The following is a 45,587-nucleotide window of genomic DNA, read 5'->3' as shown; positions in this document are numbered from 1 at the left end:
TGATCCTCGCGGCACTGGCGGCCGTCTATATCGTGCTCGGCATGCTCTACGAGAACACCGTCCACCCGATCACCATCCTGTCGACCCTGCCATCGGCGGGCATCGGCGCCACTCTGGCGCTACTGATCTTCGGCACACCGTTCTCGGTGATCGCGATGATCGGCATCATCCTGCTGATCGGCATCGTCAAGAAGAACGCGATCATGATGATCGACGTCGCCATCCACCTGCAGCGCGACGAAGGTTACGAACCGCAGAAAGCGATTCACGATGCGGCGGTGGTTCGTCTTCGCCCGATCATGATGACGACAGCTGCTGCGGTGCTCGGCGCGGTGCCGCTGGCGGTAGGTATCGGCCAGGGCGCCTCGTTGCGCCAGCCCCTTGGTATCACCGTAATGGGCGGTTTGATTCTCAGCCAGATATTCACCCTGTACACCACGCCGGTGATTTACCTCTACCTCGACCGTCTGCGTGCACGACTCGCCGGCTGGTCGGCCACATTGCCGTGGAACAGATCGGACGCAAGCGCATGAACATGAAGATGACCCGCACAGCTCTAGCTGCTTCGCTCGCTGTATTGCTTGGCGGCTGCATGGTCGGCCCGAATTATCATCGCCCTGACGTGCCTGTGGCGCCGCAGTACAAGCCGCTGCCTGGGTGGACGCAAGCCACGCCGGAAGCCGAAGCGCCAAAAGGCGACTGGTGGACCGACTTCAACGACCCGCTGCTCAATCAGCTGGAACCGATGGTGTCTGTGTCCAACCAGAATGTACGTGAGGCCTACTACAACTATCAGGAAGCCGTCGCCGAAGTGCAGGTGGCGCGCGCCAGTTTGTTTCCCACTATTGGCATTACCGGCTCGGCAACCAAACAGCGGACCGCAAAGAGTGACTTGAGCACGGGCAGCAGCACCGCTTTCAAACCGATAAGCACGTCTGGCTCGCTGGAAGGCAACATCAGCTGGGCGCCTGACATTTGGGGCAAAGTGCGCCGCCAGGTCGAGGAGAACAAGGCGACCGCGCAGGCAAGTGAAGCCACTCTTGCCAATGCCACGCTCTCTGAACAAACGGCCCTGGCCACGGCCGTGATCGAACTGCGCGTGGTCGATACCAACATCGATCTGCTGCAAAAGACCGTCGATGAGTACAAAGAATTTCTGCGCGTCGTCGAAAACCAAGGTAATGCCGGCACCACGCCGCCGTCCGATGTGATTTCGGCACGTACACAGCTGGAAAGCGCCCAGTCGAGCCTGATCGCACTTGGCGTGTCGCGCGCGCAAGACGTCCACGCAATTGCCGTGCTGGTCGGCAAGAATCCGGAAGATCTCGATATTCCGCACAGTACGGCGCTGCCTGTGCTGCCGAGCATTCCCGTCGGCATGCCGTCGACGTTGTTGCAGCGTCGCCCGGATATTGCTGTCGCCGAACGCCAGATGGCCGCACAGAACGCGGCAGTCGGCGTTGCAGTAGCCGCGTACTATCCCAACTTCACCTTGAATGCGGCGGATGGTTTCTCGCAGTCACCGTTGGCCGGTCTGCTGCACGCTGCCAATCACGTATGGTCGTTGGGCGCCGATGTGGATGAAACCGTCTTCGACTTTGGTCAACGCCACGGTGAAGTCGCTGCAGCGAAAGCCACTTACGAGGCATCTGTCGCCAGTTACCGACAGACCGTGCTCGGTGCGTTCCAGAATGTCGAAGACGATCTTTCCGGTATAACCATTCTTGCGCAGCAAGCGCAGGTCCAGGATCAGGTCGTGCAAAACGCCACGGAAGGCGCACGCATCGCCGTCAACGAATATCAGGCGGGCACGGTCGACTACACCACTGCTGCCACGGCCGAAACCACCAAACTGAGTGCGCAGGAAACGGCGCTCAGCGTGCAACAACAACGCTTGCTCGACACCGTGTCGTTGATCGGCGATCTGGGTGGTGGCTGGTCGGCCGATCAACTGAGCGATTCGAAGAAGCCGTCCGACTCACGCTAAAGCCACCACGCGATATCTTATGCCTCCAGAAAAGTCTGCCCACCGCTTCGAGCTCTCCCCCATCGTCGCAGGCCTGTGGCGCATCGCGGACTGGAATCTAAGCGTTGCCGATCGTGTGCGCTGGATCGAACAGGCACTGGAACTCGGCATTACATCGTTCGATCACGCGGATATCTATGGCAGCTATCGTGCGGAATCGCTATTCGGCGACGCACTGAAAGCATCGCCAAACTTGCGCCAGCGCATGCAACTTGTCACAAAGTGCGGTATTCGTTTGCGTACCACCGAGCGCGACTATCGCGTGAACCACTACGACACAAGCGCAGTGTACGTTCGCGCTCAAGTCGAGCAATCGCTTCGCAACTTGCACACCGATCGCCTGGATCTGGTGCTGATTCATCGCCCCGACTATCTGATGGATGCCGCTGAGCTGGCCGACACGTTCAAAACCCTGACACGCGAAGGAAAGGTCGCGCATTGGGGTGTGTCCAATCACAACACGCATCAGTTCGCTTTATTGCATCAGCATCATCCGCTGATGACCAATCAAATCGAGCTTTCGCCATTGCAAATGAGCGCATTGGACGACGGGACGCTGGATCAGCAACAGCAATTTGGTTTGCGCCCGATGATCTGGTCGCCGCTGGCAGGCGGCCGTCTCTTCAACGAAGCGGATGAACAGGCCGATCGCGTGCGCAGTGAGATGTCCGCCATCGCCGCGCGACATAATGTGAGCCTCACCACGCTCGCCTTCGCCTGGATACTCCGCCACCCTTCCCGGCCGCATCCCATCACGGGAACCGGCCGAATAGACGGTTTACGCGACGCCGTCGCCGCGCTGGACGTCGAGCTCGATGCCCAGGACTGGTATGCGATTTGGGTCGCCAATGAAGGGCATGGGGTTCCCTGATTCACGAGAGTCAAAGGCTATAGGGTGAGCTTCAGCCGTTGCTGACGCCGTGCGGCACATGTCCTGTCGCAACATGCCTACGCGCGGACTCGACGTTGGCAGGAGAGTCATCGAAAAATATATCTGCGCCGAAGGCGTCGAGAAACGGGCCTTTGTCGCGTCCGCCGAGAAAAAGCGCCTCGTCGATACGCACACCCCAACGACGCAGCGTGAGAATCACGCGTTTGTGCGCGGGTGCGGAACGCGCGGTGACAAGCGCGGTGCGAATCGGTGAATTTTCCGCGGGAAAAGCCGCCTGCAAACGATGCACGGCCGTCAGAAAACCGCGGAACGGTCCCACGGAAAGTGGCTCATCGGCCAACTCCGTCTCGCTTCGATGGAATGCCTCAAGACCTTCTTCACGCGATACGCGTTCGCCCTCATCGCCAAAGATGACGGCATCGCCGTCGAATGCGATACGCAGCTGTTCGCTCGCACGCGGCGGAGCCGTCGAAGGCAGGATGGTGGCCGCTGCGACACCCGCCTTCAACGCACGCCCCACATCTTCCGCGTTGGCAGACAGAAACAGATCCGCCTTGAACGGTGCAATGTAGTCGGACGTCGGCGCACCGCTAGTGAACGCCGCACGGCTGATTTCCAACCCGTAATGCTGGATGGCATTGAAGATGCGCAATCCCGTATCACCCGAATTACGCGACAGCAAAATCACCTCGACGGGTGGCACATCGCCGGCGAGCCTGTTCAAACCGAGCAGCTTCTGCACCAGCGGAAACGCCACGCCAGGCTTCAGAATCTCGTTCTCATGCTCGATCTGAAATGCGCGATAGGCATCCAGTCCGTTGCGCTCGAACAAGTCATGACTATCGCCGAGGTCGAACAGCGCACGCGACGAAATCGCAACCACGAGCCGATTGTCGGTCGCAGCTTTGGGATCGTGGACTGTTTTGCCTTCGCGAGTCATGGGGAAAGATGCAGGTTGCCGTGTTCAATCTAGCAAAAAGTTGAGGACGCCGCGCCGCACTCAGTCGGCGGCGAACTGCTCGTCCAGGATACGCTGTTCGAGATTGTGCTCCGGATCGAACAGCAATCGCACGCCATCTTCCCGTGCCTGGCGGATTTCGACATTGCGTACATTGCGTACTTCGAGGAAGTCGGCGGTTGCGCTGACCGGTCGTTTGCCAGGATCGAGCACGCGTAGACTGACCAACGTGCGATGCGGCAGAATCGCACCGCGCCAGCGACGCGGGCGGAAGGGGCTGATCGGTGTCAGCGCAAGCACATTGGCGTCCAGCGGCAGAATCGGGCCATGTGCGGAAAGGTTATACGCCGTGGAGCCCGCTGGCGTGGAAACGAGGATGCCATCGCAAATCAGCGTCGTGAGTTTCACGATGTCGTTGAGCTTCACCTCAACGTGCGCCGCCTGATTGGTTTGTCGCAGCAACGACACTTCGTTGAAGGCCAGTGCGCGGTTTGTCTGACCATCCGCATCCGTGGTAATCATTTCGAGCGGGAACAACTGCGCTGTGTGCGAGCGCTCGATGCGCTCGGCCAGTTCGTCGAGCCGGTATTTGTTCATCAAGAAGCCGACGCGGCCGAGCTTCATGCCATAGACAGGCACAGGAATGGCTCGATGAGCGTGCAATGTGCGCAGCATGAAGCCGTCGCCACCCAGCGCGACGATCACTTCGGCGTCTGTCGCAGGTACGTCGCCATAGAGTTCGACAAGCTTGCGACGTGCCTGTTGGGCAACGTTGGTCTCGCTGGCGACGAAAGCAAGGCGCATAAGATCCGTCTTCGGTGAGTGTCGTGTCTTTGAGCTTACGACACGACGAGGGGCAAGACCATGATGGACTTGCCCCTCTGAGGTTACTGCTTAAACCACCGCTCGCGTCAGGCCACGGGCACCTGCGCCAGCTGTGCCAGACGACGTACCGCTACCGAGGCAATCGGATAGTCGGCGTTCTGGGTCAGGATTTCAGCCAGCATCGTGCGGGTGTACTTGAGCGTGGGATCATCACGATCGAGCCATGCCTGCACCGGCGATTTACCCGCACTCTTGCCGGTCAACGCAAGCACCTGCGTGGCGAGCGCACGATGCTGATGGTTGAGTTCGTCCAGCAGCGAACCGCGCGCCTGCGCATGCCAGTGACCATCGACCGGCAGTGCTTCGATCTGACCGCGCAACCATTCCAAGTCCAGCGCGTGACCGAGTTCGTAGAACACGTTGGCGACCTTGGCGATGGGCTCGCCGGTTTGCTGAGCCACTTCGACCATATCGAGCATGGCGCGCAGCTCCGGCAGTTTGGCCAGCGGCAACGCGAGGTCCGCAGGCAGGCCAAGGCCTTCCCACTTTTCCTGACTGGTGCCGAAGTCGGCTTTGCCGGCCGGCGTTAGTGTTTCGGGCAACGTGGCAGCGAGTTCGGCCACGGCAGACTGATAACGCTCCACGTTGGCAGCGATTTCCAGGGTGCCGCCTGGGCGGCTCAGCAGCCAGCGCGTGATATGACGCAGCAGCGACCAGATCTGCAGGATCGCGTCCACCTGCGTGCCTTCCGCGACCTTGCTGTCTTGCGCTTCAATTTGCGCCCAGAGATCGCGTGCACCAAGGATTTCGCGCGCAGCGGTGTACGCCTTGGCGATAGCGGCCGGACCGTGCCCCGTATCTTCCTGCATGCGCATCATGAAGGTGGCGCCCATGCGATTGATGGTGGAGTTGGTAACAGCCGTGGCGATAATTTCGCGCTTCAGGCGGTGACGCTGCATATGCGCGGCGTACTTGTCGTGCAACGGTGCAGGGAAGTAGCGTACCAGTTCCTTAGACAGGTACGGATCTTCCGGCACATCCGAATCGAGCAATTGCTGATACAGACGGATCTTGTCGTACGACAGCAACACCGACAGTTCCGGACGCGTCAGGCCCAGGCCGCTCTTCTTGCGATCGGCAAGTTCGGTTTCGCTGGGCAGATTTTCCACCACGCGATCGAGCAGGCCTTCGCCTTCCAGTGTGCGGATGAAGTGCGCCATCGAGCCGATGCGGTGCGCCGACTGATGTTCCATCAGCGTGATCGCCTGATTCTGGCGATAGTTGTCCCACAGCACCAGCTGACCGACTTCATCAGTCATCGACGCAAGTTGCTGATTGCGTCCGTCGACCGAAATCTCACCGCGCTGTACGGCGTCGTCGAGCAGTATCTTGATGTTCACTTCGTGGTCGGAGGTGTCCACGCCCGCGGAGTTATCGATGAAGTCGGTATTGAGTAGCACGCCATGCTGCGCCGCTTCGATACGACCCTTCTGCGTGAAGCCGAGATTGCCACCCTCGCCCACGACCTTGCAGCGCAGTTCCGCACCGTTGATGCGCAACGCGTTGTTGGCGCGATCGCCCACATCCGCGTGTGTTTCGCTAGCGGCCTTCACGTAGGTGCCGATACCGCCGTTCCACAACAGATCGATGGGTGCCTTGAGGATCGCGTTGAGCAGATCCGTCGGCGAGAGATGCTGCACGTCCGACTTCAAGCCAAGCACCGTGCGCACTTCCGGGGAAATCGGAATCGACTTCACGCTGCGCGGCCACACGCCGCCACCCGTGGAAATGAGCGACTTGTCGTAGTCATCCCAGCTGGAACGCGGCAGCTTGAACATGCGTTCGCGCTCGATGAAAGAACGCTCCGTATCCGGATTCGGATCGAGGAAGATGTGGCGATGGTCGAACGCGGCAAGCAAGCGAATGTGGCGCGACAACAGCATGCCGTTGCCGAACACGTCGCCGGACATATCGCCAATACCCACGCAGGTGAAATCTTCGGTCTGCGTGTCGCGTCCCAGCGCACGGAAGTGACGCTTTACCGATTCCCACGCACCCTTGGCGGTGATGGCCATGCCCTTGTGGTCGTAACCATTCGAACCACCGGAGGCAAACGCGTCGCCCAGCCAGAAACCATGTTCGACCGAAATGGCGTTGGCGATATCGGAGAACGTCGCGGTGCCCTTGTCGGCAGCAACGACCAGGTACGGATCGTCGTCGTCATGACGCACGACATCGTGCGGCGGCACCACCTTGCCTTCGACGAGATTGTCGGTGATATCGAGCAGGCCGCTGATGAACAGACGGTAGCAAGCGATGCCTTCCGCCAGTTGCGCATCGCGATCGCCGCCGACCGGCGGATGCTTGACGAAGAAGCCGCCTTTCGAACCCACCGGCACGATCACGGTGTTCTTCACCATCTGCGCTTTGACGAGGCCCAGCACTTCGGTGCGGAAATCTTCACGACGATCCGACCAGCGCAAACCACCACGCGCAACCGGACCGAAGCGCAGGTGAATACCTTCTACTCGCGGTGCGTACACGAAGATTTCGCGATAGGGCACCGGCTTAGGCGCATCTGGCACCTGCTTCGAATCGAACTTGAAGCTGATGTAATGCCGCGGCTTGCCATCCCACAGCTGGTAGAAGCTTGTGCGCAACGTAGCGCGGATGGTGTTCATGAAGCTCAGCAGGATACGTTCGTCGTCGAGACTGGCCACGTCGTCGAGCAGCGTCTTGAGCGCCTCCCAAATCACGTGAATCTGCTGTTCGCGCGGCTGAGCAAGCACCGCCACCATGCCGTCGACCAGCTCGGGCTTCGCCTTCTGCGTATCCGGCGAAATCAACGCCTGCATTTCGCGACGAAGATCAGACTGCGCCCTTTCCAGTTCCGCCGGGGCGAGCTGTTCGCGACGCGGATCGAACTTGGCGTTGAACAGCTCGATCAACAATCCAGCGATGGCAGGATAACGGTTGAGCGTTTCCTCCATGTAGCTCTGCGAGAACGCAATGCCCACCTGCTGCAAGTACTTGCAATAGCCGCGCAACACAGCCACCTGACGCCAGTCGGCGCACGCGGTCAACACAAGATTGTTGAAGCCGTCGCTTTCCGCGTCGCCGCGCCACAGCGCTTCGAAGCTGCGTTCGAAACGTTCGCGCAGGTGCGGCAGCTCAAATACCAGCGGCGATTTCGTCTTAAGCTCAAAGTCGTGAATGGTGAGCAGGCGGCCATCGCTTTCGAGCGTGTAGACGTGCTCGGCGAGCATGCGCACGCCCATGTTCTCCAGCATCGGTAGCGCTTCGGAGAGCGAGATCGGCGCGCCCACGTGGATGACTTTGAAACGCAGGCTGTTGTCGCGCGGATCGCTATAGAGACTCAAGTGAATCGAATCGTCGCTCTTGAGCCCCGACAGCGCCATCACGTCATGCGCAGCCACTTCCGGCGAGACGTCTTCGATGTAGCCCGCCGGCAGCATCTTGCCGAAGCGATTGAACAAGGCGACACCGTTGCCGACGCCCGCATGACCCACCAGGCTTTCGCGCAGACCATCCTGCCAATTGCGCACGATATGCAGCAGCTTGGCTTCCAGATCCTGCACGTTGTATACCGGATGATCGCCCGGACGCGGACGAACCGTGACATGCAGACGTGCCAGTGCGGCTTCGCCCATCAGCACGTTGGAATCGACGCTTTCGCCGTGGAAAGCGTCGCGCAGCATGTCCTCGATGCGCTCACGTACCGTGGTGTTGAAGCGATCGCGCGGCACAAACACCAGGCAGGTGAAGAAACGGCCATAACGATCACGGCGAACGAACAGGCGCGCACGCGCACGCTGCTGCAGCTCGAGAATGCCGGTGGCGGTGGTGAACAGCTCTTCTTCACCGCTCTGGAACAACTCTTCCTGGGGCAGCGTTTCGAGAATGTGGCGAAGCGATTTGCCGGAGTGCGAATCGCGCTTCAAACCCGAACGCGCCAGCACCGCCTCCACGCGCTGGCGAACCAGCGGAACGTCCTGCGGACGCGTCATGTAGGCATTGGACGTGAACAGGCCGAGGAAACGCTGCTCTGAAATGGGCCGGCTTTTCTCGTCGAACTTCAGGACGCCGACGTAATCCATGTTGCCTGCGCGGTGCACATGCGAACGCGCGTTGGTCTTGGTGAGAATGATGGCGTCGGTAGAGCCGGACTGCGGCAGCTCGCTCGCCGCCAGCGTGCGCAGAGAGCGCGGCGCCACTGAGCGTTCGCTCTTGTGCAGAATGCCCAAGCCCGAACCTTCCATCGAGCGCAGGACTTCATCGCCATCGGTCTTCGCGACTTCGTATTCGCGATAGCCGAGGAACGTGAAGTTGTCGTCGGCGAGCCAACGCAGGAATTCGCTGGCTTCCTGCACCGATGCGGCATCGAGCTGGAGCTTGCGGTTGGGCAGATCGTTGGCGATGGACAGCGCCTTGTCGCGCATCGCACTCCAGTCGCGCACCGCGGCGCGCACGTCTTCCAGCGCGGCTTCGATTTGGGATTTGAGCTTTTCCTGGACAGCCGGGTCGGATTCGACGCTGTCCAGCTCCAGGTGCATCACCGATTCGGGCTGGCCGTGCTCATCGCCAATGCGCTGCAGTTGGCCGTTGGCATCGCGGGTCACCTTCACAACGGGGTGGATCACCGCATGAATCGGCGAATGCGACGAGATCACCATGCTGACCGTGTCCACCAGGAACGGCATATCATCGGTGACTATTTCGACGGCGCTGCGTGCCGCGTGACCGGCGCCGGTGACACGCACCGATGCGCGACCGGGCTGACGCTGCTGCATGAAATCGATGAGACCCGCAACGACCGTCGCCCATTCGGCAGGTGTGTGCAGCTCGATATCGCTGGAGGCTATGCGCGCAAAAAATGCGCTGATAAAAATTTGCGCCTCATCAAGGCGCTTCGTCGGAAAACCGCTTTTTTTCAACTCTTCGAGCACGACAGACGCGAGGGGGATGTCGTTGGCCGCACGGATCGCATTCATGGCTTCTACTTAGAAGTGGAGACAGGTGGGAATGGAGCGGAAAGCCGTAAAAGGATACGCTTGGCACCGCATTGAATCCATCGGCAGCGCAGCAACCAAGCACATTCGCAAGCGTTCGGATCAGCCTACAGTCAGCACGTTTCAGTACGTGTTCTTTCGGCAGCGAAGAGGGCGGGTATGCGATGCATGTATCGCGTTGCGGCTTCGACGCGCGCAGATCACATAGGCGGCCGATAACGGCCGTTCTGCCGGCCCTGTCTTCAGTCACTCCAAAAAAGGCTGGATTCGCCGTCACGATAAATTGTAAACTGCTCGGTATAGTCTACCGACCCCGGTCGTTGGGGACGAACGACACGGGACAAAACGGCTTTTATCCGATAAACGTAAAATCTTCCGGCACCGAAATCGCTGGGAAGCAAGACCGCCGTAGCCCCACCCCCTACCCGATCATGCAAGTCATGGAGTTCTCATGAAGTCGACGTTAATGCGCACACCGGTGTTGTGCCTCAGCCTGACGGTGCTCGCCGCCTGCGGTGGCGGCAAACAACCACCTCCGCCCCCGACACCCACGGTAGGTGTGGTAACGGTGCAGCCGCAGAGCGTTCCGCTCACCAAAGATCTCGTCGGGCGCCTGTCGGCCTATCGCAGCGCGGACGTACGTGCCCGCGTGTCGGGCCTGCTGCTCAAGCGCGTTTATACGGAAGGAGCCGAGGTCAAGGCGGGCCAGCTGATGTTCCAGATCGATCCGGCGCCCTATAAGGCAGCGCTGGATGCCACCCTGGCGACGCTAGCCTCGGCCCAGGCCACTTACACGAATGCCCATATCGTCGCCGAGCGCGACCGCGCGCTGGTACCGAAGGGTTATATTTCGAAGGCACAGCTAGACTCGGACGAAGCGAACGAGCGCAGCTCGGCTGCCGCCGTGAAGCAAGCCGAGGCCAATGTGCAGACCGCACGGGTCAACCTGAGCTACACCAACATCACCTCGCCTATTGCCGGCCATTCCGGCGAACAGCAGGTCACTGAAGGTGCGATCGTGGGTACCGGCACCACCGACAGCGGTTCCAGCTCCACGCTGCTGACGACGGTCAACCAGCTCGACCCGATGTATGTGAACTTCACCGTCAGCGCGGCGGATATGGATGCGCTCACGCATGCGCAGAGCACCGGCTCGGTAAACCTGTCCGAGCAGGACAAAACCGTCGTGCAGGTCAAAATGCCTGGCGGCTCCAATTACGACCACCTTGGCACGCTCGATTTCTCCGATACCTCGGTGAACCCCACCACGAACGCGATCAACCTGCGCGCGCTGGTGCCGAATCCGCAGCGTCGCTTGCTGCCGGGTCAGTACGTCACGCTGACAATCGACATGGGGCGCCTCAACAACGTGTTCCTGGTACCGCAGGCTGCGGTGCAGCGCGATGTCGGCGGCGCATTCGTGCTGACCGTCGGACAGGACGGCAAGGTGGCACAAAAGCGCATCACGGCAGACACGATGAGCGGCCTGAGCTGGGTTGTCCCCACCGGCCTTTCCGCGGGCGACCAAGTGATCGTATCGGGCATTCCGGCCGTCAAGCCGGGTGGCCCGGCCAAGGCCCAACCGTGGCAGCCTGATCAATCGCAGGCTCAGCAGCCCGGTCAGGCTCCTGCCGCCGGCAAGCAGTAAGGAGACCGCTGATGCCGAGTTTCTTTATCGACCGCCCCATTTTCGCGTGGGTGGTAGCTATCTTGATCACCTTGGTCGGCACCATCTCGGTGTTGAACATGGGTGTGGAGTCGTACCCCAACATCGCGCCGCCGCAGGTAACCGTGCAGGCGAGCTTCCCCGGCGCCAGCGCCGCCACGATGGAAAGCACGGTCACGCAGGTGATCGAGCAGCAGCTCACCGGTATCGACAACCTGCTCTACTTCAGCTCTTCGTCGAACCAGAACGGTACGGCGACGATCACGCTGAGCTTTGCGACCGGCACCAACCCTGACATCGCGCAGGTGCAGGTGCAGAACAAGGTATCGCTGGCGCAGCCGCAGTTGCCGGCCGAAGTGGTGCAGCAAGGCGTCGTGGTGGCCAAGAGCAACCCGGACTTCCTGATGTTCGTGGCGCTCACCTCCAGCAACCCGGACATCAAGAGCGACCGCCTCAACGACATCGTCGCTTCGCAGGTGCTCAACCAGATCGCGCGTATCCCCGGCGTCGGCAACACCTTCCAGGTGGGTTCCGAATACGCGGTGCGTGTGTGGTTGAATCCGGACAAGATGCAGGCTTACGGCATCTCTGCCAGCACCGTGGAAAGCGCGATTTCCCAGCAAAACGTGCAGTTCGCTGCGGGTTCACTGGGCGCGGATCCGGCCGGTCCGGGCCAGAGTTTTACCGCCACGGTATCGGCGGAAGGTTTGTTCTCCTCGCCGGAGCAGTTCGGCAACATCATTCTGCGTGCCGATGCGGACGGCACCGTTGTGCGCATGAAAGACATCGCACGCATCGAGTTCGGTCCACAGACGTACGGCTTCACCTCGCAATGGAGCGGCAGTCCAACGGGCGGCTTCGGTATCCAGCTGCTGCCGGGTGCGAACGCGCTGAATGTGGCCGAAGCCGTGCGCGCGAAGATGGATGAACTTGCGAAAGACTTCCCGCAGGGTGTCAGCTGGTTCGCGCCGTACGACAGCACGCCGTTCGTGACGGTGTCGATCAAGGAAGTGGTCCGCACACTGATCGAGGCGATCATCCTCGTCTTCTTGGTGATGCTGATCTTCCTGCAGAACTTCCGCGCCACAATCATTCCGACGCTGGTGATTCCGGTCGCGCTGCTGGGTACCTTCATCGGTCTTTCGCCGATGGGTTTCACCATCAACCAGCTGACTCTGTTCGGCATGGTGCTGGCGATCGGCATCGTGGTGGACGACGCGATCGTGGTGATCGAGAACGTCGAACGCATCATGACGGAAGAAAACCTGTCGCCCAAAGAAGCGACTCGCAAAGCGATGGAGCAGATCACCGGCGCCATCATTGCGATTACCGTGGTGCTCGCGGCGGTGTTCGTGCCATCGGCACTGCAACCGGGTGCAACCGGCGTCATCTACAAGCAGTTCGCGCTGACCATCGCGGTGTCGATGGGTTTCTCCGCGTTCCTCGCGCTGTCCTTCACGCCAGCACTTTGCGCCACCATCCTCAAGCCCACGCACGAAGAAAAGAAGAATTTCTTCTACAATTGGTTCAACAAGATGTTCGACTGGGTGACCAACACCTACCACGGACATATCGGCAGTGCCGTGCGGCATGCGCCGCGTTGGATGATTGTGTTCGCGCTCGTCGCGATGCTCGCCGGCTTCATGTACACCAAACTGCCGACAAGCTTCGTGCCAAACGAAGACCAGGGTTTCGCGCTTGCAATCGTCAGCCTGCCGCCCGGCGCCACGCTGGAACGCTCCCTGACGGTCATGAAAGAAATCCGCGACAAAATGGACGCCAGTCCACTTAAGAACGACTACGTCGGCATGTTCCAGATCAGCGGCTTCAGCTTCGTTGGCCAGAGCGAAAGCACGGGCATGGTCTTCATGAAGCTCGCGGATTGGGATAAACGATCCATCACCGCGGACGATTTCATCCTGAAGGCGAACGGCGTCCTGCACGGCGTGCGCGATGCACAGATCTTCGTGGTGAACCTGCCGACGATCCGCGGCCTCAGCCAGTTCGGCGGTCTGGATATGTATCTGCAGGCACGCGCCGGCCAGTCACGCGCCGACCTCACCGCCGCGCGCAACATACTGCTGGGCAAAGCGGCGAAGGATCCGACGCTGTTCGGCATTCGCCCGAACATCCTGCCGGATGCACCGCAATACAACCTCACCGTCGATCGCGTGCAGGCCGAAGCGTTGGGTCTGTCGGTCAGCGATGTGTACACCGCCATCCAGTTGCTGCTGGCGCCGGTGTACATCGACAACTTCCTGTACGGCGGACGCGTGAAGCGCGTGATGGTGCAGGCCGATGCACCGTTTCGTATGAGTCCGGAAGCGTTCGAGCACATTTACACGCCCAGTTCGTTGAGCACGTCCACGACGGGTACGTCGAGCAACACCACGGTGTCCTCCGCGAACGGCCCGTTCAACATGATCCCGCTATCGAGCGTTGTGAATGCGACGTGGGGCATGGGCTCACCTTCGCTCACCCGCTACAACGGCTACTCAGCGGTGGAAATCGTGGGTGATGCGGCGAAGGGCTACTCCACTGGTCAGGCCATGTCGACGATGCAGGGTTTCGTCGACAAGGATCTACCGTTCGGTTACGGCGCGGACTGGACCGGTCAGTCGTATCAGGAATTGCTCGCCGGTAACTCAGCCACGCTGCTGATGATGCTGTCGATCTTCATCGTGTTCCTGTGCTTGTCCGCGCTGTACGAAAGCTGGTCGATTCCGGTTGCCGTGCTGCTGGTGGTGCCGCTGGGTCTGCTGGGCATGTGTGCGTTCATGATGCTGCGCGGCTTCCCGAACGACATGTACTTCAAGATCGGCATGGTGACGGTGGTCGGTCTGGCCGCGAAGAACGCGATTCTGATCGTGGAATTCGCCGTCGAGCAGCAAGCCCTGGGCAAGACGCTATTCGATGCGGTGCTTACCGCCGCTCGCCTGCGACTGCGTCCGATCCTGATGACCTCGCTGGCCTTCATCCTCGGTGTGCTGCCACTGATTACCTCAAGCGGTGCCGGCGCCAACTCGCGTCACGAAATCGGTACCGCGGTGATCGGCGGCATGTTGTTCGCCACCTTCCTCGGCTTGTTACTGATTCCGGTGTTCTACGTCAGCGTGCGTCGCGCGCTGGGCGACAAGCTTGATGAAACAACACACAAGCTGGCTCGCCAGGAACACGAACACTGACCGAATAGTCCGCACCAACGAAAAAGCCCCGGTGAATAACCGGGGCTTTTTTTAATGGCGATTCGCCGACCGTTAGTCCAGGCTCTTGGTACCGACATTGCGTGTGAAGAGCTGTCCGTCCTGCCATGGCGGCGCTCTGCGGATCAACCGCAGAGCCCGGCATCACCGATCAGCGCAGACCTGTTTCGGCGCGTGCAATCACCATGCGCTGAATTTCGCTGGTGCCTTCGTAGATCTCGGTGATCTTGGCATCGCGGAAGTAACGCTCCAGCGGCATTTCCTTCGAATAACCCATGCCACCGTGAATCTGCACGGCCTGATGCGCAATCCACATGGCCGCTTCTGACGCTACCAGCTTTGCAACCGAGGCTTCCGTACCGAAGCGACCGCCATTCTTTTCGGCTTGGCCCTTCGTCCACGCTGCGCGCAGCGTCAGCAGCGTGGCGGCGTCGAGTTTGCACTTCATGTCGGCAATCTTGGCCTGCGTCATCTGAAACGTGCCGATCGGATGACCGAACGCCTTGCGGTCGCGCGACCATTGCAGCGTCGCCTCATAAGCGGCGCGGGCGATGCCAACGGCCTGCGAAGCAATGCCGATACGGCCGGCGTCGAGCACACCCATCGCAATGGAGAAGCCCTTGCCTTCCTTGCCCAGCAGATCGTCCTTCGAACAAACGTAATCGTTGAATTCGATTTCGCACGTCGCCGATGCGCGAATACCCAGTTTTGGCTCGGTCTTGCCCGCGTGGAAACCCGGCTTGTGCGTATCGATGATGAAAGCCGACACACCTTTCGCACCGATACCCGGCGTAGAGATGGCAAACAACACGATATAGCGCGCCACGGGGCCGGAGGTGATCCAGCTCTTTTTGCCGTTGATCACCCAGTCGCCGTCGGCATTCTTCGTGGCACGCGTGTGCATGGCCGATGCATCGGAGCCCGACTGCGGCTCGGTCAACGCATACGCGCCGATCGCATCGCCTTCTGCAATCGCGCGCACGTACTTCTGCTTCTGCTCTTCCGTACCGTGCTTGAGGATGCCATTGCAGAACAGCGAGTTGTTCACCGACATGATCGTGGCGGTCGCAGCGTCGGCCGCGGCAATCTCGATCATCGCCAGAACATAGCCAATCGGGTCCAGACCGGCACCGCCGTATTCGTGCGGCACTTCGATACCCATCAGGCCGAGCTGACCCATCTCGCGAATGTTTTCCAACGGAAACTCGCCCTTCGCATCGAGTTCGGCCGCCACAGGCACGATGCGCTTGAGCGCGAAATCACGCGCGATGGCCTGAATCGCCAACTGATCTTCGGTAAAGCTGAAATCCATGGGAGCACCGGGAGCTATAGATATGGGGAGCCGGACATTTTAACCGGGCTGGGCAATTGGCTTTGTGCGGGTGCAGCAGAAGACCCACACCTCAGCCTGGAGCTCGTCATTCCCGCGAAAGCTGGAATGACGGCTAAAAGCCCCCCTTGGCAACTCTTGACGCCCCTACTCGCGAAGCCTACCCTTAACATCTCTCTATCGCGATATAAGGATGCACGATGGATCTGGCTACCGCCTCCAGCGTGTTGCGCCTCCTGGCCGATCCCACTCGCGTGCGGCTTCTGGCGTTGCTGGAACGCGAGGAATTGACGGTCGCCGAACTGGCCTCCGTGCTCCACCTGGCGCAACCGCGCGTCTCCACGCATCTGGCCAAGCTCAAGGAAGCCGAGCTGGTCCGGGACCGTCGCGCCGGCGTGTCGGCTTATTATCGCGCCAACAGTGAAGGTGACGAACATCGGCAGGCGCTGATCCGCTCATTGCGCGAAAGCATCGATGACGCGCTTATCCGCGAAGATGCCGACCGCCTTCCCTCGGTGCTGGCCGAGCGCGCTCGCGACGAAGGTTGGGCCGACACCGTCGCGGGGGATATGGAGCGTCATTACTCGCCTGGACGAACCTGGGAAACGTTGTCGCGCTCCCTGCTGCAGTTGCTGGAAACCGGTGACGTGCTGGATATCGCCTCCGGCGATGGCGTAACGGCGGAGCTACTCGCACCGCACGCACGCTCTATTGTCTGCATCGATGCCAGTGAGCGTGTGGTGGAAGCGGCCACTAAACGCCTCGCTCAATACAAAAACGTCCAAGTGCGGCATGGCGACATGCATGCGCTTTCGCTCGACGCCAAACGCGTCGACCTTGTGTTGATGTTGCACGCCCTCACCTACTCCGAGCATCCGGACAAGGCGATGGCCGAAGCGTCGCGCGTGTTGCGTCCAGGCGGCCGATTACTGGCCGTCACGCTGGGCAAGCACGATCACCGTCCGGTGGTCGAACCCTTCGATCATCGCAACCTCGGTTTCACCCAGGCCGAACTCACCGATCTGGCCCAAAAAGCCGGCCTCGATGTGATCAGCTGCAATCGTTTGAGCCGTGAGCGCAAAGCGCCGCATTTCGAAGTCATCAGCCTGCTCGCGCGCAAGCCGTAAGGAGTCCCCCAATGAGCGCACTTCCCTGGTTACATCCTGACCGTGTCGCGTTGCTGGAAAACGCGCTGCGCGAACGCATCCTGATCCTCGATGGCGGCATGGGCACCATGCTGCAGGGTCATCAACTGGATGAAGAAGGTTTTCGCGGCGAACGTTTTGTGGACGGCCACGACAGTCATCACACGCACGATCATGCCGGCAGTTGCGATCTGAAAGGCAACAACGACCTGCTGACGCTGACCAAGCCGGACATCATCCGTGGCGTGCACGAGGCTTATCTCCAAGCCGGTGCCGATCTGGTCGAAACCAATACGTTCAACTCCACGCGTATCAGCCAGGCCGACTATCACCTCGAACATCTCGCATACGAGCTCAATCGCGAAGGCGCCAAGCTGGCGCGCGCGGCGTGCGATGCGTATACCGCGAAGAATCCCGCCAAACCGCGCTTTGTCATCGGCGTGCTCGGCCCGACAAGCCGTACGGCATCGCTGTCGCCCGACGTGAACGATCCAGGTTTCCGCAACGTCACGTTTGAAGAACTCGTTGCCAACTACACCGAATCGACCAACGGGCTGATCGATGGCGGCGCCGACATCGTCATGGTCGAAACCATCTTCGACACGCTCAACGCCAAAGCCGCGCTGTTCGCCATCAGCGAACTTTTCCGTGAACGCGGTGCGCGTTTACCGGTGATGATCTCCGGTACGATCACCGACCGCTCCGGCCGCACACTTTCCGGTCAGACGGCCGAAGCGTTCTATTACTCCGTGAAGCACATTCGCCCGTTGTCGGTCGGCTTGAATTGCGCGCTCGGTGCTGCCGATTTACGCCCACATGTGCAAACGCTCTCCAACATCGCCGAGTGCTTCATCAGCACGCATCCCAACGCGGGGCTGCCCAACGCATTTGGTGAATACGACGAAACGCCGGCACAGATGGCGTCCGTGATCGGCGGCTTCGCACGCGATGGCTTGCTTAACATGGTGGGCGGCTGTTGCGGCACCACACCCGCGCACATCAAAGCCATCGCCGAGGCCGTAAGCGTGTGTACGCCCCGCGCCCTATCCACTGAATCCGCACAGGCAGCATGAGCGCAACGATGTCCCGTCACACCCGCCTGTCCGGCCTTGAGCCGTTGGTCATCACGCCAGATCTGCTTTTCGTCAACATCGGCGAACGTACCAACGTCACCGGCTCGGCGCAGTTCAAGAAACTGATCAAGGAAGATCGCTACGAAGAAGCCGTCGACGTCGCGCGCCAACAGGTTGCCAATGGCGCGCAGATCATCGACGTGAACATGGACGAAGGCCTGATCGATTCGGAAGCCGCGATGACGCGTTTCCTCAATTTGATCGCCGCCGAACCGGACATTGCTCGCGTGCCGGTGATGGTGGACTCCTCCAAGTGGACCGTCATCGAAGCCGGTTTGCGCTGCCTGCAAGGCAAAGGTGTTGTCAATTCGATCTCGATGAAGGAAGGCGAAGAGCAGTTCCTTGAGCACGCGCGCAAGGTGCAGCAGTACGGTGCTGCCGTTGTCGTCATGGCATTCGACGAACAGGGCCAGGCTGACACGTGCGCGCGCAAGGTGGAAATCTGCACGCGCGCCTACAAGTTGCTTACCGAAAAACTCGACTTCCCCCCGGAAGACATCATCTTCGACCCGAATATCTTTGCCATCGGAACCGGCATCGAAGAGCACAACAACTATGCGGTGGACTTCATCGAGGCCACACGCGAACTGAAAAAGCGCTTCCCGCTCAGCCACATTTCCGGTGGCGTATCCAATGTGTCGTTCTCGTTCCGCGGCAACAACACGGTACGCGAAGCCATCCACTCAGTATTCCTGTATCACGCCATCAAGGCGGGCATGGACATGGGTATCGTCAACGCGGGTGCGTTGATGATCTACGACGATGTGCCAGAGGACCTGCGCGAGCGCGTCGAAGATGTGGTGCTCAACCGCCGTCCGGATGCCACCGAGCGCCTGCTCGAAATCGCTGAAAACTACAGAGGCAAGAAAGGCGAAGTCGTTGTCGAAAATCTCGCGTGGCGCGAAAAGCCCGTGCAGGAGCGGCTTGCACATGCCCTCGTCCACGGCATCGATCAATATGTGGACGAAGATACCGAACAAGCACGCCAACTATCCACACGTCCCCTCGACGTGATCGAAGGCCCGTTGATGGCCGGCATGAACATCGTGGGCGACCTGTTTGGCTCCGGCAAAATGTTTCTGCCGCAGGTGGTGAAGTCCGCGCGTGTGATGAAGAAAGCCGTGGCTTATCTGCTGCCGTACATCGAAGAAGAAAAACTGCGCACCGGTGATGCAGGTAAGAACAACGGCACTATTGTGATGGCGACCGTCAAAGGCGATGTGCACGACATCGGTAAGAACATCGTCGGCGTCGTACTTCGTTGCAATAACTTCGAGGTCATCGACCTTGGCGTAATGGTGCCGGCACAGAAGATTCTCGACACCGCGCGCGAACATAACGCGGACATCATCGGTCTTTCCGGACTTATCACTCCTTCGCTCGAAGAAATGAGCCAGGTCGCGCGCGAGATGCAGCGACAAGATTTCCACATCCCGTTGTTGATAGGTGGCGCGACCACCTCGCGCGCGCATACGGCATTGAAGATCGAGCCGCATTACAAATCGCCGACCGTGTGGGTTAAAGACGCCTCGCGCGCGGTCGGCGTGGCGCAGTCGCTCGTCAGCAAAGAGTTGGTCGACAACTTCATGACAAAAATCCGCGTCGAATACGCGGATATTCGTGAGCGCCATAAAAATCGCGGCGCGGCCAAAACACTCGTACCACTGGAACACGCACGCGGACAGCGCTTCACGTGCGACTGGGCAAACTACACGCCGCCACAGCCCAAGAAACCCGGCCTTACCGTTTTCGACAACTACAATCTGACCGAATTGCGTGATTACATCGATTGGACGCCCTTCTTTCAGACATGGGAACTTGCCGGCCACTACCCTGCCATCCTTGAGGATGAGGTAGTCGGCAAACAAGCCACAGAACTGTTTGCCGACGCGCAGGCGATGCTCGACAAGATCATTGCGGAGCGCTGGCTCACCGCACGCGGCGTGATCGGTTTTTGGCCTGCGAATGGCATCGGCGATGACATCGAACTCGCCCTAAGCCCCTCTCCCTCCGGGAGAGGGATTGGCGAGAGGGGAGTTATGCGGTTACACCATCTTCGTCAGCAGGCCGAGAAGCCAGTCGAACGGCCGGACTTTTGTCTTTCCGATTTCATCGCTCCCAAGGAAGCAAAAAAGCAGGATTGGCTGGGCGGCTTCGCCGTCACTGCGGGCATTGGCATTGAAGAACATGTCGCACGCTTCGAAGCTGCGCATGATGACTATTCGTCCATTCTTCTCAAGGCACTTGCTGATCGCTTCGCCGAAGCCTTTGCCGAACGCATGCACGAACGTGTGCGTCGCGAGTTCTGGGGCTATCAACCGGACGAATCGCTCGACAGTGAATCGTTAATCGCCGAGAAATACTCAGGCATTCGCCCTGCTCCGGGTTATCCAGCCTGTCCCGATCACACAGAAAAAACGGTGCTCTTCGAACTGCTCGATGCGCCTAATAATGCAGGTATTGAATTGACCGATGGCTTTGCGATGTACCCTGCCTCGGCCGTGTCCGGCTGGTATTTTTCGCATCCAGACAGCCAGTACTTTGTCGTGGGCCGCATCACGCGCGAACAAGTCGAAGACTACGCAAAGCGCAAAGGCTGGACGCGCCAGGAAGCCGAACGCTGGCTGGCGCCCAATCTCGACTACGATCCCGAATAAACCGACAGCCGTAGGCTGGGTTGCGCTTCGCTAACCCAACCTACGTCGTCTATGTCGATGGTGTTTGTCGCCAATTCAGGCGATCTTGTCACCCGTAAGATTGTTCTTGTGGTGCCGCATGTGCACGAACAGGTTGTAAACCGACACGAACACCGGGAAGAAATTGGAAAGGATGCCCACCGAGTCGTTCTTGCCGAAGACGAAATACGCCAGCAGCAGCGCGCTACCCGTCACCGACATCCACCAGAACGACAGCGGCATCACGACCCGCTTGTGTTTGCGCGTGTAGTACAACTGCACAAACCAGCGGCCGGTAAACATCAGCGTTCCGACGTAGCCAACCACCTTCCAGGGCGTGATCTGAAAGTGCTGCAGAGACTGCAAAATGTGAGAAAGATCGAAATGCATGGGAAGGCTGCTTGGCGAGAGGGGAACGGGACATTCTAGCCGCCCCAGGACCTCTGAAGCGCCGCCCCGGAAACGTCCCGGGCGCCCCGGAGGTTGACCGAAACCCTTCCAATCCGTATAGTTTCGCGTTCCCGGCGGGCGGTTAGCTCAGCGGTAGAGCACTGCCTTCACACGGCAGGTGTCACAAGTTCGATCCTTGTACCGCCCACCAACCCATTCAAAGACTTAGGCCACCTCACACGGGTGGCCTTTTTCGTGAAGTAGGGCGGCTTATTTCCCCATCATCGCGCAGCTCTCACGTTCTGACTTTCTCCGGCTGCTTGACTAGGTAAGCATGCATCTGGGCCGTCTGTGCTTGCCATTGTCGATCATCGCTGAAGTGATCGATAGAGCAGTAAGCGTGTCGTAGACATCCGGAAGGTTGCGATCCATCAGGTTGCATGCGCGCACGATATAACCGTTCGGATATCCCGGATGGCGCTTGATCAAGATATCGGCTAGCGCTTCGGCGTTATCGGGTTGATGTCCGGCTGGTTGCACACATCGCCTAGTTGAGCCATCGCCAGCTGTTCAAGCGATTGGTCATCAAGCGATCAATACAGCCTGAACACGCAAAGCCAGCACGAGCGCGTTCATTTCACAACGGTTTCAACGATTCGCTCATGGAATAGCCCGTGACAAGCGTGATCGCTGAATAACCCGATGACGTCGTTCGAATCGGCACACCGCATTCACGTAAGCAGTGAGAGCCTCTTTTTACGCAAGACGCTCTATCACCTTATTTTCGATGGCGGTCCTTATGGCCAGTCGCTCGACCAAGGGCAAGGAAAAAGAGGATGCGAAAAAGCCTCCTCTTCCATTGCTTGCGCTTGCTGCCATCGGAGTGGTTTTCGGCGACATCGCGACAAGTCCGCTCTATGCACTACAGGAGGGCTTCGACGAGCAGGGTGTAAAACCCACGCCCGATAACGTGCTTGGTCTGCTCTCCTTGTGCACGTATGCGCTGCTTTTGGTCGTTACCGGAAAGTACGTGCTGTTTGTGATGCGTGCCGACAATCACGGCGAAGGCGGCATGATGGCGCTTGGAGCGCTCGCTCGCGGCGCGATGCGCAATCGCGGGCGTTTGACCTGGTTGATCATCATGATTGGCTTAACGGGTGTCGCGCTGTTTTTTGGCGACAGCGTCATTACCCCTGCCATTTCAGTGTTGTCGGCTGTCGAAGGCCTGCAGTTGGCGACAGCCGTGTTCAAGCCATGGATATCGCCCATTTCCGCAGCCATTCTGATCGGCCTTTTTCTTATTCAAAAAAGGGGTAGCTCGTTACTCGGCCATCTTTTTGGCCCGGTGATGACGCTGTGGCTTCTTGCTGCCGCCGCATTGGGCATATCCGGTATTTTGCGCAATCCGCATGTTCTGGTTGCTGTGAATCCCGGCTACGCCGCGCTCTACATGTTGCATAACGGTTTCAAGGGTTTTGCTTCGCTTGGCGCCGTTGTGCTGGTGCTTACAGGTGTCGAAGCGCTTTACGCGGACATTGGACACTTCGGCACAAAGCCGATTCGCCTCGCATGGTTCACTGTCGCGCTACCGGCACTCTTGCTCAATTATTTTGGCCAGGGCGCACTGTTGCTTAAGAATCCGGACGCCGCTCAACGCCCCTTCTACATGCTTGTGCCACACACATTGCTTTACCCCATGATCGTGCTGGCGACATGCGCGACCGTCATCGCATCGCAAGCCGTGGTTTCGGGCACGTTTTCGATGATTCACCAAGGCATCCAACTGGGCTATTTGCCGCGGACACTGGTTTTGCATACCTCGAAAAAGATGGAGGGTCAGGTGTATGTGCCTGCAATCAACTACATGCTGCTCTTCGCCGTACTGGCGGCAGTATTGATATTCCGCTCTTCCGATAACCTGGGTGGCGCGTACGGCATCGCCGTGAGTGGCACGATGTTGCTCACCACCATCCTGCTGATGGTAGTGGCCCGTCACAATTGGCACTGGAACGCGTTTCAGCTGATCGCGTTTGGCACCGTCTACATCGTTATTGACGGGGCATTCTTTTCAGCAAACATGCTCAAACTGACCAAGGGCGGTTGGTTTCCCTTAGTGCTGGCCGCGTTTGCATTGCTGATCATGACCACCTGGTATCGCGGTCGTGAACTCTTGCGGCAGCGGTTGCACAAGGAAGGCGAAAAAATCAGCGACCTCATCGTAAAGGCCAAATCGGATCCGCCGCTGCGCGCGCAAGGCACAGCCGTTTTCTTTACGACGAGCTCCGAATGGGTGCCGCAAGCCTTGTCGAAAAATCTCAAACACAACCAGGTTCTGCACGAGCGAAATGTGTTGCTGCACGTGGATGACAGCGGCGATACCTCACACGTGGCCGAAGAAGACCGCTATGAAGTCAAGGATCTCGGAGAAGGCTTCTACTGGATTGCGCTGCGCTTTGGCTTTTCCGAAACCATGAACGTTCCAGAACATCTCAAGGCACTCGACATTGAACCGAGCCTTGATCCCGACCGACTGACGTACTTTCTTAGCCATGACGAAATCGTTGCATCGGATAGAGACAAAATGTCTCACTGGCGCAAGGCCTTATTCGCTTACCTGACACGGACATCGATGCCTGCCATTAGCTACTACGGCATGTCGCCAAAACAACTCGTTGAAATTGGCACGAAGATTGATTTGTAGCGAATACGTTTTCGAAGGCGTTTTATTGACGTCGCCTACGCACCATTTTCAAACCGCGTCTGCGAAGGTATGCGATAGAAGAACGAGCCGTATCTGCGCACACTTTTGAGAACGTCATGAACATCCGACATGCCACATTGACCATTCGTCATCGCAAGAATGCCCTGTTCGAGCAGGAGCGCACTACATCGCTGGACTACGACAAGCAACGTAGCGGCGGCACGCCAAGCAAGAATGGAAAAGGAGAGAGCCCGTCATCGAAACCAAAAAAGAAAGAAATTGACGGGAAATCCAACTAAAATTCACCAGTTAAACCAAGCGAATTCAACCCGCGAGACGCCGCGCCAATCCAATCACTCAGGCATAGCAAGACATCAACTTCACACGTCATCTGTGTGTCATCGACAGTCGCAGTTCATGTACACGGACGAGAGCTGAATCGGGTTCAGGCTTTCTCGCTGACAGACGTCGAACCTTCGTCTGCAATAGCCGCCTGCAATTCGCGCCCGATATCGTCAATCGTGAAGGGCTTGGTGATAAGCCTTACGCCCGGGTCCAGCATGCCGTTGTGGACAATGGCATTACGTGTATAGCCCGTCATGAAAACGACGATCAAATTGGGATAGCTGTCCTTAATGCTGTCCAGCAGCTGCCTGCCGTTTGTCCCCGGCATCACGACATCCGTAAGCATGACGCTTATTTTCGAATCGATGGCCAGCACATCGCGTGCCGACGCAGCACTTCCGGCTTCAACCGTTTCGTAGCCTAGCTCCTGCAGCACGGAGAGAACGAACTGGCGCACGTCCATATCGTCTTCCACGACCAGCACCCTGCGACGCAGATCGGGAGGAATCATGTTCACCTTGGTTCCGACGGGCTCCTCGACAGCGTTCGATGTGTCTCTGGGCAGATAGATCTTGATCGTGGTGCCGACGCCTACTTCACTGTAGATCTTTACGTGACCGCGCGATTGTTTGGCAAAACCGTGCACCTGACTCAGGCCCAGACCCGTGCCCTGCCCCACGTCCTTGGTGGTGTAGAAGGGATCGAAAGCCCGACTCATCACATCCGGGGGCATCCCGCAGCCTGTATCCGTCACGGCGATCATGACGTACTGTCCAGGCGATACTTCGCTATGTGCATCCGTGTATTTGCGATCCAAATACGCGTTAGCGGTTTCCATGGTGAGCTTGCCCACCCCATTCATGGCGTCGCGCGAGTTGACGGCGAGATTGAGAATGGCACTTTCCAGTTGTGGCCGATCGACATACGCACGCCACAGGCCGCCGCCCTGGACGGATTCAATTTCAATGTTTTCGCCCAATGAGCGGCGAAGCATGATCGACACATCATGAACGCATTGATTGACGTCGACTGACTTCGGTTGCAATGGCTGTTGACGCGAAAAGGCCAACAAGCGTTTGGTGAGCTCTGCTGCACGCATCGCCCCTCCAAGCGCGTTATTGGCAAGCGCTGCGCAACGGACTTCGTGTTCGGGAAGTTTGCGTATCAGCATTTCCAGATTGCCGACGATGATTGCGAGCATATTGTTAAAGTCATGCGCGACACCTCCGGTCAGCTGCCCGAGCGCCTCCATTTTTTGCGATTGCCTAAGCTGCAACTCAGCGGTTTCCCGTTGCCGCATTTCTGCGCGCAGCGTCTCGTTTGCCGCCTCCATGTCGTTGGCGTAACGACGTGCTTTCTGCGCAACGGCAAAAGCCAGGACACCGGCAAGCAACGTCATCACGATCATGACTACTGTCAAAACCGTTCGCTGCACCTGCGCCGCCACGCTGCGCTGACGAAGCGCACCGAGTTCGGTCTGATCAAAATCTCGCACGACCAGCCTGATACGGTCCATCTGATTGCGGCCCAGATTGGACTTCACCATGCCCATAGCCGCAACGGGACGACCTGCCTGGCGATCTCCTATCGTGCTGGACAGCTCATCCATCTTCGCCGCAATCAACGGATACAAATCATCCAGCTGCTTCTGATGCGTCGCGCTGTTTTCAGTGATTTGTCTGAGTTGTTGCTCCTGCGTGGGCAACTGTGTTCTGGCGGTTAGAAACGGTTCGAGGTAACTGGGATCGCCTGTAAGCAGATAACCCCGTTGACCTGTTTCTGCATCCTGGACAGTACTGAACAGCTGTTGGACGGTTTGACGAACGACCATGGAGTGATCGACCCAACGGTCGGCGCTGATGCTCGCAAAGACGGCAATAACCGCCGCTACACACGCGCCGAGCAGCAGCACGAAGCCAATGACAAGCCCGAATGTTGTGCGTGCCTGTGCTGATTCGTGTCCCATATGGCGTCTTTGCGAAAAGGCTTGCTCGCGCGCAAAAGAAAACGTCGCCCTTTGCACGCATCGATCCTGCAGATCGCAATGTCCCCTATGACGAGGTGCTTCGTCGGTAATCCGTTTACCGGCTACACATAACCGGTAATGGCTTTCAGCAGCATCTGCCGATCAAACGGCTTGGGTAGATAGCGCATCCATGACTGGAAGCCATTTGCCGGTGGATTGGCATCGCCCGACATGACCACGAGCGGGCATTTGAGGCCATCCTTGTGCATGGCTTCTGCCATCTCGATACCGCTCATTCCCGCGTTGAGATTGAGATCGGTCAAGATGACGCCGATATCCGCGCGCACCGATGCCACCTGCATGGCTTGCTCGCAACTATTAGCGGCTACGACTTCGTAGCCCGCATCTTCGAGCATATACGCGGTAATTTCGAGAACGTCAGGGTTGTCCTCGACGAGCAGAACAGTCTTCATGCCATCCTCACTCGAACATGCCGATCCCGGCAACTATATGAACATTATTCGGCGCTAGTACAACAAATTGTGAATATGGATCCAGCAAAGGGAAGATAAGGCAAAACGCCGTCCCGTGATGTGAAGACCAGGTCAAGGCATGTTGCATAAATCGTCAACAGCGCAGCCCTTTCATATCGATGAGACGATGAAGTGCATAGCGTCATTCCCGCCTATAACATTTTGGTCTATGAATTGGGACGCACATATGACCAGACGCATTGGCTGGATTGTGTTCGTCAAGATTCTCATCTTGGCGTACCCGCTTTGAGGTCTCTCGGACAGACCACGCAAAGCGTTTCTCCAATGCAAAAACGCCCACCCTCTCTCCTGGAGAGGGTGGGCGCCGCCACGTCCTTTTATACCGGCAGTAGCTGTTGCGTTCGCAGGCTTAGTGGTTCATCGCTGTCGAGGACGATGCAGGAGCCTGAGTGCTGCCGGCAGGTGCCATCGCTGTATTCGACGCTGCCGGGGTGGAAGCGGTTGATGTGGGCGCTGGAGCAGGTGCCGGGGCCGGTGCAGCTGCGGTTGACGGAGAGCTTGGCGTCGAAGACGACCCGTTGCCTGAGTTCTGGCATCCACCGAGAGCCAGTCCAACACAGGCGACTGCCAAGCCGAGTACCTTGCGATTCATGAGATTTCCTCCTGACGTGACGACATGATTGTTCGCATCGAGCTAAGTGGGGTCCGTAACCGCCGTATTGGACGCAAACGCCAAACTGATTGCCCCTGCACCTCATGCTTAACGATTACAAGCCTCACAGTGACTCACTTGTAGGCAAGACCTTGTAGAGCGTTTGTCAACATTACGTTCCAAAAAGCCCTTGGAGGGCCGTAAAAACGTTACCCGCATTATATGCATCCTGCTAACTGAACAGACGCCATAGCAAGAACCCGCGGCAACGGACACGACTTTGACACACTTGGTTCATGACCACGTCATCGCATACGTGAATGATTTGTCGACGGGGTTTCAGGATGCCGCGCCTTGATGGAGAGCGGTAATGCACGTGCTGGTAGTCGAAAACGACCTGGATACGCGGGATCTTCTCTACAAAGCACTCATCGACGCGGGATACCAAGTATCCCAGGCCAAAGGGTTTTCCGAGGCTCTGCAGCTTTCTGGAAAGCATCCGGATATTGGCTTGGTCGTCGTAGACCTCCATACGTGCGTCCGTCTATCCGGCGTCGAAATGGCCGGTGAAATGCGCCAAAGACTGAACAACAGCCACTATATTCTTACGTCCAGCGACTGGGACGCCCTCGGGCCCGCATGCCCGGACGATATGACGATGTTGCGCAAACCTTACGGAAAAGTTGAATTGCTTCGTGCAGTTCGCCGCGGTGTCGCACGTCGTAACGAGAGGCGCCGCTTCAGTGTGCCCAAACGCCCGAATCGTCGCCGCGCTTAGAAAAGATTCTCGCGAACGTCACAATCAATCCGGAATAAATGAGTCTGGCCGATCTCCGGGCTATGTGGAGGTTTTCCATGGCGTGCACCGTCTGGACTGCCAAACCGGTAACACTACGGCGTCAGCTGAAGTGGTCTTCTTCGCTTACGGGCGGTGAAGGTAGTGCGCATGCTTAAGACAGCTTCAAAACCAGCGCGTACGTCGCTGCCTCGATCCGCTCCCGACACAAAGGCCCCCGGCCGGAAATCGCCTGCGCCGCGCACGACCGTTGGGTCGATAACGATCACTCATACCGAACGTGTCGTCTATCCCGGTGAATCGATAACCAAAGGCGATGTAGCGGCCTACTATCAACGCGTCATGAGATGGCTATTGCCGAATGTCGTCAAACGACCGTTGTCGGTGATTCGATGCCCGGAAGGCGCAAAAAAAACGGGCTTTTTCCAGAAACACCCCATGAGTGGACTGCATCATGTCGGCACGATTCAATTGAAGGAAGAGAAAGGCTCGCTGGCGACATACATGTACGCCAAGAACGCCGATTCCATCCTTGAGCTGGTCCAGTTCGGCGCCATGGAATTCCACGTGTGGAGCACGAGCATCGATAGCCTCGAAACAACCGATAGCGTGGTATTCGATCTGGATCCCTCGCCGCGTGTCACATGGGAGCGCATCGTTGCCGCGGCGCGATTGCTGAAAGTACATCTGGACGAGCTGGGGCTGACATCCTTTGTACGCACCAGCGGTGGCAAAGGCCTGCATGTGGTCTTGCCTGTAAATCCGGCATGTCCATGGAAATTGGCGAAAGATTTTTCGCATAGCATCGCGACCCGTATGGCAACGAGGCAGCCGCAGGAATTTGTCGATACGGCAAGCAAAGCCAAGCGCGCGGGCAAAATCTATGTGGACTATCTGCGCAATGCCCGCGGCGCCACCAGCATCGCCAACTATTCTCTGCGCGCGCGCGCAAACGCACCGGTTGCCACACCGCTTCGATGGGAAGAACTATCGAAAATAGAGGGTAGCGATGCCTTCACCATTCGCTCACTACCCAGACGCCTTTCACGATTGCGCAAGGATCCGTGGGAGAACATCGGCTCTGTAAAGCAAACGCTCAGCGCAGCCATGAAAAAGTTAGAAGTGGGAGCATAACAACCGCCATGGCGCTACCCCGTGCGCTAACAACCTGGAGACTGTCATGACACCTTTGGATAAACCGCTCAGGCGCCAGATCGACATTGAAGGTCAGGCCTATACCGTAGTGCTCGATGCCGAGGGCGTGAAGATTGTGAAGAAAGCCCACCGCAACGGTATCGAACTGCGATGGGCTGACTTGATTCGCGACAACACGTCCGACTCAACGACGGAGCATGAAACATCGCCATAACGGCATGCTCCGTAACAGTGTGTTCAACCAGCGCGTTTCGCCCTGGTTTTCGCTGCTTTTTTGGCGGCGGCAGAACGTCCCTTCGCACCCTTGGTGCGTGCGGCCTTCTTCGCCGCCGCAGAGCGCGATGCGGCCGGCCGTTTGGATGCAGCGCGCTTGGCATAAGCGGACAGTGACTCGTGCGATGCAGAGCGCGCCCCTTCCTTCCGCAATGCTTTCAAACTAGCTCTAGCACGCTTTTGCGTTGAGCGTTTTGCAGTGGTGCGCTTCGCCGAGGTTCGCTTGCGGTGCGAAGCGGATTTATTCGAACTGGCACTTTTGCGCGACGCCTTTTTTCTTGGCACGTTTACGCCGGCACGCCGCGCCTTGGACAATCCGATAGCAATGGCCTGCTCAGTCGAACGCGCGCCGTGCTTTCCTTCACGCACGTGCTCTATCTCCTCGCGCACAAATTCGCCGGCCTGAGTGCTGGCTGATTTGCCTTGACGCTTGTCCCTGGCGACCGCTTCACGTGTCTTTTTATCGGGCATGACAGCAACTCCGGCAGTTAGTCATCATCACTTTAGCTCCCGAGCGTCGATGGGCTGTCAATGAACAAGTGCGGCATGACGATGCCAAAGTCATAAACATGACTGGCTGCTGTGAAAGAACGCGAATAATCACGCGGAATTCGTGATGCCTGCACAGTACTGCGGCCAGAGTGCAGTCGTATTCACAGCTTACCGACGTCCACCTGAGATGACGAAGCCAATGGAAAGTGAAAGAGACGCTCCGATACCTGCTCCCACGCCCGATCCGGTGAAGCCTCCAACCCCTGCGCCGGAAATACCTCCGCCGGAGCCATCTAATCCAACACCGCAACGTCCGCCGATGACGGACCCAGAACCCAAGCCGCCGCCGGTGGGCGACCCGGACAACTCACCTCCCATGCCGCATGCATACGTGCATGCATGCGGCGACGTTACAGCGCATTAGCCATGGCGAGGTGGTGCTGCACGACAGGTAGCGTCTGCGCTGCAAACGACTTGATATCGCTACTGCTGCCGGAGCTGGCTTCCGATTGGAAGAGCGACACGGCCCCTTGATGGTCTTTCACCATCATCGCTGCATAGGCCTTGTCGAAATCCGTACCCTTCAATGGCTCAAGTTGCGACAGTGCCGACTCCTGTGCTTCCGTCGGCGTGCTAGAGACGTTGTAGCCGTCCTTCTTTGCCAATGCCAACAGTTCATCGTTCGCCTTAGTGTGATCGTCGATCATCGTCTTCGCAAAAGACAGAACGTCCGGCGATTGTGTGTGACTGATAGCCATGCGACTAGCGAGTATTTCCGTCTGGCCAGCGGCCGAGGCCGCCATGATGAAGCGGACATCTCGCGTTGTATGCGCAGGCACTGAATCCGTGGAATCGCTCTGTGCCCACGTGGACGAAACCATCATGAACATAAACAGTGGAGCAACGAGCATTCGTTTATTCATCGCGTTCATGATCTCATCTCCCTCGGCAATACGGCGAAGCTATCACTGCGAATGTAACGTTTGCGTATCTTGCGGAAAAGTGATGCCTCGATGCGCATCTCGCTCACGCGCGAGTTAGGTATATCCGCCTAAAGTTTCACTATCAGACGTTGTGGAGCACCATCATGGCCGAGCTCGTTGTTGCCTGCTTCGACACCCAATTCGAAGCCAATTCCGCAGCTGAAAAGCTGATCTCCCTAGGTGTTCAGCGTGAACAGATCGTGTTGACCTTCAACGAGAGCATCGGCAATTCGCCATCCAGTTCCACCGCGCCCACAACGGTCGTTTCTAAGGTGAGCCATCGTGGCAATGTCGATGCAAACGCGGCAAAGAAGAAAGAACGGCAGCCGTTTTCCGATCGATCGCCCAGCCATGTTCCCGATCCATCACTCATTGGCCATACCACCGTCGTGGTGGAGTTGCGTGGCGAAATGACGATGGACGAAGTTTGTGTGTTACTGGAGAGCGCTGGAGCAAGCAAGATCAATCACACCAACGAGCAGACCCACGTACCGGAAGACCCCGCAATGTGGCCGGCGCTTGGGCGCGCATCGCGTGAAGATATCGAACGAAGTATTCGCGCAAGCCGACGCGGCGCGGGTTTAAAGGTAACTCGCGGGCGTTAGTAGTTGGCATTCGTGATTATTGTCGTGCCTCAAGCCGCATCCCGCGTGGTGTCAGCCAGCGCTCGACACCCTCGAATAGTCCCTGCACGGCAAGTGCCATTAAAGCCGCAGGAATGGCCCCCTCGAGAATCAGTCCGATGTCATCGAGCCGGATACCGGTGACGATGGGCTGTCCGTAACCGCCTGCACCAATCAGCGCACCGAGCGTTGCGGTTCCCACGTTGATGACCGCGGCCGTTTTCACACCCGCGAGGATGGAGCGCAATGCCATGGGAAGCTCCACTTGGCGTAACCGCACGCCGCGGGGCAACCCAAGTGCCGCAGCCGATTCGCGCAGATCCGGCGGTATGCCTACGAGGCCCGTGTATGTGTTTCGCACTATGGGCAGCAAGCTGTATAGGAATAGCGCGGCAATGGCAGGCCACGTGCCGATGCCGAACAAGGGAATCATGAAGACAAACATCGCCAGCGAGGGAATCGTCTGCAGGACACCGGTCATCGCCATCACGACCTGACCTAGTCGTCGTGCACGCGCTGCAAAAACGCCCAGCGGCACGGCGAGCACAACGGCAGCGATGAGCGATACGAGCACCAGTCTTAGATGTTCCACGGTTCTCTGGAGCAATCGCGACCAAAAGCCCGCACCATCGCTGTCCGGCTGCACACCCAGAAAACCGGCCGCAACAACCGTTTCCTTTTCACCGTGCAGCTTCACCATTGCGTTCATCTGGCGCATCGCGTCTTCGTCGATGCGGCCGCTCAGCGCTTGAAGTGCCTTCACAAACGCAGGTGCGCTTTGCTCCAAGGGCAATCGATAAAGAAAAACCGCCTCGTAGTGAGGAAAGTAATGCTTGTCGTCTTCCAGCGTGCGCAAGTGGTAATAAGGAATCTCGGCGTCGGTGCTGTAAAGATCGATGGCATCCACCGCGTTGCTGGTCAGCGCACGATAGGAAAGTGCATGGTCCAGACCGCGCACCTGTGTTTGCGGAAGTCCGTAACGCTGCCGCAGACCCGGCCAACCGTCGCTGCGATCCATGAACTCATTCGAAAGGCCCAGGCGTAGATCCGGATGCGCAGGTAGATCGGATATACGCGAGACGCCCAGCTGCGCAGCACGATCCTCACGCATGCCCATGGCGTAGGTATCGTTGAAACCGAGCGAATCGGTGATACCGATCCCCAGTGGCTTCAATGCGGCACGCAAGGTCGGAATGTCCGCGTCGGGCGCGAGATTCTTCAGTAATTCGTGGGTGATCGTTCCGGTGTATTCGGGATAGGCATCTATATCGCCGTGTTGCAAAGCGCTCCACAGAATGCTGGTGCCGCCCAGTTCGCGCTTATGTTCCGCATCGACACCCGCCTGGCGCGTGGCAAGACGCGCGACTTCGCCCAGAATTACCGATTCGGTGAATGCCTTGGAGCCGATGCGTACGGGGGTCGCGCTCCAGGCTGGCGACATCGCCAGGCAAGCCAGCGCCAGAACGATCCATCGTTTCATGCCCACGGCCTCTTGAGCGTGCGCTGTGCCTGGACGAAGTGGGTGACAAACGGATCGGTTGGATGCTGCTGCAAATCCTCCAGCCGGCCGTCCTGGACGACTTTGCCGTTACGCATCAGCACCAGACGATCGGCCAGCCACGCCGCCTCGGCAACATCATGGGTCACGACGATGACGGTCTTGCCCAGCTGGTCAAAAATGGATTTCAGCTGATCCTGCAGTTCGTGCCGCACGATGGGATCGAGCGCGCCCAACGGTTCGTCGAGCAACAAGGCGTCCGGATTGAGCATCAGGCCGCGCATGAGAGCAACGCGCTGACGCTGTCCACCCGACAACTCAGCGGGATACCGTTCCAGCACGTCTTGCGCGAGATCCGTCAGCGCAGCGAGTTCCTCGGCACGACTGCGGATACGGTCCCTGCTCCATCCAAGGTGATGCGGCAACAACGCCAGATTCCCCAGCGCGGTGAGATGCGGAAACAAGCCACCTTCCTGGATGACATAGCCCGTGCGACGACGCAGTTCCAGCACCTGTGCTTTTTCGAGCACGCCACCGTCCACCTTCACGTCGCCGCGATCAGGCCATTCCAGCCCAAGCAGCAAACGCAGCAAGGTCGACTTACCGGAACCGCTGCTGCCGATCAGCGCGGTCGTGCTTCCGGATGGAAAGCTGAGCGACACGTCGTCGAGCGCCACAATCGATCCGTAGCGCTTACTGACACGATTGACCTCGAACGCTGCTTCCGTTGGCGCGTTACTGGTGTTTTGCATCCGGGTTCGTCGCAGCGGCAAAGGTTTCAATCTATCTCATCCTGCGCAATCAGCGGGTAACCCGTTATGCACCTGTTTTCATATCGCAATGCCTATGCGAATAACCGCGCATTTGTGCGATGCAGCACAGGCCGTACGCCCCGGATACAGACCCGAATCGCTACACTACGAACCGTACCTACAACTCCGAGGCGTCGTGCCTGGGTTCCTTCGGGAATACGGTTTGACGTCCGTGGTTTTCGGACCACCAGGGTAAACGTGGAAACACGTTTGCCTCCCTGCTTTGGAAAGGAGCACAGACCATGTCCCCGCTGGCTGATCGCTACGGCCGCCGGTTTCCGTATTTGCGCCTGTCGGTGATTCCTGCGTGCAACTTCCGTTGCACGTATTGTCTGCCGCAGGGCTATCACGCGAACCCGAATGCGCCACAGCCTTTGACGTTGGACGAGATCGCACGTCTGCTGCGCGGATTTACGGTGCTGGGCATGCACAAGCTGCGCATCACCGGCGGCGAGCCCAGTGTGCGCCACGATCTCACTTCCATTCTTCGCACCGCCGCTGCCGTGCCGGGCGTGACCAAGCTGGCGATGACCACCAACGGCAGTCTGCTCACGCGCCGCCTGCACGAATGGATGGATGCGGGACTCAACGCCATCAACGTAAGCGTCGATAGCCTGGACCGCGAGAAGTTTGCGCGTATCACCGGCCATAACCGTCTGGAAGATATTTTGCTTGGCATCGATATGGCGCTGGATGCGCACTTGCCGTCAGTCAAGGTCAACGCCGTGTTGTTGCGCGACGTCAACGACAACGAACTGCCGGCATGGCTTGAGTACCTGCACGATCGCCGCGTGGTCGTGCGTTTCATCGAACTGATGCAGACGGGCGATAACCTGCACTTCTTCCGTGAACACCACGTGCGCGCGACGGCGCTGGAAACGCAACTGCTGGAACGCGGATGGCAGGCGCTTGCGCGTGTCGCCGATGCAGGTCCGGCCCGCGAATACCGTCATCCCGACTATGCGGGCCGCATCGGCATCATTGCACCGTACTCGAAAGACTTCTGCTCCGGCTGCAACCGCCTGCGCGTCACCGCGACCGGCGATCTACGCCTTTGCCTATTTGGCGACTTCGGCATTCCGCTCCGTTCGTTCTTGCAGGCCGACGATCAGATCGACGATCTGGTCCGCGCCATCGGCGGCCAGATCGATCGCAAGGAACAGGGTCATTTCCTGCATGACGGCCGTACCGGCATCACTCCTCATCTTGCATCTACCGGAGGCTGACCCATGCACGAGCGCGAGGATCGCGCCCACTTTCACATGGCGGACGTGCGCCAGAAGCGAATCACCGCACGCCGCGCCGTCGCCGTTGGTGAGTTAAGCGCAGGCGTTGAGGCCTTCACGCAAATTGTCGAACGCCGCCTGCCGAAAGGCGATGCCATAACGATGGCCGAGATTGCCGGCTTGCAAGGTGCGAAGAATGCCTCGCAACTGATGCCGCTGTGCCATCCGCTGCCACTGGAATACATCAACGTGCAGTGCGAACCGATGCAGGAGCGCCATGCCATTCGCGTTTATTGCGAGGTAGCGACGTTCGCGCGTACCGGCGTGGAAATGGAAGCGCTCGCAGGCGTCAGTGCTGCGTTGCTTACCCTTTACGACTTGACCAAGCCCGTCGAACCAGCGCTATCGTTCGGTGGCGTGCGGCTACTGTTCAAGGAAGGCGGCAAGAAGGGATTGTGGCTGCATCCGGATGGCATGAACGACGCCGAGCGAGCGCGCTATCGCCCGCGCCCCACCCCACATCTGGATGGCGTACCCGCTGCAGTCATTACGCTAAGCGACCGCGCCATACGCGGTGAACACGCCGATACATCGGGGCCATTATTGGTTGAACGTTTGCGGCAACTGGGGGCACAGATCGATCACGCCGAATTGCTGGCGGACGATCCAGAGCCCCTCGCCGCACGTTTGCGTCAACTTGCCAAGACCGATGTACGACTGGTGTTGTGCACCGGCGGTACGGGACTTGGACCGCGCGATCACACACCCGAAGCGTTGTCGATCGTGGCCGATCGACATATCGATGGCATTGGCGAGCTGTTCCGCAACGAAAGCAGCCAGCACACGCCAATGGCATGGTTGAGTCGCGCCAATGCCGTGCTTATCGGCCATACGCTCGTTATTGCGCTGCCGGGAAGCTCCAAAGCTGTTGCGCAAGGCATGGACATCCTCGCACCGGTGCTTGCTCACGCGCTGAGCATGGTGGCTGGCGGAGGACATGCATGAACGGTGGCACGCTCGCCTATGAAGAGGCGCTGCGCATCGTGCTGGATGCCAGCGCTCGCATGCCGAAACAAGATTGCGCAACCTCTGCTTGTCTTGGTCGCGTGCTTGCAGAGCCCGTCGTCAGCCACGTGGAACTTCCTCCTTTCGACAACTCTGCCATGGATGGTTTTGCGTTGAGCGGCGACTCATCCGCAGTACCCGCTGGAAGCGAACTGACCATCGAAGGTGAGCAAGCCGCTGGCGATGGTGTATCGCATGCACGCGAAGGTGCTTGGGAAATCATGACCGGTGCACGCATGCCCGATGGCCTGGACCGCGTAATTCCCGTCGAACAAACCGAACGCACGGGTAATGCTCAATGCATCAAACTGCTGGCCGATGTCGAATCCGGGCAAAACGTGCGCCGTGCGGGTTCGGATGTAGGCCGCGGTGAAACCATCCTCGCTGCAGGCACGGCTCTGGCGCCGCAACATCTGATGCTGCTGGCGGCGCTTGGTATCCCCAAGGTTTCCGTCGCGACACGTCCGCGTGTCGCGGTGCTATGCACTGGACGCGAACTTGTCGATGATCCGGCAACGCCCCTGGCAGCAGGCCAGATACGCAATTCCAATGGCCCATATCTTGTCGCGCGGTTGCCGCTTTCGGGAGCGGAGGTTGTTTACGCCGAAACCGTGGGCGATGACGCAACTGCCTTTGAATCGGCGTTGCGGCGTGCGCTCGAAGCGGGTGCGCAGATCGTTGTGACGACAGGCGCGGTATCGATGGGCCGCTACGACTTCGTGCCGCAGGCGCTGGAAAACATCGGTGCGACCACGCTGTTCCACAAAGTTGCCATTCGCCCAGGGAAACCTTTGCTGTTTGCGCAATTGCCCAATAAGGCGCTTCTCTTTGGTTTGCCTGGCAACCCTATCGCCGTCGCTGTCGGGCTTCGTTTCTTTATCGAACCCGCTTTGCGCGTGATGCTAGGACTTCCTCCGGAAGCGCCACGTCGCATTCCGCTTGTTGCGTCCTACAGCAAAAAGCCTCGCTTACGCTTCCATCTCAAGACACGGCTGCACATCGATGCAGAGGGCCGTCTTGGCGCGGAAATACTTGGCGGGCAGGAGTCGTATCGCATCCGTCCGCTCGCCGACGCCAATGCATGGGCCATCGTGCCTGCAGACATCGACGCATTGCCAAAAGGTGCGCTGGTCGATGTCTATGGCCCAAGTCACTTTGAATTCCCTTTACCGTGCGAGAGCGTTGCATGAAAGTTCGCGTGACATTGTTTGGTGCATTACGCGATGCTGACCCACGCGGCTTCGTAGAGATGGATGTACCGGACCACTGCACCATCGCAACGCTGCGCGAAGCGCTGCAAAGTCACGTTCGCCATCACGCTTCATCGATCAGCGAAAACCTGATCAAACGCTCTGCCTTCGCCAGCGAGGACGAGATTCTGCACAACCATCGACACGTACCCGAACACGGCCAGGTCGCTGTGTTACCACCGGTGAGCGGAGGTTGAGCATGACCGACATCTACACCGCTGTCGTCGACATCGCGCATGCGCCGCTCAATCCCGCTTCGGCGCTTGACTTCGTCTCCGATCCACGCTTTGGCGGCATCGCCACCTTTATCGGTCGTGTGCGTCAGCACAATCATGGGCGCGTCGTCACCGGCATCACCTACGACCTGTTCGACCCGCTGGCACTGCGCATCTTTCAGGACATTGGCGAACGTGCTCGGGTCGAGGTGGGCGGCCCGCTCAAGCTGTATATCGCTCACGCGAAGGGCAGCTTGCGGATTGGCGACTTTGCCGTGGTTATCGCAGCCGCCACGGCACATCGCGATGAAGCTTTCCGCGCATGTCGCTTGGCGATCGAAGCCGTCAAGCATGAAGCGCCGATCTGGAAGCAGGAGCACTACGTGGATGGCGACAGCGCCTGGAGCGAAGGCTGCTCGCTGTGCGAGGAACATCGCGAGGCTGAGCTCGCAGCAGCACAACAACCCGGACACACGCGTGGACACGGGCACTGACGCCACGCGTTACATCGGCGTGGTACTCGCCGGCGGTCTTTCCTCGCGCATGGGTCGCGATAAAGCATTGTTGTCGTGGCAAGGCCGACCATTGATCGAGCGCCAAATCGCCGTGTTGCGCGAAGCGGGTGTCGATACCGTACAGATCAGCGGCGAACGTGCGGATTATCAAGGTATCGCCGATCCTGTCGCACATATGGGCCCCCTCGGGGGCATTGCAGGTATCGCCGCTGTCTGTGAGGACGGCGAACTGTTGATTATTCCCGTAGACATGCCGCGTTTGCAGTCGACGTTATTGCGGCGGCTTTTGATTGCGCCACCAGCTGGATGCGTGCATTTTTCAGGTCAGGTACTGCCCATGCGCTTGCGCCTGGACGACACTTGCCGTGAAGCGTTAGCGGAACTGATGCGTGACGGCGACGATCGATCACGCTCCTTGCGTGCATTGCAGGAACGCGTCGGCATCATCGAGATACCACTCAGCGAGGCCGATGCAGATCAGCTAATCGACTGCAATACCCAAGAGACATGGCGCGAGGTAAACGGATGAGAGTGCAAATGGAAGGCCAGACGCTGCGATTGCGGGTCGACGAAGCCGAGCTTGCCCGATTGCTTTCGGGGGGCTTTGCGGAAAATTGCACGCACCTTCCGGATGGCCGCATGGAGATACAACGCATTCGGCTAGCCGATGCGCTGGCGTGGCGACGCGAGGATGCCATCTGGAACATCGACATTCCAGAAGCCGACGTGCGCGCCTTGAGCGACCGACTGCCGTCGCGTGAAGGCCTACGCTTCGATCTTCGCGCCTCAACGACGCATTCCCTGGAAGTACTGTTCGACGTCGATGTGCGCGACAGTGCTCGCCGACGCTTTCATAAATCCACCGAAGGAGATGCGTCATGAGCATCGTGCAACGCACCTGGGCTTTTGTCGCTTTCGCCGTCACCCTCCTCTGTGCATCCGCCGTCGCGGCGGACAGCACGCCCGTGTTGCGCGTCGCGTACGCCGGCTCCATGGGTGTGGTGATGGATGGCGCCGTCGGCCCCACCTTCGCCAAAACGCACAACGCCACCTATCAGGGAACCGGTCAAGGTTCGTATGCGCTGGCGCACCTGCTAGCGGCGCATCAGATGCAGGCTGATGTGTTCGTCACGATTACGCCCGGTCCCATGCAGGTTCTCAAACAGGCCGGCATGGTGACCAGCGCCGTTCCTGTTGCCAGCACGCAGATGGTGGTCAGCTACAGTCCGCAAAGCCGATTCGCTGCCGATTTCGTCGCGGCATCGCAAGGAAAAAAGACGTGGTATGACGTGCTGAGCGAACCGGGTCTGCGTTTAGGCCGCACGGATCCGTCCATCGATCCACAGGGCGCCAATGTATTGCTCACCTTGCAGCTAGCGGAAGCGTATTACCACAAGCCCGGTTTGATGCACGCCATTGCCGGCGACCCACAGAACACCGCGCAAATTTTCACGGAACCGTCGCTGATGTCACGGCTGGAAGCTGGGCAAATCGACGCTTCCATCAGCTACCTCAGCGCCGCGCAGTCGCATCATCTGCCCACGATTGCCCTGCCGGATCAAGTCAATCTCGGCGACCCCGGTATGCAGGCATCGTGGTATGACCGCGCTGAGATCAAGCTGGACAATGGCAAGACCTTGCGCGTGCAGCCGTTAGTGTTCTACGCCGCGGCGTTGGGCAATGCGCAACAGCCCGAACTGGCTCGCGACTTTGTAGCGTTCCTTCAAAGTCCCGATGGGCAGAAGCTATTCCAGGATCATGGCTACAGTCCGCCGCGCGGAAACGCTTTGTGACAGATAACACCCCGCGTGCGCGTCTGCCCGCAGTCATCGGTGCATTGACACTGATCCTACTGGCTGCGCCGTTCATCGGCTTGGTGCTGGCAACACACTGGCGCAACTTCGGTTTCGCCGCGGGCGATGGCGGCGCGATTGCGATATCGCTTGTTTATAGCCTTCTCGCGCTTGTTCTGATCATCGCGCTGGGCACACCGTTGGCGTGGTGGCTCGCACGCTATCCGATCCGCGGCAAGTGGTTGATCGATGCGTTGCTGCTGCTTGCGTTGCTCACGCCACCCTTGGCGCTGGGGCTTTTACTGGCATCGATGTACGGTCCCTATGGGCCGGCAGGGAGTCTGCTGGAACGCGCCGGCCTCGTGCTGACCAATTCCGGACCTGCATTTGTCATGGCGCAGTTCTACAGCGCACTGCCCTACTATGTGATCGCCGCGCGCACCGCGTTCGAAGGTGTGCCGCGCGAACTGGAACAGATTGCACTGACCCTGGGCCATTCGCCGTGGCGAAGCTTTCTGCACGTTAGCTTGCCGTTGGCTCGCTTAGGATTGGCTGCGGCAGTGGCACTCGCCTGGGTACGCGCGCTGGGCGAATTTGGCGCGGTGTTAATCGTTGCGTATTACCCACAGGGTATTCCGGTCAAACTGTGGGTAAATCTGCAAAATATCGGTTTGAGCGCGGTCTATCCGCTGCTGTGGATTTTCTTTCTGGTTGCGATGCCGTTGCCGCTGATCCTTGGCCTCGCTGCACGCCATCGGCGCTTGATCTAATGCACATCAACTACACGATCGAGCAGCCGATTGCGTTGCAGGCGTCCTTCGACGTTGAAGGCTTTACAGTACTGCTCGGCGCAAGCGGTGAAGGCAAATCGATGTTGCTACGCGCTATCGCCGGACTAATCTCGGCAAAAGGCGAACCATTCGGCGGCCTGCCCGCGCAAGATCGCGCAGTAGGTTATCTGCCGCAAGGCTATGCGCTGTTCCCGCATCTCAATGCCTGGCAGAACGTCGCCTTTGCACTACGCGGCCCACTGCGCCGCGATCATGCTATGCAATTGCTTGAGCGTGTACATATGGCCGAATTGGCCGAACGTTATCCCGCCACGTTGTCCGGTGGACAGCAGCAACGTATCGCACTAGCACGTGCACTGGCGCGTAGACCGCAGCTGTTGTTGCTGGATGAGCCTACCTCGGCGCTGGATCCGGTCACTCGCGACGATGTCGTCGCGGAGCTGATTGCCGAGGTCCACGACTTCGGCGTTCCCGCGCTGGCGGTCAGTCATGATCCGCATCTTGCGGCGGTTGCGGATCGACTGGTGCTGATGCATGACCGACGCATCATCCAAATCGGTAAGCCGGAAGTGGTATACGCAAATCCAGCCGGTGGTGCTGCGGCACGGCTGCTTGGATATCGCAACGTGCATCGCGGGCATGTCGAGGGCACAACCAACGCCCCGCGATTGGTGTGGCCAGAGGGCGGCATTTCGTTTCCGATCGATGGCCAAGCAGCGATTGGCGCGCAAGTCGACTGGATGATCGATCCGGCAGCGATTCGCATTACTGACACACGCGATGCGCTGCCTGATGCGATTCCAGTTTCAGTTGAGGTCCGCCACGTCAACGGGCGCATCACCCAGCTTGGACTTCGTAGTGGCCAGGGACGATTGTGGGCGACGGTGCCTGATGGAATGCAGGTGCCGGAATCACCCGCTGTGTATCTATCGCCAGACGCGATTCGTTGTTGGGTACAAGACGTGTAGGCGTCGTCCCGGCGAAGCGCTTTACAGCAGCCGAAGCTGGTCAAGCCGGGATCCCGTGTCTATGGCCTTGCAGACGCTTCTAGCGAGACAACTCATCAACTGAGAGGCAAGACCATCGGTTTTAGCCGTTCACGTAATCCATTGATCGAAGTGTGCTGACGCCACGGACGCAGCAATCCTCAAGTGAGCGACATCGTCAAGTCATGCGCTTACATAAGAATCAGGCCCACAGCGACTTCTTTATCGTAAGGTCTATGGCCGAATCGCTCCCTGACACCTTCCAGGGAACGGCGTGATGTCCACGAATACCCAAGCCAGTACAGCCTATTCGATAAACATCACCGGTTCATCCGCACTGCTTTCGGTGCTCAACTTCAGCGGCAAGGAAGCGCTCAGTACGCCGTATCGCTTCGTCATCGAAGTCACGAGCCCAGTGGCTGACCTCGCCACCGCCTCCATCCTCGGCCAAGCGACCCGCTTTACCCTTCAACCGATCGATGTCGCGGCGATGTCGCTTGCCTCACTCGTAGGTGATCTGGCCAATGCGCTGGCCTCCCCGGCACCCGCACGCGTCTTCCACGGTCTCATTGTCGGGTTCGATCAGATCAGCACCTCCGCTGATCAGACGCACTACCGCTTGGTGCTGGAGCCGCGACTGGCCGATCTGTCGCGCGACATCACCAGCCGCCTGTTTCAGCAACAGAGTGCGCCGGAGATCATCGAAGCCGTATTGCGCCATGCCGGGTTCACGGCGAACGACTTTCAGTTTCGGCTGCGCGCTACCTATCCCACCCGGGAATACACGACCCAATACGAAGAAAGCTCGCTCGCCTTCCTGCAACGCCTCTGCGCCGATGAAGGACTCTGGTTCCGCTGGCTACAAACGGGGGATCATGAAGTCATCGTCTTTGGCGACGATTTGGATGCGTATGATCGCGGCGGCCTGACCGCGCCCATGCGCCCCGATGCAGGCCTGGAAAGCACCGGCATGGAGGCGATCACCTCGCTCACCCAGCAACGCCGCCGCGTCACGCAATCCGTGCGCCTGAACGACGACAACCACCGCACCGCCAGCGTCTCACTGCTGACCGACGCCAACGTCGCCCGCGATGACCGCACCACCGTGGGCACCGACTACCGCTGGGGCGAGCATCAAAACGATCCCGACGATGCCCAACGCCTTGCCCAGCTGCGTCACCAGGCACATCTCACCGAGCAAGTCGTGTATCAAGGCACCGGCAACGTACTCGGCCTCGCCACTGGCAGTGTGCTGCAACTGAGCGACAAGACCCTGCCCGATGCCCCGCATGGCCTGGCGATCACCGCCGTCACCCACGCCGCCGCGCGCGATCAGGCCTATACCAACACCTTTCACGCGATCCCGGCTGATCGTCCGTATCGCAGTCAACCGCTACCGTGGCCCTGCATTGATGGGTTTATGCCCGCACGCATCGCCTCGCCGGGGCATTACAAGTACGCCTACCTCAACGCCGACGGCGAATACCGCGTCCAATTGCCCTTTGATCTGGATAGCTGGAGCCCTGGCGGTACCAGTCGCCCGGTGCGTTTGGTCAGGCCCTATGCCGGCCTCGACTACGGCCATCACTTCCCGCTGATTGATGGGACGGAGGTCTATCTGGGCTTTACCCAAGGCGATCCGGATCGCCCCTACATTGTCGGCGCCGTACACAACAGCCAGCGCACCGACCTGGTCACCCACCAGAACAACACCCGCAACCTGATCCGCACCGCCGCGCAGAACGAACTGCGCATGGAGGATCGCGAAGGTATCGAACACATCCATCTCGCCACGCCTACCCAGAGCAGCGAACTCAATCTGGGGCATATGGTGGATGGTCAGAACCACGAACGCGGCATCGGGGCGGAATTGCGCACCGATGGGCACGCGACCATTCGTGGCGGCAAGGGCGTGTTCATCAGCGCCGATGCGCAAGCCGGTGCAAATGGCCAGCAGTTGGAGATGCAGGCAGCCATTGACCAGCTTCAGCAGCGCCTGCGCGAAGTACAGGCCATGGCCGACGTAGCCCGCATGGCCGGCGCCATCGAAGCGGATTTTCAGGCGCAACAGACGTTGTTCGACGACACGCTCAAACAGCTGCGCCAGGCCGACCTGTTGATCAGCGCCCCCGACGGCATCGGTGTGACCTCCGGCAGTCACCTGCAGATGAGTGCGAAGGAAAACCTCATCGCCACCGCGGGCGGCCATCTCGATATCGGCGTCGGCAAGACGCTCACTGTGGCGGCCGGCGAGGCGGTCTCGCTGTTCGCGCAACAGCACGGTGCCCAGTTCATCGCCGCTCAGGGCAAGGTAGATATCCAGGCGCAGAACGGCGAGATGAGTCTGGCTGCACAGAAAGATGTCACCGTCACCAGCGGCGACAAACTGCAGCTCGCCGCCGCCGAGGAAATCTGGCTTTGTGCTGGCGGCTCCTACATCAAGATCACCGCCACCGGCATCGAATCGGGCACGCCGGGCGACATCATCGAGAAGTGTGCGTACTGGGGAAGGCAAGGGCCGGCGTCGATGACGATTCCCACCAACCCCTTCGTTCACCAAGACATCCGACGTCCATCGGACGACGACGGACATATCTATTCCGTCTAACGCGCGTCACCGCAACGCTGTCACTTCTGCTACGGAAAGCCCCCATGTTGATCAGTCCGCCGTTTCTGCATCCCGACCGCACGGGCGCTGCTCACCCCGACGACGACGCCCAATTCATCGACGATGCCATGCCCAACGTCGTCGCCTACCACGGCCTCTCCGGCAACTTCCCCATCAGCTACAACCTGGGCTGGCATGGCGGGCGTCATATCGGCGCCAACCTCGACGGCACCATCGTTCCTGTCCGCGCCATCGCTGACGGCGTGCTGTGCTACCGCCGCGAACCGACGAAAAAACCCACCGACGGCGACACGCTCAAGAACCATCCGCTCAACTATCGCGGTCTCTGGACGGACGACGGTGTAGTCATCCTCCAACACACCACCGAGATCGGCGAAAGCGTCAGCGTCACGTTCTACTCCCTCTACGCGCATCTGAGCGAACTCAAGCTCACCGCCCAGCCCGGCGACCGGGTCTATCGCAAGGATGTGCTCGGTCGCGCTGGCGCGATTACCGGCCAGACCTACCGCATCCACTTTGAAATCATCGCCGATGAGGACAACCTCAAGCGTTTGATACCTGGGCCATTCAACGCTTACGACCCGTCCAAGGCTCATGGCCGCAACACCTGCGTGTGGGGCGACATCTACTTCCACGTGCCTGCCAGCCAACCGGTGTATCGCCGCAACCCGCGCGAGATCGTGCCGCAGGACTACACCATCCAAGAAACCGACACCCTCGACGGCATAGCCCAACGCTTCGGCACCACCGTCGATGTGCTGGCTCAACTCAATCGCGCTACCCATCAACGCTACCGGCCCCAGATGAGCTACGAACAGTGGTTCGCCTACCAGCGCAGCTACGTCGACACCGCCTATGCCGGCCCACATCTGCGCATCATGCAGGTGCCACAGCGCTACGACACTACCGTATCGGCCACCGAAGACCGGGGTCCCAACCCCGTACTGCACCCCTACGCCACTACCGCGCAACCGATGATCGTGGGCATGCACCTGTTCCAGGGCGGCACCTTCACCACCTATGGCGACGACGGCAGCGTGCTGGGCCTCACCCG

The 45,587-nt window shown here is 59.0% G+C and carries 38 protein-coding genes, 1 tRNA gene and 1 riboswitch; of the genes, 27 read left to right on the top strand and 12 right to left on the bottom strand.

What is annotated here, in order from left to right; translation table 11 throughout:
• The 3 genes from VK725_RS13685 to VK725_RS13675 form a co-directional block, all read left to right on the top strand.
• The coding region (locus VK725_RS13685; RefSeq protein WP_325318612.1) for an efflux RND transporter permease subunit at positions 1–533 on the top strand (533 nt) is incomplete at its 5' end.
• A gap of 8 nt (positions 534–541) precedes the next feature.
• Positions 542–1,987, top strand: coding sequence for an efflux transporter outer membrane subunit (locus VK725_RS13680; protein WP_325318611.1), 1,446 nt, complete (start codon positions 542–544; stop codon positions 1,985–1,987).
• A 19-nt stretch (positions 1,988–2,006) separates the two neighbouring features.
• On the top strand, positions 2,007–2,897 hold the full coding sequence (locus VK725_RS13675) for an aldo/keto reductase (protein WP_325318610.1): 891 nt from the start codon (positions 2,007–2,009) through the stop codon (positions 2,895–2,897).
• Positions 2,898–2,928: 31 nt separating this feature from the next.
• Here the strand turns inward: VK725_RS13675 and VK725_RS13670 are convergent, their stop codons facing one another.
• From VK725_RS13670 to VK725_RS13660, 3 genes are all read right to left on the bottom strand, one after another.
• Positions 2,929–3,858, bottom strand: coding sequence for a 5'-nucleotidase (locus tag VK725_RS13670; protein ID WP_325318609.1), 930 nt, complete (start codon positions 3,856–3,858; stop codon positions 2,929–2,931).
• A 60-nt stretch (positions 3,859–3,918) separates the two neighbouring features.
• Entirely contained in the window at positions 3,919–4,680 is a 762-nt protein-coding gene (locus VK725_RS13665; RefSeq protein ID WP_325318608.1) for an NAD kinase, read from the bottom strand.
• Positions 4,681–4,787: 107 nt separating this feature from the next.
• A complete protein-coding gene (locus VK725_RS13660; protein WP_325318607.1) occupies positions 4,788–9,713 on the bottom strand; it encodes an NAD-glutamate dehydrogenase in 4,926 nt (1,641 codons plus the stop codon).
• A gap of 469 nt (positions 9,714–10,182) precedes the next feature.
• On the opposite strand from VK725_RS13660, the gene VK725_RS13655 reads away from it, so the two are divergent.
• Entirely contained in the window at positions 10,183–11,379 is a 1,197-nt protein-coding gene (locus VK725_RS13655) for an efflux RND transporter periplasmic adaptor subunit (protein WP_325318606.1), read from the top strand.
• Between the two features lie 11 nt (positions 11,380–11,390).
• Positions 11,391–14,582, top strand: coding sequence for an efflux RND transporter permease subunit (locus VK725_RS13650; RefSeq protein WP_325318605.1), 3,192 nt, complete (start codon positions 11,391–11,393; stop codon positions 14,580–14,582).
• A gap of 169 nt (positions 14,583–14,751) precedes the next feature.
• On the opposite strand, the gene VK725_RS13645 is transcribed toward VK725_RS13650, so the two are convergent.
• Positions 14,752–15,912, bottom strand: a complete 1,161-nt coding sequence (locus VK725_RS13645) for an acyl-CoA dehydrogenase family protein (protein WP_325318604.1) — start codon at positions 15,910–15,912, stop codon at positions 14,752–14,754.
• A 218-nt stretch (positions 15,913–16,130) separates the two neighbouring features.
• Here VK725_RS13645 and VK725_RS13640 point away from each other — a divergent pair, with 218 nt between their 5' ends.
• From VK725_RS13640 to metH, 3 genes are read left to right on the top strand one after another with little or no spacing between them, the layout of a single operon-like run.
• The gene (locus tag VK725_RS13640; RefSeq protein WP_325318603.1) at positions 16,131–17,057 is read left to right on the top strand and encodes a metalloregulator ArsR/SmtB family transcription factor; all 927 of its coding nucleotides are present in this window, start codon (positions 16,131–16,133) and stop codon (positions 17,055–17,057) included.
• A gap of 11 nt (positions 17,058–17,068) precedes the next feature.
• A complete protein-coding gene (locus tag VK725_RS13635) occupies positions 17,069–18,148 on the top strand; it encodes a homocysteine S-methyltransferase family protein (RefSeq protein WP_325318602.1) in 1,080 nt (359 codons plus the stop codon).
• 8 nt (positions 18,149–18,156) lie between these two features.
• A complete protein-coding gene (gene metH / locus VK725_RS13630) occupies positions 18,157–20,865 on the top strand; it encodes a methionine synthase (RefSeq protein ID WP_325318601.1) in 2,709 nt (902 codons plus the stop codon).
• A 75-nt stretch (positions 20,866–20,940) separates the two neighbouring features.
• Here the strand turns inward: metH and VK725_RS13625 are convergent, their stop codons facing one another.
• Entirely contained in the window at positions 20,941–21,273 is a 333-nt protein-coding gene (locus VK725_RS13625; protein WP_325318600.1) for a lipid-A-disaccharide synthase N-terminal domain-containing protein, read from the bottom strand.
• Between the two features lie 136 nt (positions 21,274–21,409).
• On the opposite strand from VK725_RS13625, the gene VK725_RS13620 reads away from it, so the two are divergent.
• Positions 21,410–21,484: transfer RNA gene (locus VK725_RS13620), tRNA-Val, on the top strand.
• Positions 21,485–21,597: 113 nt separating this feature from the next.
• Here the strand turns inward: VK725_RS13620 and VK725_RS13615 are convergent.
• Entirely contained in the window at positions 21,598–21,813 is a 216-nt protein-coding gene (locus VK725_RS13615; RefSeq protein ID WP_325318599.1) for a hypothetical protein, read from the bottom strand.
• A 259-nt stretch (positions 21,814–22,072) separates the two neighbouring features.
• Here VK725_RS13615 and VK725_RS13610 point away from each other — a divergent pair, with 259 nt between their 5' ends.
• Together VK725_RS13610 and VK725_RS13605 are read left to right on the top strand one after the other, a co-directional pair.
• Positions 22,073–23,974: a KUP/HAK/KT family potassium transporter gene (locus VK725_RS13610; protein WP_325318598.1), complete on the top strand. Its 1,902-nt coding sequence runs from the start codon at positions 22,073–22,075 to the stop codon at positions 23,972–23,974.
• A 116-nt stretch (positions 23,975–24,090) separates the two neighbouring features.
• The gene (locus tag VK725_RS13605) at positions 24,091–24,273 is read left to right on the top strand and encodes a hypothetical protein (protein WP_325318597.1); all 183 of its coding nucleotides are present in this window, start codon (positions 24,091–24,093) and stop codon (positions 24,271–24,273) included.
• A gap of 146 nt (positions 24,274–24,419) precedes the next feature.
• Here the strand turns inward: VK725_RS13605 and VK725_RS13600 are convergent, their stop codons facing one another.
• Both VK725_RS13600 and VK725_RS13595 read right to left on the bottom strand, forming a co-directional pair.
• Positions 24,420–26,285 carry a CHASE3 domain-containing protein gene (locus VK725_RS13600; RefSeq protein WP_325318596.1) on the bottom strand — a complete coding sequence of 622 codons (1,866 nt, stop codon included), beginning with the start codon at positions 26,283–26,285 and terminating at the stop codon, positions 24,420–24,422.
• Between the two features lie 122 nt (positions 26,286–26,407).
• Complete coding sequence (locus VK725_RS13595; protein WP_325318595.1) at positions 26,408–26,758, bottom strand: response regulator; 351 nt, start codon at positions 26,756–26,758, stop codon at positions 26,408–26,410.
• A 1,043-nt stretch (positions 26,759–27,801) separates the two neighbouring features.
• Between VK725_RS13595 and VK725_RS13590 the strand changes: the two genes are divergently transcribed.
• The 3 genes from VK725_RS13590 (at position 27,802) to VK725_RS13580 (ending at position 29,596) form a co-directional block, all read left to right on the top strand.
• Entirely contained in the window at positions 27,802–28,209 is a 408-nt protein-coding gene (locus tag VK725_RS13590; protein WP_325318594.1) for a hypothetical protein, read from the top strand.
• Between the two features lie 168 nt (positions 28,210–28,377).
• Positions 28,378–29,361, top strand: coding sequence for a non-homologous end-joining DNA ligase (gene ligD, locus VK725_RS13585; RefSeq protein ID WP_325318593.1), 984 nt, complete (start codon positions 28,378–28,380; stop codon positions 29,359–29,361).
• 46 nt (positions 29,362–29,407) lie between these two features.
• Positions 29,408–29,596 (top strand): hypothetical protein, encoded by a 189-nt coding sequence (locus VK725_RS13580; RefSeq protein WP_325318592.1) that lies wholly within the window; start codon positions 29,408–29,410, stop codon positions 29,594–29,596.
• A 23-nt stretch (positions 29,597–29,619) separates the two neighbouring features.
• On the opposite strand, the gene VK725_RS13575 is transcribed toward VK725_RS13580, so the two are convergent.
• Complete coding sequence (locus VK725_RS13575) at positions 29,620–30,126, bottom strand: DUF6496 domain-containing protein (protein WP_325318591.1); 507 nt, start codon at positions 30,124–30,126, stop codon at positions 29,620–29,622.
• Positions 30,127–30,557: 431 nt separating this feature from the next.
• Positions 30,558–31,079 carry a DUF4142 domain-containing protein gene (locus VK725_RS13570; RefSeq protein ID WP_325318590.1) on the bottom strand — a complete coding sequence of 174 codons (522 nt, stop codon included), beginning with the start codon at positions 31,077–31,079 and terminating at the stop codon, positions 30,558–30,560.
• Positions 31,080–31,234: 155 nt separating this feature from the next.
• Here VK725_RS13570 and VK725_RS13565 point away from each other — a divergent pair, with 155 nt between their 5' ends.
• Positions 31,235–31,735, top strand: a complete 501-nt coding sequence (locus tag VK725_RS13565; protein ID WP_325318589.1) for a hypothetical protein — start codon at positions 31,235–31,237, stop codon at positions 31,733–31,735.
• Positions 31,736–31,751: 16 nt separating this feature from the next.
• On the opposite strand, the gene VK725_RS13560 is transcribed toward VK725_RS13565, so the two are convergent.
• Positions 31,752–33,233 carry a glycine betaine ABC transporter substrate-binding protein gene (locus VK725_RS13560; protein WP_414648506.1) on the bottom strand — a complete coding sequence of 494 codons (1,482 nt, stop codon included), beginning with the start codon at positions 33,231–33,233 and terminating at the stop codon, positions 31,752–31,754.
• The gene (locus tag VK725_RS13555) at positions 33,230–34,003 is read right to left on the bottom strand and encodes an ATP-binding cassette domain-containing protein (RefSeq protein ID WP_325318588.1); all 774 of its coding nucleotides are present in this window, start codon (positions 34,001–34,003) and stop codon (positions 33,230–33,232) included. The genes VK725_RS13560 and VK725_RS13555 overlap by 4 nt, the downstream gene beginning before the upstream one ends.
• 172 nt (positions 34,004–34,175) lie before the next feature.
• Positions 34,176–34,313: riboswitch (molybdenum cofactor riboswitch) on the top strand.
• On the opposite strand from VK725_RS13555, the gene moaA reads away from it, so the two are divergent.
• The 12 genes from moaA to VK725_RS13495 form a co-directional block, all read left to right on the top strand.
• Complete coding sequence (gene moaA, locus VK725_RS13550; RefSeq protein ID WP_325318587.1) at positions 34,306–35,289, top strand: GTP 3',8-cyclase MoaA; 984 nt, start codon at positions 34,306–34,308, stop codon at positions 35,287–35,289. It overlaps the preceding riboswitch by 8 nt.
• A 3-nt stretch (positions 35,290–35,292) precedes the next feature.
• On the top strand, positions 35,293–36,294 hold the full coding sequence (gene moaCB, locus VK725_RS13545; RefSeq protein ID WP_325318586.1) for a bifunctional molybdenum cofactor biosynthesis protein MoaC/MoaB: 1,002 nt from the start codon (positions 35,293–35,295) through the stop codon (positions 36,292–36,294).
• Positions 36,291–37,544 (top strand): gephyrin-like molybdotransferase Glp, encoded by a 1,254-nt coding sequence (glp, locus tag VK725_RS13540; RefSeq protein WP_325318585.1) that lies wholly within the window; start codon positions 36,291–36,293, stop codon positions 37,542–37,544. Before moaCB ends, glp begins: the two co-directional genes overlap by 4 nt.
• Positions 37,541–37,801: a MoaD/ThiS family protein gene (locus tag VK725_RS13535; protein WP_325318584.1), complete on the top strand. Its 261-nt coding sequence runs from the start codon at positions 37,541–37,543 to the stop codon at positions 37,799–37,801. Before glp ends, VK725_RS13535 begins: the two co-directional genes overlap by 4 nt.
• 2 nt (positions 37,802–37,803) lie before the next feature.
• Complete coding sequence (locus VK725_RS13530; protein ID WP_325318583.1) at positions 37,804–38,313, top strand: molybdenum cofactor biosynthesis protein MoaE; 510 nt, start codon at positions 37,804–37,806, stop codon at positions 38,311–38,313.
• Complete coding sequence (mobA, locus tag VK725_RS13525) at positions 38,297–38,863, top strand: molybdenum cofactor guanylyltransferase (RefSeq protein ID WP_325318582.1); 567 nt, start codon at positions 38,297–38,299, stop codon at positions 38,861–38,863. Before VK725_RS13530 ends, mobA begins: the two co-directional genes overlap by 17 nt.
• Positions 38,860–39,216: a hypothetical protein gene (locus VK725_RS13520; protein WP_325318581.1), complete on the top strand. Its 357-nt coding sequence runs from the start codon at positions 38,860–38,862 to the stop codon at positions 39,214–39,216. Before mobA ends, VK725_RS13520 begins: the two co-directional genes overlap by 4 nt.
• Complete coding sequence (locus VK725_RS13515; protein WP_325318580.1) at positions 39,213–40,127, top strand: extracellular solute-binding protein; 915 nt, start codon at positions 39,213–39,215, stop codon at positions 40,125–40,127. Before VK725_RS13520 ends, VK725_RS13515 begins: the two co-directional genes overlap by 4 nt.
• Positions 40,124–40,897, top strand: coding sequence for an ABC transporter permease subunit (locus VK725_RS13510; protein ID WP_325318579.1), 774 nt, complete (start codon positions 40,124–40,126; stop codon positions 40,895–40,897). Before VK725_RS13515 ends, VK725_RS13510 begins: the two co-directional genes overlap by 4 nt.
• Positions 40,897–41,886, top strand: a complete 990-nt coding sequence (locus VK725_RS13505) for an ABC transporter ATP-binding protein (protein ID WP_325318578.1) — start codon at positions 40,897–40,899, stop codon at positions 41,884–41,886. The genes VK725_RS13510 and VK725_RS13505 overlap by 1 nt, the downstream gene beginning before the upstream one ends.
• Positions 41,887–42,181: 295 nt before the next feature.
• Positions 42,182–44,512, top strand: a complete 2,331-nt coding sequence (locus VK725_RS13500) for a type VI secretion system tip protein VgrG (RefSeq protein WP_325318577.1) — start codon at positions 42,182–42,184, stop codon at positions 44,510–44,512.
• 44 nt (positions 44,513–44,556) lie between these two features.
• Positions 44,557–45,587, top strand: a 1,031-nt coding sequence (locus VK725_RS13495; RefSeq protein WP_325318576.1) for a LysM peptidoglycan-binding domain-containing protein, incomplete at its 3' end; no start/stop codon positions are given.

It is taken from the genome of Dyella sp. (genome assembly GCF_035486915.1).
Classification (GTDB): domain Bacteria; phylum Pseudomonadota; class Gammaproteobacteria; order Xanthomonadales; family Rhodanobacteraceae; genus Dyella_B.
This window is presented reverse-complemented; position numbering and strand designations above follow the sequence as displayed.

Excerpts from the sequence above, each read along its gene's own strand:
- VK725_RS13680 (WP_325318611.1), top strand. The coding sequence starts at position 542 with ATGACCCGCACAGCTCTAGCTGCTTCGCTCGCTGTATTGCTTGGCGGC.
- VK725_RS13675 (WP_325318610.1), top strand. The coding sequence starts at position 2,007 with ATGCCTCCAGAAAAGTCTGCCCACCGCTTCGAGCTCTCCCCCATCGTC.
- VK725_RS13670 (WP_325318609.1), bottom strand. The coding sequence starts at position 3,858 with ATGACTCGCGAAGGCAAAACAGTCCACGATCCCAAAGCTGCGACCGAC.
- VK725_RS13665 (WP_325318608.1), bottom strand. The coding sequence starts at position 4,680 with ATGCGCCTTGCTTTCGTCGCCAGCGAGACCAACGTTGCCCAACAGGCA.
- VK725_RS13660 (WP_325318607.1), bottom strand. The coding sequence starts at position 9,713 with ATGAATGCGATCCGTGCGGCCAACGACATCCCCCTCGCGTCTGTCGTG.
- VK725_RS13655 (WP_325318606.1), top strand. The coding sequence starts at position 10,183 with ATGAAGTCGACGTTAATGCGCACACCGGTGTTGTGCCTCAGCCTGACG.
- VK725_RS13650 (WP_325318605.1), top strand. The coding sequence starts at position 11,391 with ATGCCGAGTTTCTTTATCGACCGCCCCATTTTCGCGTGGGTGGTAGCT.
- VK725_RS13645 (WP_325318604.1), bottom strand. The coding sequence starts at position 15,912 with ATGGATTTCAGCTTTACCGAAGATCAGTTGGCGATTCAGGCCATCGCG.
- VK725_RS13640 (WP_325318603.1), top strand. The coding sequence starts at position 16,131 with ATGGATCTGGCTACCGCCTCCAGCGTGTTGCGCCTCCTGGCCGATCCC.
- VK725_RS13635 (WP_325318602.1), top strand. The coding sequence starts at position 17,069 with ATGAGCGCACTTCCCTGGTTACATCCTGACCGTGTCGCGTTGCTGGAA.
- metH (WP_325318601.1), top strand. The coding sequence starts at position 18,157 with ATGTCCCGTCACACCCGCCTGTCCGGCCTTGAGCCGTTGGTCATCACG.
- VK725_RS13625 (WP_325318600.1), bottom strand. The coding sequence starts at position 21,273 with ATGCATTTCGATCTTTCTCACATTTTGCAGTCTCTGCAGCACTTTCAG.
- VK725_RS13610 (WP_325318598.1), top strand. The coding sequence starts at position 22,073 with ATGGCCAGTCGCTCGACCAAGGGCAAGGAAAAAGAGGATGCGAAAAAG.
- VK725_RS13605 (WP_325318597.1), top strand. The coding sequence starts at position 24,091 with ATGAACATCCGACATGCCACATTGACCATTCGTCATCGCAAGAATGCC.
- VK725_RS13600 (WP_325318596.1), bottom strand. The coding sequence starts at position 26,285 with ATGGGACACGAATCAGCACAGGCACGCACAACATTCGGGCTTGTCATT.
- VK725_RS13595 (WP_325318595.1), bottom strand. The coding sequence starts at position 26,758 with ATGAAGACTGTTCTGCTCGTCGAGGACAACCCTGACGTTCTCGAAATT.
- VK725_RS13590 (WP_325318594.1), top strand. The coding sequence starts at position 27,802 with ATGCACGTGCTGGTAGTCGAAAACGACCTGGATACGCGGGATCTTCTC.
- ligD (WP_325318593.1), top strand. The coding sequence starts at position 28,378 with ATGCTTAAGACAGCTTCAAAACCAGCGCGTACGTCGCTGCCTCGATCC.
- VK725_RS13580 (WP_325318592.1), top strand. The coding sequence starts at position 29,408 with ATGACACCTTTGGATAAACCGCTCAGGCGCCAGATCGACATTGAAGGT.
- VK725_RS13575 (WP_325318591.1), bottom strand. The coding sequence starts at position 30,126 with ATGCCCGATAAAAAGACACGTGAAGCGGTCGCCAGGGACAAGCGTCAA.
- VK725_RS13570 (WP_325318590.1), bottom strand. The coding sequence starts at position 31,079 with ATGAACGCGATGAATAAACGAATGCTCGTTGCTCCACTGTTTATGTTC.
- VK725_RS13565 (WP_325318589.1), top strand. The coding sequence starts at position 31,235 with ATGGCCGAGCTCGTTGTTGCCTGCTTCGACACCCAATTCGAAGCCAAT.
- VK725_RS13560 (WP_414648506.1), bottom strand. The coding sequence starts at position 33,233 with ATGAAACGATGGATCGTTCTGGCGCTGGCTTGCCTGGCGATGTCGCCA.
- VK725_RS13555 (WP_325318588.1), bottom strand. The coding sequence starts at position 34,003 with ATGCAAAACACCAGTAACGCGCCAACGGAAGCAGCGTTCGAGGTCAAT.
- moaA (WP_325318587.1), top strand. The coding sequence starts at position 34,306 with ATGTCCCCGCTGGCTGATCGCTACGGCCGCCGGTTTCCGTATTTGCGC.
- moaCB (WP_325318586.1), top strand. The coding sequence starts at position 35,293 with ATGCACGAGCGCGAGGATCGCGCCCACTTTCACATGGCGGACGTGCGC.
- glp (WP_325318585.1), top strand. The coding sequence starts at position 36,291 with ATGAACGGTGGCACGCTCGCCTATGAAGAGGCGCTGCGCATCGTGCTG.
- VK725_RS13535 (WP_325318584.1), top strand. The coding sequence starts at position 37,541 with ATGAAAGTTCGCGTGACATTGTTTGGTGCATTACGCGATGCTGACCCA.
- VK725_RS13530 (WP_325318583.1), top strand. The coding sequence starts at position 37,804 with ATGACCGACATCTACACCGCTGTCGTCGACATCGCGCATGCGCCGCTC.
- VK725_RS13520 (WP_325318581.1), top strand. The coding sequence starts at position 38,860 with ATGAGAGTGCAAATGGAAGGCCAGACGCTGCGATTGCGGGTCGACGAA.
- VK725_RS13515 (WP_325318580.1), top strand. The coding sequence starts at position 39,213 with ATGAGCATCGTGCAACGCACCTGGGCTTTTGTCGCTTTCGCCGTCACC.
- VK725_RS13505 (WP_325318578.1), top strand. The coding sequence starts at position 40,897 with ATGCACATCAACTACACGATCGAGCAGCCGATTGCGTTGCAGGCGTCC.
- VK725_RS13500 (WP_325318577.1), top strand. The coding sequence starts at position 42,182 with ATGTCCACGAATACCCAAGCCAGTACAGCCTATTCGATAAACATCACC.